The organism is Bacillus sp. DE0042, from assembly GCF_007680225.1.
Lineage (GTDB): Bacteria > Bacillota > Bacilli > Bacillales > Bacillaceae_G > Bacillus_A > Bacillus_A wiedmannii.
This window is the reverse complement of the sequence record NZ_VEJP01000002.1, coordinates 121,487-179,157: the sequence shown is the minus strand read 5'-3', so window position 1 is coordinate 179,157 and position 57,671 is coordinate 121,487. Positions and strand designations below refer to the sequence as shown.

Annotated in this window: 67 protein-coding genes and 2 pseudogenes (1 of these 69 cut by a window edge); 49 read left to right on the top strand and 20 right to left on the bottom strand. The window is 33.3% G+C overall.

From position 1 onward, the window contains the following. Positions 1-2,462, top strand: partial view of an MMPL family transporter gene (locus FS802_RS11290; RefSeq protein WP_141547163.1) — the 3' portion only. It extends 655 nt beyond the left edge of the window; only the last 2,462 of its 3,117 coding nucleotides appear in the window; the start codon falls outside the window, past its left edge; it ends in the stop codon at positions 2,460-2,462. A gap of 29 nt (positions 2,463-2,491) precedes the next feature. On the opposite strand, the pseudogene FS802_RS11285 reads toward FS802_RS11290, so the two are convergent. After that, a pseudogene (locus FS802_RS11285) lies at positions 2,492-2,665 on the bottom strand (stress protein); the annotation flags it as partial. A gap of 164 nt (positions 2,666-2,829) precedes the next feature. Between FS802_RS11285 and FS802_RS11280 the strand changes: the two are divergent. Both FS802_RS11280 and ltaS read left to right on the top strand, forming a co-directional pair. Further along, a complete protein-coding gene (locus FS802_RS11280; RefSeq protein ID WP_000633872.1) occupies positions 2,830-4,455 on the top strand; it encodes an ABC-F family ATP-binding cassette domain-containing protein in 1,626 nt (541 codons plus the stop codon). Positions 4,456-4,984: 529 nt separating this feature from the next. After that, positions 4,985-6,958: a lipoteichoic acid synthase gene (gene ltaS, locus FS802_RS11270; protein WP_000811615.1), complete on the top strand. Its 1,974-nt coding sequence runs from the start codon at positions 4,985-4,987 to the stop codon at positions 6,956-6,958. A gap of 58 nt (positions 6,959-7,016) precedes the next feature. On the opposite strand, the gene FS802_RS11265 is transcribed toward ltaS, so the two are convergent. The 3 genes from FS802_RS11265 to FS802_RS11255 form a co-directional block, all read right to left on the bottom strand. Next, complete coding sequence (locus FS802_RS11265; protein ID WP_000346929.1) at positions 7,017-7,688, bottom strand: TerC family protein; 672 nt, start codon at positions 7,686-7,688, stop codon at positions 7,017-7,019. A 115-nt stretch (positions 7,689-7,803) separates the two neighbouring features. Continuing rightward, positions 7,804-8,466 (bottom strand): DUF3841 domain-containing protein, encoded by a 663-nt coding sequence (locus tag FS802_RS11260; protein ID WP_098654987.1) that lies wholly within the window; start codon positions 8,464-8,466, stop codon positions 7,804-7,806. A gap of 181 nt (positions 8,467-8,647) precedes the next feature. Then, complete coding sequence (locus FS802_RS11255) at positions 8,648-9,475, bottom strand: peptidoglycan-N-acetylglucosamine deacetylase (protein WP_000551432.1); 828 nt, start codon at positions 9,473-9,475, stop codon at positions 8,648-8,650. A gap of 217 nt (positions 9,476-9,692) precedes the next feature. Between FS802_RS11255 and FS802_RS11250 the strand changes: the two genes are divergently transcribed. From FS802_RS11250 to FS802_RS31330, 23 genes and pseudogenes are all read left to right on the top strand, one after another. After that, positions 9,693-9,953, top strand: coding sequence for a hypothetical protein (locus FS802_RS11250; RefSeq protein WP_001106983.1), 261 nt, complete (start codon positions 9,693-9,695; stop codon positions 9,951-9,953). A 687-nt stretch (positions 9,954-10,640) separates the two neighbouring features. Next, positions 10,641-11,462: an MBL fold metallo-hydrolase gene (locus FS802_RS11245; protein ID WP_000248723.1), complete on the top strand. Its 822-nt coding sequence runs from the start codon at positions 10,641-10,643 to the stop codon at positions 11,460-11,462. Positions 11,463-11,667: 205 nt separating this feature from the next. Further along, positions 11,668-12,057, top strand: coding sequence for a VOC family protein (locus tag FS802_RS11240; protein WP_098654985.1), 390 nt, complete (start codon positions 11,668-11,670; stop codon positions 12,055-12,057). Positions 12,058-12,068: 11 nt separating this feature from the next. Next, positions 12,069-12,254: pseudogene (locus FS802_RS11235) on the top strand (cysteine synthase family protein); the annotation flags it as partial. A gap of 237 nt (positions 12,255-12,491) precedes the next feature. Next, positions 12,492-13,175, top strand: a complete 684-nt coding sequence (locus tag FS802_RS11230) for a DNA alkylation repair protein (protein WP_098654984.1) — start codon at positions 12,492-12,494, stop codon at positions 13,173-13,175. Positions 13,176-13,191: 16 nt separating this feature from the next. Beyond that, complete coding sequence (locus FS802_RS11225) at positions 13,192-13,893, top strand: nucleotidyltransferase domain-containing protein (RefSeq protein WP_098654983.1); 702 nt, start codon at positions 13,192-13,194, stop codon at positions 13,891-13,893. Between the two features lie 15 nt (positions 13,894-13,908). Further along, a complete protein-coding gene (locus FS802_RS11220) occupies positions 13,909-14,454 on the top strand; it encodes a GNAT family N-acetyltransferase (RefSeq protein WP_098654982.1) in 546 nt (181 codons plus the stop codon). A 34-nt stretch (positions 14,455-14,488) separates the two neighbouring features. Further along, positions 14,489-14,989 carry a GNAT family N-acetyltransferase gene (locus FS802_RS11215; RefSeq protein WP_000620337.1) on the top strand — a complete coding sequence of 167 codons (501 nt, stop codon included), beginning with the start codon at positions 14,489-14,491 and terminating at the stop codon, positions 14,987-14,989. 15 nt (positions 14,990-15,004) lie between these two features. Next, positions 15,005-15,526, top strand: a complete 522-nt coding sequence (locus tag FS802_RS11210) for a DinB family protein (RefSeq protein WP_098200481.1) — start codon at positions 15,005-15,007, stop codon at positions 15,524-15,526. Between the two features lie 69 nt (positions 15,527-15,595). Beyond that, positions 15,596-16,534, top strand: a complete 939-nt coding sequence (locus FS802_RS11205; RefSeq protein ID WP_000643669.1) for a DMT family transporter — start codon at positions 15,596-15,598, stop codon at positions 16,532-16,534. Positions 16,535-16,590: 56 nt separating this feature from the next. Next, positions 16,591-16,992, top strand: coding sequence for a GNAT family N-acetyltransferase (locus FS802_RS11200; RefSeq protein ID WP_001053109.1), 402 nt, complete (start codon positions 16,591-16,593; stop codon positions 16,990-16,992). A 112-nt stretch (positions 16,993-17,104) separates the two neighbouring features. Beyond that, positions 17,105-17,716: a hypothetical protein gene (locus FS802_RS11195; protein WP_060749002.1), complete on the top strand. Its 612-nt coding sequence runs from the start codon at positions 17,105-17,107 to the stop codon at positions 17,714-17,716. A 20-nt stretch (positions 17,717-17,736) separates the two neighbouring features. Next, on the top strand, positions 17,737-18,984 hold the full coding sequence (locus FS802_RS11190) for a glutathionylspermidine synthase family protein (protein ID WP_070168896.1): 1,248 nt from the start codon (positions 17,737-17,739) through the stop codon (positions 18,982-18,984). Positions 18,985-19,287: 303 nt separating this feature from the next. Beyond that, a complete protein-coding gene (aacC, locus tag FS802_RS11185) occupies positions 19,288-20,088 on the top strand; it encodes a BA2930 family N-acetyltransferase (RefSeq protein ID WP_131799179.1) in 801 nt (266 codons plus the stop codon). Between the two features lie 12 nt (positions 20,089-20,100). Further along, positions 20,101-20,790, top strand: a complete 690-nt coding sequence (locus FS802_RS11180) for a phosphopantothenoylcysteine decarboxylase domain-containing protein (RefSeq protein ID WP_070168894.1) — start codon at positions 20,101-20,103, stop codon at positions 20,788-20,790. A 137-nt stretch (positions 20,791-20,927) separates the two neighbouring features. Further along, positions 20,928-21,401, top strand: a complete 474-nt coding sequence (locus FS802_RS11175; RefSeq protein WP_000400644.1) for a tetratricopeptide repeat protein — start codon at positions 20,928-20,930, stop codon at positions 21,399-21,401. 12 nt (positions 21,402-21,413) lie between these two features. After that, positions 21,414-22,463 carry a hypothetical protein gene (locus FS802_RS11170; RefSeq protein ID WP_098654981.1) on the top strand — a complete coding sequence of 350 codons (1,050 nt, stop codon included), beginning with the start codon at positions 21,414-21,416 and terminating at the stop codon, positions 22,461-22,463. Between the two features lie 166 nt (positions 22,464-22,629). After that, positions 22,630-23,142 (top strand): ribonuclease FAU-1 family protein, encoded by a 513-nt coding sequence (locus tag FS802_RS11165; protein ID WP_070168891.1) that lies wholly within the window; start codon positions 22,630-22,632, stop codon positions 23,140-23,142. Between the two features lie 181 nt (positions 23,143-23,323). Next, positions 23,324-24,079 (top strand): ABC transporter ATP-binding protein, encoded by a 756-nt coding sequence (locus FS802_RS11160; RefSeq protein WP_098654980.1) that lies wholly within the window; start codon positions 23,324-23,326, stop codon positions 24,077-24,079. 18 nt (positions 24,080-24,097) lie between these two features. Beyond that, the gene (locus FS802_RS11155; RefSeq protein ID WP_098654979.1) at positions 24,098-25,084 is read left to right on the top strand and encodes an aliphatic sulfonate ABC transporter substrate-binding protein; all 987 of its coding nucleotides are present in this window, start codon (positions 24,098-24,100) and stop codon (positions 25,082-25,084) included. 16 nt (positions 25,085-25,100) lie between these two features. After that, complete coding sequence (locus FS802_RS11150) at positions 25,101-25,949, top strand: ABC transporter permease (protein WP_098654978.1); 849 nt, start codon at positions 25,101-25,103, stop codon at positions 25,947-25,949. A gap of 177 nt (positions 25,950-26,126) precedes the next feature. Next, positions 26,127-27,239 (top strand): FMNH2-dependent alkanesulfonate monooxygenase, encoded by a 1,113-nt coding sequence (gene ssuD, locus FS802_RS11145; protein ID WP_098654977.1) that lies wholly within the window; start codon positions 26,127-26,129, stop codon positions 27,237-27,239. Positions 27,240-27,462: 223 nt separating this feature from the next. Then, positions 27,463-27,555 (top strand): putative holin-like toxin, encoded by a 93-nt coding sequence (locus FS802_RS31330; RefSeq protein ID WP_001289320.1) that lies wholly within the window; start codon positions 27,463-27,465, stop codon positions 27,553-27,555. Positions 27,556-27,783: 228 nt separating this feature from the next. Here FS802_RS31330 and FS802_RS11140 read toward each other — a convergent pair whose 3' ends face one another. Then, the gene (locus FS802_RS11140) at positions 27,784-28,605 is read right to left on the bottom strand and encodes an HNH endonuclease (RefSeq protein WP_000189697.1); all 822 of its coding nucleotides are present in this window, start codon (positions 28,603-28,605) and stop codon (positions 27,784-27,786) included. A 149-nt stretch (positions 28,606-28,754) separates the two neighbouring features. Between FS802_RS11140 and FS802_RS11135 the strand changes: the two genes are divergently transcribed. After that, positions 28,755-29,840 carry an AI-2E family transporter gene (locus FS802_RS11135; RefSeq protein ID WP_000837880.1) on the top strand — a complete coding sequence of 362 codons (1,086 nt, stop codon included), beginning with the start codon at positions 28,755-28,757 and terminating at the stop codon, positions 29,838-29,840. Between the two features lie 240 nt (positions 29,841-30,080). Here the strand turns inward: FS802_RS11135 and FS802_RS11130 are convergent, their stop codons facing one another. From FS802_RS11130 to FS802_RS11105, 6 genes are read right to left on the bottom strand one after another with little or no spacing between them, the layout of a single operon-like run. Further along, complete coding sequence (locus tag FS802_RS11130) at positions 30,081-30,221, bottom strand: YrzI family small protein (RefSeq protein ID WP_000668503.1); 141 nt, start codon at positions 30,219-30,221, stop codon at positions 30,081-30,083. 25 nt (positions 30,222-30,246) lie between these two features. Next, positions 30,247-30,387 (bottom strand): YrzI family small protein, encoded by a 141-nt coding sequence (locus tag FS802_RS11125; protein ID WP_000669812.1) that lies wholly within the window; start codon positions 30,385-30,387, stop codon positions 30,247-30,249. 25 nt (positions 30,388-30,412) lie between these two features. Then, the gene (locus FS802_RS11120) at positions 30,413-30,556 is read right to left on the bottom strand and encodes a YrzI family small protein (RefSeq protein WP_098654976.1); all 144 of its coding nucleotides are present in this window, start codon (positions 30,554-30,556) and stop codon (positions 30,413-30,415) included. Between the two features lie 26 nt (positions 30,557-30,582). Then, positions 30,583-30,726, bottom strand: a complete 144-nt coding sequence (locus tag FS802_RS11115) for a YrzI family small protein (protein ID WP_000668975.1) — start codon at positions 30,724-30,726, stop codon at positions 30,583-30,585. Between the two features lie 28 nt (positions 30,727-30,754). Continuing rightward, positions 30,755-30,898, bottom strand: a complete 144-nt coding sequence (locus FS802_RS11110; protein WP_000142719.1) for a YrzI family small protein — start codon at positions 30,896-30,898, stop codon at positions 30,755-30,757. 27 nt (positions 30,899-30,925) lie between these two features. Next, positions 30,926-31,066, bottom strand: a complete 141-nt coding sequence (locus tag FS802_RS11105; protein WP_000156191.1) for a YrzI family small protein — start codon at positions 31,064-31,066, stop codon at positions 30,926-30,928. Positions 31,067-31,506: 440 nt separating this feature from the next. Between FS802_RS11105 and FS802_RS11100 the strand changes: the two genes are divergently transcribed. The 6 genes from FS802_RS11100 to FS802_RS11075 all read left to right on the top strand — a co-directional run bounded on the left by FS802_RS11100 (position 31,507) and on the right by FS802_RS11075 (position 35,335). Next, positions 31,507-32,091, top strand: a complete 585-nt coding sequence (locus FS802_RS11100) for a DUF4825 domain-containing protein (RefSeq protein ID WP_098654975.1) — start codon at positions 31,507-31,509, stop codon at positions 32,089-32,091. A gap of 179 nt (positions 32,092-32,270) precedes the next feature. After that, positions 32,271-32,651, top strand: a complete 381-nt coding sequence (locus FS802_RS11095; RefSeq protein ID WP_000805185.1) for a GntR family transcriptional regulator — start codon at positions 32,271-32,273, stop codon at positions 32,649-32,651. After that, the gene (locus tag FS802_RS11090; RefSeq protein ID WP_098654974.1) at positions 32,648-33,520 is read left to right on the top strand and encodes an ATP-binding cassette domain-containing protein; all 873 of its coding nucleotides are present in this window, start codon (positions 32,648-32,650) and stop codon (positions 33,518-33,520) included. The genes FS802_RS11095 and FS802_RS11090 overlap by 4 nt, the downstream gene beginning before the upstream one ends. After that, positions 33,517-34,188 carry a DUF4052 family protein gene (locus FS802_RS11085; RefSeq protein ID WP_098654973.1) on the top strand — a complete coding sequence of 224 codons (672 nt, stop codon included), beginning with the start codon at positions 33,517-33,519 and terminating at the stop codon, positions 34,186-34,188. The genes FS802_RS11090 and FS802_RS11085 overlap by 4 nt, the downstream gene beginning before the upstream one ends. A 40-nt stretch (positions 34,189-34,228) precedes the next feature. Further along, positions 34,229-34,708: a CcdC family protein gene (locus tag FS802_RS11080; protein ID WP_098707838.1), complete on the top strand. Its 480-nt coding sequence runs from the start codon at positions 34,229-34,231 to the stop codon at positions 34,706-34,708. 117 nt (positions 34,709-34,825) lie between these two features. After that, entirely contained in the window at positions 34,826-35,335 is a 510-nt protein-coding gene (locus FS802_RS11075) for a 2'-5' RNA ligase family protein (RefSeq protein WP_098654971.1), read from the top strand. Between the two features lie 6 nt (positions 35,336-35,341). Here the strand turns inward: FS802_RS11075 and coaW are convergent, their stop codons facing one another. The 7 genes from coaW to FS802_RS11035 all read right to left on the bottom strand — a co-directional run bounded on the left by coaW (position 35,342) and on the right by FS802_RS11035 (position 41,084). Continuing rightward, positions 35,342-36,172 (bottom strand): type II pantothenate kinase, encoded by an 831-nt coding sequence (coaW, locus tag FS802_RS11070; protein WP_098654970.1) that lies wholly within the window; start codon positions 36,170-36,172, stop codon positions 35,342-35,344. Positions 36,173-36,264: 92 nt separating this feature from the next. Then, entirely contained in the window at positions 36,265-36,663 is a 399-nt protein-coding gene (locus FS802_RS11065) for a 3-hydroxyacyl-ACP dehydratase FabZ family protein (RefSeq protein WP_098654969.1), read from the bottom strand. 56 nt (positions 36,664-36,719) lie between these two features. Then, positions 36,720-37,919, bottom strand: coding sequence for an LL-diaminopimelate aminotransferase (locus FS802_RS11060; protein ID WP_141547162.1), 1,200 nt, complete (start codon positions 37,917-37,919; stop codon positions 36,720-36,722). A gap of 533 nt (positions 37,920-38,452) precedes the next feature. Further along, complete coding sequence (locus FS802_RS11050; protein WP_061673347.1) at positions 38,453-38,815, bottom strand: hypothetical protein; 363 nt, start codon at positions 38,813-38,815, stop codon at positions 38,453-38,455. Positions 38,816-38,985: 170 nt separating this feature from the next. After that, on the bottom strand, positions 38,986-39,285 hold the full coding sequence (locus FS802_RS11045; RefSeq protein ID WP_098654967.1) for a hypothetical protein: 300 nt from the start codon (positions 39,283-39,285) through the stop codon (positions 38,986-38,988). 153 nt (positions 39,286-39,438) lie between these two features. After that, entirely contained in the window at positions 39,439-40,641 is a 1,203-nt protein-coding gene (locus tag FS802_RS11040) for an MFS transporter (protein WP_000269247.1), read from the bottom strand. Between the two features lie 290 nt (positions 40,642-40,931). Further along, complete coding sequence (locus FS802_RS11035) at positions 40,932-41,084, bottom strand: YqbF domain-containing protein (protein WP_071723536.1); 153 nt, start codon at positions 41,082-41,084, stop codon at positions 40,932-40,934. 478 nt (positions 41,085-41,562) lie between these two features. On the opposite strand from FS802_RS11035, the gene FS802_RS11030 reads away from it, so the two are divergent. The 8 genes from FS802_RS11030 to FS802_RS10995 all read left to right on the top strand — a co-directional run bounded on the left by FS802_RS11030 (position 41,563) and on the right by FS802_RS10995 (position 46,865). Further along, complete coding sequence (locus FS802_RS11030; protein ID WP_098103617.1) at positions 41,563-41,931, top strand: hypothetical protein; 369 nt, start codon at positions 41,563-41,565, stop codon at positions 41,929-41,931. Between the two features lie 196 nt (positions 41,932-42,127). Then, on the top strand, positions 42,128-42,913 hold the full coding sequence (locus FS802_RS11025; protein ID WP_064475560.1) for a class I SAM-dependent methyltransferase: 786 nt from the start codon (positions 42,128-42,130) through the stop codon (positions 42,911-42,913). A 69-nt stretch (positions 42,914-42,982) separates the two neighbouring features. Beyond that, a complete protein-coding gene (locus FS802_RS11020; RefSeq protein ID WP_064475559.1) occupies positions 42,983-43,171 on the top strand; it encodes a DUF3970 family protein in 189 nt (62 codons plus the stop codon). Between the two features lie 77 nt (positions 43,172-43,248). Next, a complete protein-coding gene (locus FS802_RS11015; RefSeq protein WP_098655216.1) occupies positions 43,249-44,214 on the top strand; it encodes a nucleoside hydrolase in 966 nt (321 codons plus the stop codon). 173 nt (positions 44,215-44,387) lie between these two features. After that, positions 44,388-44,630 (top strand): GlsB/YeaQ/YmgE family stress response membrane protein, encoded by a 243-nt coding sequence (locus tag FS802_RS11010; protein ID WP_000638309.1) that lies wholly within the window; start codon positions 44,388-44,390, stop codon positions 44,628-44,630. A 77-nt stretch (positions 44,631-44,707) separates the two neighbouring features. Then, entirely contained in the window at positions 44,708-45,103 is a 396-nt protein-coding gene (locus tag FS802_RS11005) for a hypothetical protein (protein WP_000847586.1), read from the top strand. Positions 45,104-45,322: 219 nt separating this feature from the next. After that, complete coding sequence (locus FS802_RS11000; protein WP_098655215.1) at positions 45,323-46,180, top strand: gluzincin family metallopeptidase; 858 nt, start codon at positions 45,323-45,325, stop codon at positions 46,178-46,180. A gap of 16 nt (positions 46,181-46,196) precedes the next feature. Next, complete coding sequence (locus tag FS802_RS10995) at positions 46,197-46,865, top strand: YjgB family protein (RefSeq protein WP_098655214.1); 669 nt, start codon at positions 46,197-46,199, stop codon at positions 46,863-46,865. 65 nt (positions 46,866-46,930) lie between these two features. On the opposite strand, the gene FS802_RS10990 is transcribed toward FS802_RS10995, so the two are convergent. Beyond that, the gene (locus FS802_RS10990; RefSeq protein ID WP_098655213.1) at positions 46,931-48,157 is read right to left on the bottom strand and encodes an MDR family MFS transporter; all 1,227 of its coding nucleotides are present in this window, start codon (positions 48,155-48,157) and stop codon (positions 46,931-46,933) included. 101 nt (positions 48,158-48,258) lie between these two features. Between FS802_RS10990 and FS802_RS10985 the strand changes: the two genes are divergently transcribed. The 5 genes from FS802_RS10985 (at position 48,259) to FS802_RS10965 (ending at position 53,787) form a co-directional block, all read left to right on the top strand. Next, the gene (locus FS802_RS10985; protein WP_098655212.1) at positions 48,259-49,995 is read left to right on the top strand and encodes an ABC transporter substrate-binding protein; all 1,737 of its coding nucleotides are present in this window, start codon (positions 48,259-48,261) and stop codon (positions 49,993-49,995) included. A 159-nt stretch (positions 49,996-50,154) separates the two neighbouring features. Further along, positions 50,155-50,778, top strand: coding sequence for a YhbD family protein (locus FS802_RS10980; RefSeq protein ID WP_087980731.1), 624 nt, complete (start codon positions 50,155-50,157; stop codon positions 50,776-50,778). Between the two features lie 13 nt (positions 50,779-50,791). Then, complete coding sequence (locus FS802_RS10975; protein ID WP_098655211.1) at positions 50,792-51,502, top strand: bactofilin family protein; 711 nt, start codon at positions 50,792-50,794, stop codon at positions 51,500-51,502. Positions 51,503-51,520: 18 nt separating this feature from the next. After that, positions 51,521-52,228 carry a hypothetical protein gene (locus FS802_RS10970; protein WP_000401032.1) on the top strand — a complete coding sequence of 236 codons (708 nt, stop codon included), beginning with the start codon at positions 51,521-51,523 and terminating at the stop codon, positions 52,226-52,228. 23 nt (positions 52,229-52,251) lie between these two features. Beyond that, complete coding sequence (locus FS802_RS10965) at positions 52,252-53,787, top strand: MDR family MFS transporter (protein ID WP_098655210.1); 1,536 nt, start codon at positions 52,252-52,254, stop codon at positions 53,785-53,787. Positions 53,788-53,841: 54 nt separating this feature from the next. Here FS802_RS10965 and FS802_RS10960 read toward each other — a convergent pair whose 3' ends face one another. Further along, complete coding sequence (locus FS802_RS10960; RefSeq protein WP_001062728.1) at positions 53,842-54,162, bottom strand: hypothetical protein; 321 nt, start codon at positions 54,160-54,162, stop codon at positions 53,842-53,844. Between the two features lie 253 nt (positions 54,163-54,415). Between FS802_RS10960 and FS802_RS10955 the strand changes: the two genes are divergently transcribed. The 3 genes from FS802_RS10955 (at position 54,416) to FS802_RS10945 (ending at position 57,433) form a co-directional block, all read left to right on the top strand. Then, on the top strand, positions 54,416-55,195 hold the full coding sequence (locus FS802_RS10955) for a BC_2878 family exosporium-associated protein (protein WP_098655209.1): 780 nt from the start codon (positions 54,416-54,418) through the stop codon (positions 55,193-55,195). Positions 55,196-55,454: 259 nt separating this feature from the next. Beyond that, positions 55,455-56,225: a GNAT family N-acetyltransferase gene (locus FS802_RS10950; protein ID WP_098655208.1), complete on the top strand. Its 771-nt coding sequence runs from the start codon at positions 55,455-55,457 to the stop codon at positions 56,223-56,225. A 521-nt stretch (positions 56,226-56,746) separates the two neighbouring features. Then, complete coding sequence (locus tag FS802_RS10945; protein WP_098720327.1) at positions 56,747-57,433, top strand: CsxC family protein; 687 nt, start codon at positions 56,747-56,749, stop codon at positions 57,431-57,433. Positions 57,434-57,671: the final 238 nt, after the last annotated feature.

Below are 57,671 nucleotides of genomic sequence, written 5' to 3'. Positions count from 1 at the left end.
GGATTATTGCCCATTTAGTAGATCAATTTAATTTTCCGTTTTCTAACTTTACACAAGTGTTTGTAGTCGTTGTCCTGTTTGGGGTTGGAACAGACTATAACATTTTATTATATACAAGATTTAAAGAAGAATTAAGTAAACAAGAAAATGCATTTTTAGCTACGAAAGAAACTTTCAAATCAGCAGGGAAAACCGTTTTATATAGCGGAATAGCAGTACTAATTGGTTTTGCATCTCTTGCTTTAGCGAGTTTTAAATTATATCAATCTACTTCAGCGGTAGCAATTGGTGTCGCAGTATTATTACTCGTATTAACTACGTTAAATCCATTTTTTATGGTGCTTTTAGGAAAAGGAATGTTTTATCCAGTTAAAACATTTAAGGGGCATGAGGATAGTCGTTTATGGGGATTTCTTGCGAAAAACTCAGTAGTAAGACCATTCGCAGCTTTAATCATCGTATTTGTGATATCGATTCCTTTCGTAATGAAATACTCTAACACACTAAATTACAATGATTTATTTGAAGTAGATAATAAATATGAGTCGAAAATGGGGATTAACGTAATAGAAGAGCATTTTCCACCAGGTTTTTCTTCACCAAGTACGTTAGTCATTCAATCAGATAACAAGTTAGACGAGTCGAGTTCGCTGCAAACTTTAGACGAACTAACTGATAAGATTTTGAAAGTAAAAGGTGTTTCAGAAGTATATTCACCGACGCGTCCAACCGGTGAAAGGATAAAAGAACTATATATAAATAAACAAGCGGGAGAACTGAATACAGGTTTAGGAGATGCGAATGGTGGTATAAAGGAAATTAATGATGGATTAACTACTGCAAAAGATAAAATGGGTAGTAAAGATTCAAATAGTCTTGCAAACGTTCAAAAATTAATTGATGGAACAACGGAAGCGAAAAATGGTGTAACAGCATTAGGAGCAGCTTTAAATCAACTTTCAAATGGTATAAATGACGGAGCACAAGGTGCGCAGCAAATTGAGAGTGGGTTAACTTCAGTAAATGAAAATATTAGTGTATTATCTAATGCAACTTCACAACTTCATGCTGGCTATGCGCAGTTAGAAAAAGGTTTAAGTTCTTACGATCAATACTTCGGAAGTATTTCTCAAGCGATTGATGGGGCGAAAAAAGGTTACGAACAAATTGAAATGTTAATGACCAATTCCATTCAAACGAAACCAGAATTAGCAAATGATCCGAACATACTGCAGACGATAGGAATTGCTAAAGAGGCTCAAAAACAATTAGGTGGGCTTTCAAATGAATTAAACCAATTAGCAACGCAACATAAAGCAGCAATGGGTTCATTTAAAGAAGCAAATCAATCGTTATCGAAAGTGGATAACGGCTTAAAAGAAATGAGCGATGGAGTTACTAAGTTACAAAAAGGAGCAGATGATCTTAAAAATGGATTAAATGAAGGTGCTTCAGGCTCAAAACAAATTGCGAACAAGTCATCTGAGTTACAAACCGGATTAACAAAAATAAATGATGGGCAAGGCCAGTTATTAACCGGGCTGAAAGACTTGCAAGAACAGATGGGGCAATTACAATCAGGATTATCTAAAAGTACAGAAGGGCTTGAAAAGGTAAGTAACGGCCTAGGAGATGCTCAGAAATATTTAGGGGAACTAAATGAATCAAAAAGCTCTGAGAAATTTTATATCCCAAAAGAAGTGTTAGAGGGAGAAGATTTTCAAAAAGCATTGAATACGTACATGTCACATGATAGAAAGACTGTTAAAATGACAATCATTTTAGACGTAAATCCGTATTCCAAAGAAGCGATGCCAATTATTGAGGAAATTAATAAAACGATAGACGGTACGCTAAATGGTACAGAATTAAATTCGGCGAAAAAAGCAATCGGAGGTACAACAGCTAGAAACGTTGATTTAAAAGAAGTAACAGGTCAAGACTTCTTACGTACAGCTACGATTATGTTAATTGGCATTGCGATTGTATTACTCGTTATTACACGGTCATTTTTAAATACAATCTTTATTATTGGATCTTTAATATTAGCCTATTTTGCATCACTTGGCATAAGTGAACAAATTAGTACACACGTATTAAACGTAGAGTCATTAAGCTGGAATGTACCATTCTTTAGTTTTATTATGATTGTCGCTTTAGGTGTGGATTATAGCATTTTCGTAATGATGCGATACAATGAACTAGAAGGGGACCCAGCAACGAAAATTGTAAATGCATCTCGTCACATAGGAGGAGTTGTATTATCAGCGGCACTTATTTTAGGCGGAACATTTGCTGCATTAATCCCTTCAGGTGTATTGACACTTATACAAGTAGCATCCGTTGTTGGTGTTGCACTGTTACTATTAGCTATCATTGTGATGCCAATATTGTTACCTGCATTAATAGGGTTAACGAGTAAAATGAAGCATTATACGAAGAAATTAAGTAAAAGAAAATAAAAGAATCCCCTTTTAAAAGGGGATTCTTCTTATTTAATAAACTTGTCCATCACGTCTTTATATTTTGCAAATTCTTCATCTTTCATATCTCCATTCATTTGTAAAAGAAAATTGCCTTTTGCATGTGTATGCGAGAATAACATAGGAGCAGAATTTCCTAATTCATCGTAATATTTCTTAACTTTTTCTAGGTCTTCTTTCTTTTTATTCAAGGTAGAAAAGGGATGAATAGCAATCAACCGTTGCTATTCATCCATCTTCTACTATATAATAGCTATAGTCTACAATAATTGAGTCGTAATATGCGATTTTTTAAGACAATCGGTGAGAAAACGCTGAAATAAGCGGTATTAGTAGGAGGACACAAATGATTACAGTAAGTAACGTTAGTTTGCGTTTCGCGGATCGCAAATTATTTGAAGATGTTAACATAAAATTCACGCCAGGTAACTGCTACGGTTTAATCGGAGCAAACGGTGCGGGTAAATCAACATTTCTAAAGATTTTATCTGGAGAAATTGAACAATCAACAGGTGATATACATATTACGCCAGGTGAGCGTCTAGCAGTATTAAAACAGAATCACTTCGAATATGAAGAGTTCCCAGTATTAGAAACAGTAATTATGGGTCACACGCAACTTTACAAAGTAATGCAAGAGAAAAATGCCATTTACATGAAAGAAGACTTTAGTGATGAAGATGGTATGCGTGCTGCTGAACTTGAAGGTGAGTTCGCTGAGCTTAACGGTTGGGAAGCAGAATCAGAAGCTGCAATCCTTCTTAAAGGTTTAGGTATTGGTGAAGATGTTCATGATAAGAAATTGTCAGAATTAACTGGTGCAGAGAAAGTAAAAGTATTACTTGCTCAAGCATTATTTGGTAAACCTGACATTCTATTACTAGATGAGCCTACCAACCACTTGGACTTAAAAGCGATTCAATGGTTAGAAAACTTCTTAATGAACTTTGAAAATACAGTAATCGTTGTATCCCATGACCGTCACTTCTTAAATAAAGTTTGTACGCACATGGCTGATCTTGATTTCGGTAAAATTCAACTTTATGTTGGTAACTATGACTTCTGGTATGAGTCAAGCCAATTAGCTTTAAAATTAACACAAGATGCTAATAAGAAAAAAGAAGAGAAAGTAAAAGAGTTACAAAACTTCATTGCACGCTTTAGCTCAAACGCATCTAAAGCGAAACAAGCAACTTCTCGTAAAAAATTATTAGATAAAATTACATTAGATGATATTAGACCATCGTCACGTCGTTACCCATTTGTTGGCTTTACACCTGAGCGTGAAATAGGAAATGACTTATTAACTGTTGAAGGTCTTTCTAAAACAATTGATGGTGAAAAAGTGTTAGATAATGTGTACTTCACTTTAAATAAAGGTGATAAAGTTGCATTTATCGGTCGTAACGATATTGCGATGACAACATTATTCAAAATCCTTATGGGTGAAATGGAGCCAGATAGCGGTTCATTCAAATGGGGCGTTACAACATCTCAATCTTACTTCCCAAGAGATAACTCTAAATACTTTGAGAACAGTGACTCCAACTTAGTTGATTGGTTACGCCAATTCTCTCCACAAGATGAGTCAGAAAGCTTCTTACGTGGTTTCTTAGGCCGTATGTTATTCTCAGGTGAAGAAGTTAAGAAGAACGTTTCTGTATTATCTGGAGGCGAAAAAGTTCGTTGTATGCTATCTAAAATGATGTTAAGTGGTGCGAATGTAATCACACTTGACGATCCGACGAACCACTTAGACCTTGAGTCTATCACTGCATTAAACAACGGTTTAATCGCATTTAAAGGTACAATGTTATTCACATCTCATGACCATCAGTTCGTACAAACAATTGCAAACCGCATTATCGAAGTAACGCCAAACGGTGTAATCGATAAAGAGGCTACTTACGATGAGTTCTTAGAAAATGAAGAACTTCAAAAACAAGTAGAAGCAATGTACAAAGGTCAATAATAAATGATGAAAAACCTCGCTCTCTTTATGAAAGCGAGGTTTTTTTATAATCTTTGATTTTATGAATTATGAATAATTATTCAAAAATAACTTTAGAGAAGGAGAGACATTTTGAAGTTACATATAGAGGAATGGCTGAAGTATGAATAAACTTGAAATACATTAAGATATTTAATATACACCGAAAAAAACAAATGCTATCTATTGTGAATTTCATTATATTACATTAATGTTCCAGAACTGGAGACATATTTATTTGCGAAGCAGTGAATAAAGGTTTATAGTATGTGGAGTCATAATTAGTGGATGAGACTTGGGAGAAAACAGAAAATGTTACAAATTTATTTTATTAAATAGAAACCAAGGTCAAAATGTCTAGAAAGAAATAGTTGAATAAATACTAGCTTCAAATTATAATTACTAATATTCTTCATTTAGTTAAACAAACAAAATCTATTTGAAGATAAAAAATTGAATAAAGACAGACTTATAAAAAAATAAGCCTTGGATGATCAAAAGAGGTGGAGAGATGAAACAATTACTATTAAAGAGTAAGCGAGTGTTAAGCAATCACTTTGGATTTTTCGTGTTTGCCATTATTTTATTCTGGTTAAAAACATACGCAGCATATGTGACAGAATTTAATTTAGGGATATCCAACACAATCCAAAAGTTTTTACTGTTTTTCAACCCGTTAAGCTCAGCAGTTTTATTTTTAGGGCTCGCATTATTCGCAAAGGGGAAACGTGCTTACATTTGGTTAATTGTTATTAATTTGTTAATGTCTATACTGTTATACGCAAACGTAGTATATTATCGCTTTTTCAGTGACTTTATTACGTTCCCGACATTAACACAAACGAATAACTTTGGAGATTTAGGTGGTAGTATTTTTGCATTGCTACACGTCTATGATCCACTATATTTCTTAGATACAATCATTTTAATTGCTTTAGTCGCAACAAAATTTGCAAGTCCAAAACCAATTCGTGTTGCGAAACATAAATTATCACTAGTATTTGTAGCAGGTATTTTATTATTCAGTATTAACTTAGGTCTTGCAGAATCTGATCGTCCTGAATTATTAACAAGAACATTTGACCGTAATTATATTGTGAAATATTTAGGGGCATACAACTATACGATTTATGATGGCATTCAAAGTGCGAAAGCATCAACAGAACGAGCGTTAGCTGATGGAGATAATATGACAGAGGTTAGAAATTATCTTGCATCAACATATGCAAGTCCAAATCCTGAGTACTTTGGTAAAGGAAAAGGAATGAACGTAATTTATATTCATTTAGAATCATTCCAAAACTTTTTAATTGATTATAAATTAAATGGGCAAGAAGTTACACCGTTCTTAAACTCATTTACAAAAGATGCGAATACGTTATACTTTGATAACTTCTTCCATCAAACAGGACAAGGTAAAACATCTGATGCGGAGTTCATGCTAGAAAACTCAATGTTTGGATTACCACAAGGATCTGTTTTTACAAATAAAGCTCATAACACGTTTCAATCAGCACCAGCTATTTTAGGTCAACAAGGATACACATCAGCAGTGTTCCACGGTAACTATAAAACGTTCTGGAACCGTGACGATATTTATAAATCATTTGGTTTTAATAAATTCTTTGATGCGTCATACTACGATATGAACGAAAAAGATGTAGTAAACTATGGATTAAAAGATAAACCGTTCTTTAACGAATCTATACCATTATTACAAACATTGAAACAACCGTTCTATACGAAGTTCATTACGCTATCAAACCATTTCCCTTATCCAATTGATAAAGAGGAAGCGACGATTGAACCAGCTAAAACAGGTGACTCTTCAGTAGATACGTATTTCCAAACAGCACGTTATTTAGATGAGTCTGTAAAAGGATTCTTGGATTACTTGAAACAATCTGGTTTATACGATAACTCAATTATCGTTATGTACGGTGATCATTACGGTATTTCTGATAATCATGGCGCAGCAATGTCTCAAATAATGGGTAAAGAAATGAACTCATTTGAAAATGCACAACTGCAACGTGTACCATTAATCATTCGTGTTCCAGGAATGAAGGGTGGCGTACAACATCAATACGGCGGAGAAATTGATGTTCTTCCGACACTATTACACTTACTAGGTACAGATACGAAAAATTATGTCCAGTTCGGATCTGATTTATTATCACCAGAGCATAAACAAGTCGTTCCATTCCGTAACGGTAACTTCGTAAGTCCAACAGTTACTGCACTGAATGGAAAATACTATGATACAGCTACTGGTGAATCTGTAGAATTAACAGACGAAATAAAACAAAATGAACAAATGGTTCAAAAATCACTGAAATACTCTGACCAAGTTGTTAACGGTGACTTATTACGATTCTATACACCGGAAGGATTTACACCGGTCGATCGTTCGAAGTACAACTATAACCATCGTGATAAAAATAAAACGAAGGTAAAGACGACTGAAGACGGAGAAACGAAATAAATATTAAAAAGCGCTACTCATTTGAGTAGCGCTTTTGTTTGTCCATATAACGTTGTCATTATATAGAATTATCTTTCGTTTTTTGTTTCATCTTTCCAAAGAATACTACACCGGCAATGATAATAATGATAAATACCCATTTTATGAAAGGATTACTTTCGAAAAATCCAGCGAACCATTTTTCATCTACAATCATTTTCGCGGCAGTATAAGCTAAAACAGCTGCTCCAATTGTAATGATGACAGGGAATCGGTCCACCCATTTTAAAATTAATGTACTACCCCATACTACTACTGGAATGGACACTAATAGCCCGATGATGACTAAAGAAAAATTGCCATGCGCAGCTCCGGCAACAGCGAGAACATTATCAATTCCCATTAACGCATCAGCTATAATAATGGTTTTTATAGCAGACCAAAATCCTTCTTCTGCTTTAATATCATGATCTTTACCTTCAGCAATTAATTTGTAAGCGATCCATATAAGGAGTACACCACCAATTAGAAGTAGCCCTGGTATTTTTAACAACCAAACGACAACTAAAGTAGCGAGGGCTCTAATCGCGATTGCCCCGATAGTTCCCCATATAATAACTTTCTTTTGTTGATCTTTCGGTAATCGCCTTGCTGCTAATCCAATTACTATGGCATTATCACCGGCTAACACTAAATCAATTACAATGATGGCAAGTAATGCTGACAAATATTCGGCTGAAAGAAAATCCATATACACATCACTCCTTAAGAGTAATATGTGCTAAAGTGTTGATAATATAAAAAATAGGATTGAATTTGTATATTCAATCCTATTTTTTGACTGTCTTTTGATATGTATATGTGTTTTAATTCCGTATAAGTCGCTTTTGTAGTTTTTTTTGCTTATCTTTTTTCTTTTTTAATTTTCGATTCATCTTATTAATACGGCTTTCTTTTCTGTTATCCCATTTATCACTTCTGATTGTATTAATAGACTTATCTTCCTTAGCACGAAAACGTCGTACTTTTTTCACGAAGGAAAGGGGAATTCTACCAATGACACCTTGTTTTTCTAATGAATCCTCTTTGCCTAGACACCAATCAGGATGTGATAATAAATAGTCGAAATCGAATATTATCCCGTATTCTTTATCCATATAGGTATACCATTCATCTAATGTACACTTATTTTTTGTATGTAAATATATTGATCCGTCAGTCATAGCGCAGCACCAATAGTCAAAATAGCTCCATAGCACCCATTCATTCGGCACATCAAGTGTTAAAATTACCATTTTTGAATTTTCTCTACCCCAAGCTTTCTGATTTCGGTTTGGATAATTATTTTCTTCCCATATCCAAATAGGATAGTTACCTTCGTAGTAGGGTAATCTTTTCTTAGCTACACGTACCATCCAATCGTATGAATATATAAAATCAGGATCGATGTTTTCTTTACTTCCTTCTAAATAACCAAGTTTCTTAAATTGTTTCCACGCTGCTTCATTTTGAACTGTATATACGATCATGTGACACCTACTTATGTAATGTAGGTTACAGTATAGCATGTGATGTTACTAAATTAAATTAATGTGATTTATATTTTCTATTGATATAAAGGAAGAGGGGGGAATCGAATATACGAGAAGAAATTTCAAAAACGATAAAAAAAGACTCAATAACCTACTAGAGGAAATCAAGTCTTTTTTATTACATACGGTTATCGTGCCAGAAGTTTAATGGGAAGTGTTCGTTCTCACTATAACTTTCTAATTCATATCCTTTTTCTTTCAACCCTTTAATAATTCCAGGTACTGCTTTAACGGATTGTGGATGAATATCGTGCATTAGAATAACTTCTGTTGGCTTGTTAGCTCCATTTACAACGTTTTGCACAATTTTAGCTGATGCAGCATCAACAGGCATTTTACTGTATGTCCAGTCTAAAGAATCAATTGTCCAATCCCAAACTTTTAATCCGTTTTCGACAACTTTGTTGCGAAGAGCTTCGTTTAATCCTGGCATTGAGCCGTAAGATGGACGAGTTAATACTGGTGATTTACCTAGAACACCAGCGATTAAGCCTTGATCTTCCTTCATTTCATCTACATAACGACCTTCTGTGTAAAGTTTCTTGTAGTTATGAGTCATACTGTGCATCCCAACGTAGTGGCCTTCAGCATCTTCACGTTTTACAAGATCAGGGAAAGCTTTTACGTTTGAACCAATTAGGAAAAATGTTGCTTTTGCATTTTCTTTCTTTAACATATCTAAAAGCTCAGCTGTGTATTTTCCAGGACCGTCATCAAATGTTAAGTAAGCTACTTTTCTAACTTGCCCATTATATTGTTTTGGAGCTTCTTTCGGTGCAAGAGATGATTGAATTTCACTTACAAGTTGAACAGATTTTGCTTCATCCTCTGTACTTGCTAGAGCAGTATGTGCTGATCCTAAAGCCGCTTCGTATGTAAATAATACCCCCGCGCAAATCAACATAGCCCTTTTTACTAAAGTTGTCATTCGAATTCCATTGTGCATAATTTTCCTTCTCTCTATAAAAGTTCTACTCTACTATATTAGCAATTATAGGGCGGTAATTGCAAAAAAACTTTTTTATAAGAGTAAAAAAGTTTGGTCAAAAGTATGCAAGATTTTAAAGGGATATCATTTTGCAAGAAACGTCACAAATAATTGGATAATTTTAATTATGAGTTGGAAACAATACAAGGGATATTAATTTTAGGAGGTGCTTTAATTGAATTATAAAAAAATGCTTTCAATATTTATGACAAGCATATTTACAGTAGGATTATTAATTGGCTGTAATCCAGCTCCAAAAGACGAAAAGGAGCCAGATCCAACGGAGGAACCTTCTGAACAAAGACAGGAGGAAAAAAATGAAAAACAAGATCCTGCTAAAGAAAAAAATAATGAGTTAAACAAAAAGGATGAACAAGAACCAGATCCAACAGAAGAGCCATCTGAGGAACAAAAGAAGAAAAAAGAAAATGAGTAGTTGTAGTTTAATGAAATATGTAACGTGATTTTGTAACGAAGAATATTTTCTAAAATATACAACCACTTTTCTTACTTTATAAAAAAGTGGTTGTATAAAATTGCATATGCATTTAAATATTTCATGGATATAAATTTTGTCTCAAGGCTACTTTTTAATTCATGTAGTTTGTGATGTTTATTTCCCCTAAAATGAAGCTTGAAATCAATATTCATTTATCTTTACAAACTCTTCAATCATCAAATTAAATTCACCCGATAGTTTTATCAACAAACTTTATGTTGCTACTGCTTTCTGTATTACATACTTCGTACAGTATAATTACAATTTTTATTATACTCTCTCCTTAATTTAAATCTACTATCCCCCTGATGTGTATTAGTAAGTATTATAGTGATAAACTTGTAACAAAATCTTTCAATTGCTTCATTTATTTTATGAAGATTTGCTCTTTCTTTTAACGATTAAAGGTTTAAGCATATTAGAAAGTTTTAATATAATTAAAACTCTATTTTCTTGGAAGCAGCAAATAAAAAATTAAAGAAATTAGACTAAAGTGTTAAAAGGAAGGGGGCTAATCATACTTTCGTATTACTTCATTTTCATTCCAATTATTGATTCGAATATTTTTGTTTTCTATTAAAATATTGGTATAAGAACAATTAAATTTAAAAAGGGAGTGGGAATATGGTTAATTATATTTGCACTACATGTGGAGTACAGTATCCCGAAAATGAAGAAGCACCTTCTCGTTGTAATATTTGCAATGAGGAAAGGCAATATGTGAATCTAATTGGGCAGTCATGGACAACTTTAGAAACTATGCAAAATAGCAATTTATACAAAAATGAAATAATAAAAGAAGAAAGTGGTTTGTATAGCATTACTACAAAACCTAAATTTGCAATTGGACAAACAGCATTTTTAATACAAAGTAAAACTCTACATGTTATGTGGGATTGCATTAGCTATTTAGATGATAAAACGATCAAGAGTATATATGATTTAGGTGGTATTCAAGCAATAGCACTTTCTCATCCACATTATTACTCTACACAAGTAAAATGGGCGGAAACATTCAATGTACCTATCTATATTCATGAAGATGATAAAGAGTGGGTGGTTCGCCCGAGTAAACAAATTAAATTTTGGTCTGGGGAACATCTGATATTATCGGAAGAACTTACATTGCATCGCTTAGGAGGCCATTTTAAGGGCGGGACTGTTATGCATTGGAAAGAAGGTAACGAAGGGAAAGGAATTTTGTTATCAGGTGATATTATACAAGTAGTTTCCGATCAAAAATGGGTAAGTTTTATGTATAGTTATCCGAATCTCATCCCATTACCAGCGAATAAAGTTAGAGATATGGCAGAGAAAGTAAAAGATATCCAGTTTAGTCGACTATATAATGCATTTCATGGTGTGGTGGAAGATGCGAATAAGGCCGTACAAAGATCTGCTGATCGGTATATAAAGGCCCTGCAAGGAGAACTTTTTCATACGTAATAAAATATAAGGAAGAACTATTTATTTCATCTCAATATTTATATAACTACTTTTATATGAATTTAATACTAAAGTCCTACTATTTATAAACTAATAGGTCTTTCAACTTAGGTAGTTCTCACACTAATGAGGGATATGAAAGGGAATATATGTAACTTATAATGATTACTATAAAGCTTTGGAAAATGAAAAGGAGGAGATTTGCATGAAGAATTGGGTTCAATTTAGAATTGCAAGACCAACAGATAAATTTGAAGAAGTTATAAGTTTTTATGAGACGGGGTTAGGATTAAAGCGTATAGGAGAATTTCACAATCATGAAGGATATGATGGAGTTATGTTTGGAGTACCGGATGCCGAGTATCATTTGGAGTTTACAACGCACGTTAATGGAAGTCCATGTCCGGCACCGACAAAAGATAATTTACTAGTTTTTTATATGCCTAATAAAGATGAAATTGAAAAAATAGTGAATCGATTAAGTAATATGGGCTATCATGAGGTAGAACCAGAAAATCCGTATTGGATAGAGAAAGGGACCACAATAGAGGATCCAGATGGTTGGAGAATTGTGCTTATGAATGCATTTGAATAAAGAAGCTCTTTTTGTATGAAATGGCACGTTTTTATAATGAAACTGGTATGAAAATAGGAACGTCTGCGGCAGCGAATTTATTAGCTGCTAAACAAATTGGAAATGAAAAAGGCGCGAATTTTAATGTAGTTACAGTTTTTCCGGACGCCGGGTCTATAGAAGAGTGGTCAGATGTAAAGAGCTTACAACAATTATAGAGAAAATCAAACAAAAGTTCTATCATATTCTATTTCTTACAATATGAGAAATTGAAGAAATGAAAACCTGTATATGTAAAATGTACAGGTTTTTAGTGGTTGTTTTAGTTATCTGTAGAAACTTTAAAATTTCACATACCGTATTTTTAAAAATAAATATAGGAAAACCAAAAAGTAATGTAGAATATATCGTACATACATATATGAAGTCAACATAAAAGATAAAGAGGTGGGCATATGTTACTTGAAGAAGTAATGCAGCAACTAGAGGAATATGGAACAGAACAAAATCGTAAAACGTATAAAAACCACGGAGCGAAAGAGCCACTATTTGGAGTTAGTTTTGCCAATTTAAAATTGTTAAAAAAGAAGATAAAAAAAGATCATGATTTAGCAATTTCATTATGGAAAACAAAAAATATGGATGCAAGGACTTTAGCAACAATGATTTTAGATCCAAAGAAAGTTACGACAGAACAGCTAAATAAATGGGTACAGGAAGTTGATTATTATTGTTTAATGGACGTTTTGATGACGGCTATTTGTACGTCGCCAATCGCGATAGAAAGAATGGAAGAATGGACAAAGTCTGATGATGAATGGATTGGAAGAGCTGGCTGGTCTTTATTAGCAAATATAGCGATTAAAAATAAAACGTTACATGATGATTTCTTCTCTCCGTATTTAGAAGAGGTTAAAACAAATATACATAATGAAAAAAATAGAAAAAAAGAAGCGATGAATAGTGCTTTAATCGCGATAGGGATTCGTAATGAAGACTTAGAGGGAAAGGCGATTGTAATTGCACGTGAAATTGGAAAAGTACAAGTTGATCACGGGGCAACATCATGCAAAACACCAGACGCAGAGCCGTATATAAAAAAAGCGAGAGAAAGAGCTGAAAAAAAGAAAGTGAAATAAGAAAAGGGGAACGGTTATGAAACCAATGGAAGCGGCACAAAGCATAATTACATCACAATTTCCGAATTGTGATGTAGCTTTACTGGGAGGAAGCGTTGCAAGAGGAGAAGCGACAAAAACATCTGATCTGGACATTGTTATAGTTGATCAAAATTTAACGTCTTGTTATAGAGAATCTTTCTATAGTAATGGATGGCCTGTTGAAGTGTTTGTACATAATTTTGAAACGTATAAAACCTTTTTTAAAATGGATTGTGACCGAGGGAGACCTTCGTTACCACAATTAGTTTCAGAGGGTATTGTATTGAAAGGGGAAAATGAAATTGTTGAGAAATTAAAAAGAGAAGCAAATGATTTACTAAATAAAGGGCCAGCTAAATGGACGGAAGAAATGATGAAGCAGAAACGGTATTTTATTACGGATACTTTGGACGATTTTATTGGTGCATCAAAAAGAGAAGAAGAATTGTTTATCGCAAATTTATTAGCTGATTTATTACATGAATATGTATTAAGAGTAAATGGTAAATGGCTTGGAAATTCAAAATGGTTTATAAGGGTACTTAGAAGATATGATGAACAATATGCAGATCAATTTGTAGCAGCGTTCGATCATTTTTATACAACGGGAGAGAAAAGAAAATTAATTATTTTTGTAGAAAAAACGCTAGAACAGTACGGAGGAAGAATGTTTGAAGGGTTTTCTATAGGAAAATAAAAAGGAGATAACGCAATGAATGTACCATATGTTCAATTAAGAGAACTTACACTAGATGATGTAGAAGAGCGATATCAATGGTCATTAGATAAAGAAGTGACAAATCATTTAGTTGTACCGGATCAATATCCACCCTTCACTCGTGAAGATACGAAAAAGTGGATTGAAGCATGTATAAATCGAAAAAATGGTTATGAACAAAGAGCTATCACTACAGAAAACGGCATACATATTGGGTGGATAGATCTTAAAAACTTTGATAAAACAAATAAAAATGCAGAACTGGGAATCGCGATTGGTAATAAAGAGTATTGGGGTAAAGGATATGGATTAGCAGCTTTATATAGTATGTTACATCTAGCATTCATTGAATTTGAATTAGAAAAAGTTTGGCTACGTGTAGATGAAGATAATTTTCAAGCTAGAAAGAGTTATGAAAAGGCTGGTTTTATTTGTGAAGGATTAATGAGAAATGATCGATTACGTCAAGGGAAGTTCATTCATCGTTATCGTTATAGTATGTTAAGAGAAGAATACGAATCTTTAAATGGTAGTTTATAAAAATATTATGTTAACTAAAAGGAGCTGGAGAAATATGATTCGATTACTTACGAAAGAAGATGCGAAAAAATATTGGGATTTACGTTTACAAGCATTACAAGTAAACCCAGAGGCATTTGTAACAACTTATGAAGAGGCGATTCGCCAGGAAAATCCTATTAAGCGAGTGGAAGGTAATTTAACAGCTACTACTAGTTGTACATTCGGTGCTTTTAATGGGGATCATCAATTAGTTGGAGTTGTCACTTTACTAACTGAAGAAAAAGAGGCGTATAAACATAAAGGGCATATCGTTGCGATGTATGTAGATGCAAGCAATCGAAGAAGTGGTCTTGCACGTGAGTTAATACGTAAGGCAATTGAAAGAGCAAGAGAGATGAGTTTAGAACAATTGAACTTAGGTGTTGTATCTACAAACGAACCAGCAAAAAAATTGTATGAATCAATGGGCTTTAAAACGTATGGGATTGAAAAGAGAGCTATAAAGATGAATGGTGTGTATAGTGATGATGAACATATGGTTTTGTTCTTTTAATAGAGGGAGTTTAGTATGAAAGATCTCCATTTAGAAAAAAATATGAACCCGCAAGTAGCGATTTTGTATGCGACGGTTACTGATACATTTAAACGATTGCAAAAGTTAGTAGAAGGTACTGATGTGAAAGAACTGTCCTTCAAAAGGTCAGAAAATAATGAAAACAGTATTGGGCAACTACTTCAGCATTTAGCAATAGTCGATTTACACTGGGTGTACCGTTTAAAAGGAGAGGAAGTTCCACCGACACTTGAAAATAAATATGGACCAATGTTGAATGAAATGGGAGGATTGCCTAGTTTAAGAAAGTATAAATTACAAGAATTAATGCAAGATTATGAAGCGGTGCAACATATGTTTTATGAGGAGTGTATGAAACTAACAGAAAATGATTTAACAAGGGAAGTTTTTTATGAGAAGGGAGAAACTGCGACTATAAGGTGGGGAATATGGCATATAGCCGATCATAATCGGTACCATCAAGCTCATATTAGTCAGTTAAGAAAACTATATAGAGCTAGAATAGATGCGAGATAAAGATTTCGAATTTTAATTATATTTAATTTGTTGTATAGTATAAGAAGAAACTAAACAAGGGGTTTTATAATGAAAGCTATTGCAGTAGGGATATTGGCATCATTTTTCTTTGCCTTTACCTTTGTTTTAAACCGGGCGATGGACTTAGAAGGTGGAAGCTGGATTTGGAGTGCTTCATTACGGTACTACTTTATGGTTCCAATGCTTTTACTTATTGTCATGTATAGAGGGAACTTAAAGCAACTCTTTCAATATATGAAAAATAATCCGAAAGAATGGTTAGTGTGGAGTATCGTTGGATTTGGTCTCTTCTATGCACCACTTAGTTTTGCCGGAGCTTTTGGACCTGGTTGGCTTGTTGCATCAACATGGCAAATTACGATTGTCGCAGGAATTTTGTTAACACCATTTTTTGCAGTAGATCCATTACATAAAAAACTTCCAATGAAGGAATTAGTTATGTCTGGGGTTATTTTATGCGGTGTTGTACTCATGCAAGTAGAACATGCTTCTTCATTAGGAATTCGAGAAACCGTTTTATGTGTAGTTCCTGTACTTATTGCAGCGTTTGCGTATCCTCTTGGAAATCGAAAAATGATGCAAGTTTGTAAAGGCGAATTAGATGTATTCCAGCGAGTTCTCGGTATGACATTAGCAAGTTTACCATTTTGGTTTTTACTATCAGGTTATGAAGTATCAACAGGCGGATTACCGTCAAGTAGCCAAGTTTTTCAATGTTTTATTGTAGCAGTTAGTTCTGGTTTAATCGCGACAGTACTATTCTTCTTTGCGACAGATCTTGTAAAAGATGATCCACAAAAACTAGCAACAGTGGAAGCAACACAGTCCGGTGAAGTTTTATTTGCGCTAGTAGGAGAGCTCATCTTGCTATCTGCGCCAATTCCGTCATCTTTATCTTGGATCGGAATGAGTCTTGTTATTGTCGGAATGATACTACATAGTTATGTAGCGGTCGTTGTGAAAAAAGAAGAAAAAATAACGGCATAGTGAGATTAGCTCTTTATATAAAGAGCTAATTTTTTTTCATAGAAAGGGATGAAGAGATGAATTTGCAATGTGTTGAAAAAATTGAGAAAGATCCCATTTTAAATGTACTAAAGTATGCAATCGGCCCAAGTGAAACTAGCTTAATGAAAGCAGTTTTATTCTATGAAAGGAATAAAGGGACTTTGTACAGATATGAAGAAAAGGCTTGTATAGGTATTGAAATCATTGGAGCAAATAAAGCGAGAATATGCCACGTAGCGGTCGCTCCACAATATCGTCATAAAGGAATTGCGTTACAAATAATAAGGGAAGTAGTAAGAATGCAACAATTGACTTATGTAGAAGCAGAGACAGACAAAGAGGCAGTAGAATTTTATAAGAAAATTGGTTTTAAGGTTAAAAATTTAGGAGAAAAATACCCGGGGATAGAAAGATTTCATTGTTACTCGGAAAAATAGCATGAAAATATGCAAATGTGCATATAGGCTTTAGTTTGAAAAAATTAACATATACATTATATAATAAAGTTATCTGGAAAAATATAGATAAAAGAAATTAGGTGTATAACACATGAGAATGGATAAAAGTAAATTTATAAAAGTTGCTGCATCAATAGGAGTATCATCATTTTTATTAACTGGGTGTGGTGATTATGAAGAAGAAACTGCACAGAAAGAAAGTACCGCTGTTAAAACAGATGGTGCAAAGCAAGGCAATGAACAAGAAGCTTTACATTGTGATGATAAAACTCCTACCAATGAAAATGTAGAAAATGATGAGTTATGCAAGGAAATTAATCCATCGTTTTCATCGTATAATGAAAACTCACATTTACCGATACTGCCATTCGTAGCAGGATATTTATTAGCAAGCAGAACTTCAAATATGAATTATACAGCAAAACCCAATGTAATGAAGAAACCGTATGCAAATAATATTATTCCATATCGTGAAAAAGACCAAAGTAGAACTGGTGGCAGCGGTGGTGGTGGATACTACGGTGGAACTAACAGTAACAACAATAATTCTTCCAATAAAGTAGATTTAAACAAACAACAGCCGAGTACATCAAATAAAGTGACGCCGGATACAAATACGCCGAAATCATCTACGACTCAAACGCCGAAAGTGAATTCTGGTTCAAGTGGAATTGGAAACGCAAAAGCGCCAGCCGGATCGTAATACGAAAGGATAATAGGATCATGTATACAGAACAAGAGCAGAAAGAGTATATGAAAGTATGGTTTTCACTTGCGGAAGAGGCTGGTCGGAATGGCTTTACATGGCCGAGTCTATTAGAAAATGAAGAATGGAATCAATATATGGCAACAGGTATGTATCGCATGCCAGTAAAAACTTATACTGCTATTTCAAAAGCGACAGAGGAAGTTATGTACGTGTTATATAGAACGTATCAATATATTGTCAATACGACAGAAGATTTTCAAAAACTAGGATTTCCAGCTGAAACGTGGGAAATTGCGAGAATGAAACATATTGGTTTGTTTTCATATTTTACAAGGTTTGACTTTATCGTAAATGGTGAAGATATAAAGTTAATAGAAGTAAATTGTGACACACCAACAGGTTATTTGGAGCCGTCTGTCGCAAATGAAGTGTTATGCCGTTATCACGACGTGAATCACCCAAATCATATAGAAGAGCATATTGTGCAGGCGTGGGAACAAATTAAACATGACTATAATATAGGTCCTGAAGAGACGATATATTTTACTAGTTATGATTGGCACGATGAAGATCATCAAACAGTTCAATTTTTAAGAAGCTATTGCTTAGATCAATCAACGGACTATATAGGAATACAAGATATCGTCGTTGCAGATGATGGTATATATACACCAAATGGTGAACGAATCCATTATTTATATAGACTATATCCAATTGAATATTTAGTGTCAGATACCGATAAAAATGGGAAAAGAATTGGACTTCAGCTTTTAGATCATATAGCGCAAGGAAGAGTGAAAATTATTAATCCACCTGCTGCTTTTCTTATGCAAAATAAAAGTGTACTCGCATTAATTTGGAAACTGTTCGAAGAGGGCGATTTCTTTGAGAAAGAAGAGCGAGAAATCATTCAGAACTACTTCTTACCAACATATTTTACAAATAAACCGTTTATAGACAGAAATGTATCATATGTTTCTAAACCTTTATACGGCCGTGAAGGCGGAGGGGTATCTATATACGAAAATGATGAACTATTAGCTGAAGATAAAACGGAGTATTACTTTGAACAACGGAAAATATATCAGCAATACATAGAAATGCCTGACTATACAATTGACACATGGGATGGTCCGTATACTGGTAAACTATTAATTGGTTCACACTGTATTAGCGGGAGAGCCGCAGGGTTATTTTTACGTGTAGGCGAGAAAATAACGGGAAACTTATCGATGTTTACAGGGGTTACAATTGAAGGGTAAATAAAATGGAAGAGCTTATCAGTTGTGATGGGCTCTTTCGTTTATATATAGTGTTTGTATTGTTTTGACGTATTACTTTTATTTTTCTTCATACTGAAAAAACGTATGCAATTAAGTAAATTAGTTCAAATAGTAGAAAAGAGAATAAAGTTTTTTTATTTATCTGCTTTTGTTATTTGATTATTATGCATGTGAATATATAACCTTTTTTTGTAGTGACAGAAATGATTAAGTTAAAAATTAAGAAAAATATGATAATATATGTATGTAGTAGTTTTAAAAAATGGGGGAACAATCGTGAAAATGAATGACATAGTGGCAAATACACAATTGCCAAATACAATCAAAACCATTACAAATGATTTAAGAGAATTAGGGTTAGAAAAAGGAATGACGGTTATTGTGCATTCTTCGCTCAGTTCTATTGGCTGGGTATCTGGCGGAGCCGTTGCGGTAGTAGAGGCGTTAATGAAAGTTATTACGGAAGAGGGAACAATTATTATGCCAACTCAATCTTCGGATTTATCTGATCCGAAACATTGGTCAAGACCACCTGTACCTGAAGAATGGTGGCAAATTATTCGAGATAACGTCCCGGCGTTTGAGCCACATATCACACCAACAAGGGCAATGGGAAAAGTAGTTGAATGTTTTCGTACATATCCGAATGTAGTACGTAGCAACCATCCATTAGGAAGTTTTGCTGCATGGGGAAAACATGCAGAAGAAATAACGATGAATCAGTCGCTATCAATGAGTTTAGGAGAGGAATCTCCATTAAGAAAAATATATGATTTAGACGGATATATATTATTAATTGGTGTTGGATATGATTCCAATACGTCTGTACATTTATCTGAAGTACGTACTGGTGCATGTGAGTTAATAAAAGTAGGGGCACCAATTATAGAGAATGGTGCAAGAGTATGGAAAGAGTTTGTTGATATGGGTTACGATTCTGATAAGTTTGTAGAAATCGGTGTAGAGTTTGAGCGAAAAGGAACTGTAACAAATGGGAAAATAGGAAATGCAACGTGCCGTCTTATGAAGCAACGAGATATCGTTGACTTTGGAACAGAATGGTTTCGTAAGAAAAATCAGTAAGGGATGGTTACAATGAAGGGGAAAAAGGTATTAATTACGAGTGGTGGTTGTTTAGAAAAATGGGACCAAGTGCGTGGTCATACGAATATGGCAAAAGGAACAATTGGTAGAATAATCGCGGAAGAATTTATAAGTAAAGGAGCACATGTTATATATTTACACGGTTATTTCGCTGAGAAACCGAACGATGTAAACAATCAATTAGAATTACACCCGTTTGAAGGAATTGTTGATTTACAAGATAAAATGAAAAGTATCATTACGCATGAAAAGGTCGATGCGGTCATTATGGCAGCGGCTGGATCAGATTGGGTTGTAGAGAAAATTTGTGATCAAGATGGTAATGTTCTTGATATGAATGGGAAAATTTCAAGTGATATAGCGCCAATTATTCATTTTCAAAAGGCTCCAAAAGTATTAAAGCAAATAAAAGAGTGGGATCCAGAAACCGTACTCGTTGGCTTTAAACTTGAAAGTGATGTAAATGAAGAAGAATTGTTTGAAAGAGCGAAAAATAGAATGAAAGAATCTAAGGCAAATGTAATGATTGCAAATTCACCACATTCTTTATATTCACGCGGAGCGGTGCACTACGTAATTGGACAGGACGGTAAAGGGAAGTTATGTAATGGGAAAGATGAAACGGCGAAAGAAATTGTCAAAAGGTTAGAAGTACTATGTAATCACATTACTGCTTTATAATTTTAAGTATTTGGATAAGAGTGAATCCGCATAGTATATATAGGTAAGCGAAACTTTAATTTATGGGAATTTTACTTTTACACAAATGTTAACCATTCAAGATGGATACATAAAATAATTGGTGAGGAGTGGATTCTATGGAACATTTATTAAAGCAAGCGATTAAACTAAGAAATGAAAAGAAATATGCGCAATCTAGAGAGATACTTATGGGGTTAACCAATTTTACGCGGGATGCAGAAGTGCTTTTTCAATGTGCCTGGATACATGATGTAATGGGACTTGAAACAGACGCTGTGCCGTATTATGAACAGGCAATTGCAAATGGTCTTGATGGGGAGTCACTTTGCGGTGCATATATCGGTCTTGGCAGTACATATCGTTGTATAGGTGAGTATGACAAAGCAATTACTGTTTTAGAAACAGGTTTGCAGCAGTTTCCGGATAATGCCGTGATGAAAGTATTTTTGTCATTAGCAAAATATAACGTTAACGATCATGAATCCGCGATGAAATTATTACTTGAAACGGTTATAAAAGTAGACGAAGTTAAAGAATTTGAACGTGCCATTACATTTTATAAAGATCATTTAAACGAGGTTTTTAAATAGAGGAGTGAACGTATGAATGACTCACTATCGCGAAGGCGAAAAGGTATTTGGATTGGACTCGTATCTTTCATCTTGTTATCAAACTATTTATTGTATGCCCTTCCGATTGTACCAGCTACTCCGAAAGAAGTTGTTCTTGGATCATTATTAGATTGCATGTTTGTAATTCCAGTCATTACGTATTTCTTTATTATTCGAAAAAGATACTCGTTAACGTATATATTTCCTGTTGTAATAGCTGGTTATATATTTGCGAGATTTATTATTCCAAGTAACTATTTACAAGCTTTTTCAAACGTTTCTTATATTATAGTTGCTGGAGAAATTGCTTTTGTAGGTCTAGAATTATTCCTTCTCTATAAAATCGTTAAAGTGCTTCCTGAAACAATCAAACGATATAAAGAATATAGAAGAGAATATTCTTCATTTTCTTATGCGATTGATGCAGCGTTTGATGCTACTATGAAAAGAAATAAATTAGTAGATATCATTGTAACAGAGTGTAAGTTAATCTATTATGCATTTTTATCGTGGCGTGCAACAGTACCGGAAGGTAAATCTGTATACTCATATCACAAAAAGACTGGTGCAATAGGTGTATATATTATGATTATCCATGCAACCTTAATAGAAAGTATTGGTTTTCATTATTTGCTTCATCAATGGAATCCAGTAATAGCATGGATTTTACTTATATTAAACGTATATGCAATGTTATATTTTTTAGCTGAAATACAAGCAATGCGTAAAAATCCGATTATCATTACAGAAGAACAAATAATCATTCAAATCGGATTAGGAAAGAAAATTGTTATACCATTTACACAAATTGATAAAATTGCGTTTTATAAAGGAGAATCTTTAAAGGACGAGAAAGAGGTCCTTGACGCAACTGTGATGGAATTTATAAAGGAACCTCCAACATTTGAAATAACACTAAAAGAGCCTGTAAAAGCGCAATTGTTATATGGATTTTCTAAAACAGTAAGCCGCGTTCACTTAAATGTTGATGAGGAACAGAGATTTTATGATGCGGTTACGGAGAAGTTGAAACATGAATAATACTATTGGAGTTCCTTCTAATTTAGAAGGGGCTTTTTTGTGTAGTAGAAAATGAGATTATATGGATTTTATCTTTAAAAACAAGAAACAAATTGACTGAACGCTTTCTTAGTGGAAATATAAAGGGATATAATGAAAGAACTAAAATAAAAGGGGAAATAAAAAAATGAGTTGCTTATGTACGTCAGACATTGAAATTATTGAAAGAAAAATCCGATATGATGGTACAACCATAGATCATGCTTGTTTACTAATAGAAGCGCAGCAGGACAAAATTATTTTATATCATGAAGTACAGTATTCTTTTACAATGGCAGCGAACGATACGAAGTTAACAATCCCGAAAGGAAGTTATACAGTTGCATATTACTGGGGAAATCGGCCATATAATTTATACGTTTGGAGAGATCAGGAGGGGTGTTATATAGGTTCTTATTTTAATATTGTTAAGAATACATATATAACGGACCAAGTGGTATCCTTTGAAGATTTAATTCTTGATATTATGGTACTTCCAAGTGGAGAATTATATATATTGGATGAGGATGAATTAACTGAGCCGTTAGAACACTTTGAAGACGGGTATGTAGAAAAAGCTCTTCATACAGTCAAAAATACAATTCAAGAGTCGCTTCCAAAAATCATTTCAGAAACTGCTACTATTTTTAAAAGTAAATAACGTTCACCAAAACCCAGTTGACTTATCGGAAATATTTGTATAATATGTAGTTAATTCTATAACGTATTGCTGATTGGAGAAACCAAAGGCATTTTATCTATTGATAAAATGCCTTTGGTTTTTTTATTATACAAATGCTGAATCTATTCATTTAAATGAATCATTTCAAGGAGGGGAAGAAGTGACTGTTTCAATTGATGGGGTATCAAAATGTTTTTCGAAAGAAACTGGTACGGTTCAAATATTAGAAGATATTAATTTTCAATTAGAGAAAGGGGATTTTGTCACTGTAATCGGACCGAGTGGTTGTGGGAAAAGTACTCTTTTGAAAATTGTTGCGGGGTTGGATAACGAATTTGAAGGTAAAGTTGTCATTGATGGGGAGCAAATCGTAAATCCGAGTAAGAAACAAGGTTTTATTTTTCAAGAACATCGCTTATTTCCGTGGTTAACAGTTGAAGAAAATATTGCTGCAGATTTGTCGTTAAAAGATAAGTATGTGAAAGATAAGGTAAAGGAATGGGTTGAAATCGTTCGATTAGACGGTTTTGAAAAATCTTATCCGAAAGAAATTTCAGGCGGGATGTCACAACGTGTTGCGATTGCGAGAGCCTTATTAAGAGATCCGAATGTATTATTACTTGATGAACCATTTGGGGCACTTGATGCTTTTACTAGAAGTCATTTGCAAGAAGTACTGTTGAACATTTGGGAACAGAAGAAAACGACAATGATATTTGTTACTCATGATATAGACGAAGCCATATATCTTTCAAACCGAATTATCATCATGAGTGCAAATCCGGGGAAAATACATAAAGTTATTGAAAATAGTTTGCCTTATCCGCGAAATAAAACTTCTCAATCGTTCCAACAACTTCGAACGAAAGTGCTACATCAGTTTGAACACGGGGGACTGATTCAAACAAGTATATAGGAAAAGGGTGGATTATATATGTATAAAAAATGTAAGGTTCTTTCTTTTGCATTAGTTATATCTTTTTTTTTATTAGGATGTGAAAAAAGCACTGCAAGTAGTAAGAAAGAAGAGGTAACCATACAAATTGGCATACAACAAGGATTAAGCCCGCTATTATTAGCACAGAAAAAAGGATGGTTTGAAGAGGAGTTTAAAAAAGAAGGGGTTAAGGTGAAATGGACAGAGTTTCAAAGCGGACCTCCCTATTTTGAAGCGATCGCATCAAATCGATTAGACTTTGGTGAAGTCGGGAACTCCCCAGTTATTTCAGCGCAAGCAGCTGGGATTGAATTTACCGAAATTGCTAATACAAGTTATGCGAGGAAAGGGACTGGAATTCTTGTACAAAAAGATAGCAAGATTACGAGTGTAAAAGATTTAAAAGGTAAAAAAATTGCAGTAGCAAAAGGAAGTAGCGCATTTAATTTATTATATCGAGCATTAGAAAAAGAAGGTATAAATGCGAAAGATGTAAATGTCATTCAACTGCAACCAGATGAAGCGCAGCCGGCATTTGAATCCGGATCAGTAGATGCATGGGCCATTTGGGATCCCTTTATTTCACTACATACTTTAAATAAAGGGGCAAAGATTATTGCAGATGGTGAACGATTAAATGTTTCTTCACCAGAGTTTTTAATTGCGAGAACAAAATTCGCGAAGGAGCATCCAGAATTAGTTGAGAAATTCCTTAAAGTTTATGAAAAAGCACGTGTATGGCAAGAGTCAAACTTAGATGAAGCGATAAAAATATATACTTCTGCAAAGAAGATAGATGCAGAAATTGTAAAAGAAGTGTTTGATCACGACAAACCAATTTTAGTTCCGGTAACGAAAGAAATAATAGCTGAACAGCAAAAAACAGCGGATTTTCAATATAAACTCGGTTCAATAAAGAAAGAAATCAAAACAGATAAAGTTGTAGATAATTCTTTCGTAGAAAAAGCATTAAAGGCGAAATGAAAAGAGGTTTTGTAAATTGGAGAATACGAAAGCTGTTATGAAACCAACGGGTATAACGATTGGCAAAAACAATGTAAAGAAAGTGCGAAAGACGAATGTAAAAGTGCTAGTAAGAGCGATTGCTATACCAGTTATCGTATTAATTATTTGGCAGTTAGCCGGCGTATTCGATTTAGTTTCTAAAACAGTTTTACCGACGCCATTAGATATATTTCTAGCTTTTCAAGAACTTATAAAAACAGGAGAGTTATTCGGTCATTTAAGTATCAGTGTATTCAGGGCTGCGGCTGGTTTCTTTATTGGCGGGAGTTTAGGAATTATTTTAGGAACGATTGTTGGATTTTCAACGAGAAGTGAGCAATATTTAGATCCATCTGTACAAATGTTAAGAACTGTACCTCATTTAGCAGTTGCGCCACTTTTCGTATTATGGTTCGGTTTTGGTGAAACATCGAAAGTATTATTAATTGCGGACGGTGCATTTTTTCCTCTATACGTAAACGCGTTTTTAGGGATAAGAGGTGTAGATTCAAAGTTATTCGATGTTGCCAGAGTGTTAGAGTTTAGTAAAAGAAAATTAATTACAAAATTAATTTTACCTGCCGCATTGCCGAACCTATTACTCGGAGCAAGGTTATCTTTAGGAGTTGCATGGGTGAGTTTAGTAGTAGCAGAACTTATGGGGTCTACAGAAGGTATTGGCTATATGATTATGGATGCAAGGCAATTTTCAAATACAGATATCGTATTTGTCGGCATTATTATTTTTGCATTCGTTGGAAAGTTTTCTGATTCACTCGTACGTTTACTAGAAGTGAAGTTTTTAAGATGGCGAGATAATTTTAAAGGAGAGACAGGGAATTAACATATAAAGTGAAACTTTAATCAGTGGGAAGGGTCATCCCCCACCTAACTTCTTTGCTTTCGCTGAATTTTAAGGTGGGGATCTTACTGCCCGCAAATAGCGGGGTAAATTATTAGGGGTAATTTATATAGAGTATGTTAGTATACGTTTCAAAATAAATAAGGGGTGTGTAAAGGTATGGAATTATTATGGTTTATTCCGGCTTATGGAGATGGTCGATATTTAGGAACGACAAAAAGAGGAAGAGCAGCTGAGTATGGTTATTATAAACAAGTTGCAGCTGCAGCTGATTATTTAGGATATTCGGGTGTATTACTTCCAACTGGTCAAGGGTGTGAAGATCCATGGGTATTAGCATCGGCACTTGCAGCTGAGACAGAGAAATTAAAATTTTTAGTAGCAGTTAGACCAGGACTAATGTCACCGACAGTTGCAGCGAGGATGGCATCTACATTTGATAGAATTTCAGATGGGAGATTACTTATTAATGTAGTAGCTGGAGGAGATCCTGTTGAATTGCAAGGTGATGGATTGTATCTTGAACATGATGAAAGATATGAAGTAGCAGATGAATTTTTAAAGGTTTGGAAGTCAGTATTACAAGGTGGAACAATCTCTTTAGAAGGAAAACATATTAAAGTTACGGATAGTAAAGTTGTATTTCCTCCGGTTCAAACACCGTATCCACCAATTTATTTTGGCGGATCGTCCGCTGCAGGTAAAGAGGTTGCAGCTGAGCATAGTGATGTATATTTAACGTGGGGAGAGCCACCAGAGCAAGTGAAAGAGAAAATAGAAGAAGTAAGAAAACTTGCGGAAGAGAAGGGGCGTAACGTACGATTTGGTATTAGACTACACGTAATTGTAAGAGAGACAGAAGAAGAAGCATGGGAAGAGGCTGAAAGGTTAATTCAATATGTAGATAATGAAACAATTGAGCTCGCTCAAAAAACATTTGCAAGATATGATTCAGTCGGACAAAAAAGAATGACACATTTAAATAAAGGTACGAGAGAGTCGTTAGAGATAAGTCCTAACTTATGGGCTGGAATTGGGCTTGTAAGAGGTGGTGCTGGTACTGCGCTTGTTGGAGATCCGCATACAGTAGCAGAAAGAATAAAAGAATATGAAGCGTTAGGAATTGATACGTTTGTATTATCAGGATACCCCCATTTAGAAGAGGCATATGAAGTGGCAGAACTGTTATTTCCTTTATTGAAAGACGAGAAGAAACAAGAAAATAAAATTGTTGGTGAAATGATAGCTGATGCATATGCTTTAAAAAAATAGTGAGAAATAAAGTTGAACCAATCGGGCTTTTACAGGCAGTTTCACCTATGTTTTGCTTCATTTTGTTTACTGCCTGTTAATACGGGATAAAAAAACTCGCAAGTATTTCACTTACGGGTTTTCATCGTAAACTATTAGAAAATATGGTAAAATTAAATAGTAACTTAAGGTACGGTTGGTTGTTCAATTATCACTTCTCCGAATAGGAGGGGGGTGATAATACGTGAGTGAAATAGCGTTGCTACTGCAGGGTGGACTGTTTCTCGTTGCATTGTTAACGTTCGTCGTCGTTTTAATAGACAAGCTCAAAAAATAACAACCCACCTATGCCAATAGAATGTGGGTTGTTTTGTTTGTAAGAAACAAATAGGATAAATGAACAATCCAATCTGCTAAGTTACGTGGACTAGTGTGTAGCCGCACACTGGTCTTTTTTATTTATTTACAATTAATAATTGGTTTATGTGATTGTATTGTTCTTTTCATACTTATTATAACACAGTGTCTTTTCGTCAAGAAAGGAGACCGTATGTTCTGATTTCGATTAAATAGAAGGTTTTTTTTCTTTAAATAGCCCATCCATATACTGTTTTAAAGTTTGGACATAAAATTCCTGCCTATTTACATCATTTACGCCGACAATTGGAGATGAAAGTTCATATCTCTTTTCTGATAAATGAACGACAACGTCAAATATATCAAATAGACGAATGAAACAGAACAGGCCATCTTTATCACTTAATAAAATAAAGTAATGGTTCTCACTATTTGTATTTAATGTATTCCATAAAGAACTTTTACTTAAATCGCGAACTATACTTTTTTCTTTTAATTCCATAAAATCCCCATTTGATAGAATGTTAGAAATATCAATCGCATCTGGATCTTCAAAATAGCCATCAACAGCTTGTACAGCGAAAGTATAAGCCATTTTTAATACACTCATTTTGTATTTACGGTTATCTAAAAGTAATTCACGTTGAATAGAGCTAGCTACTTTCGTTACACGTTCTTCTTTCCAAATTTCATTATGTAGTGAAATATCGTGCTTTTTACATAGTTTCATAATTAATGCATTGGAATAAAGTATTTCATCACTTACTTCAACAACATCTGTCTCAGCAGCCGCAAGTTCCTCACCATGTTCATTCGTATAGAGCGGGGAATCAATTTGTTTTTTCATTTGCTCAATCTTAAATTGACTTAATTTATGCCGAATTAAGGGACGATCAATATTTGTTGTCATTTGTTCATGGCAAGTATCACAAATTGAGTTTGTGAAATAATATCCACATAATATTTCGGGGATGACATATTGTTCACTAAGTTCTTTCGTATCTTTTCTGCATATGATGCATTGTGTCATTTTTATCACCTTTACCTGCAAATTTGTATGTAATCTCATTGTAGTGTATTTATTGGTATTTTGGAATATTGTAAAGGAAAATATTATGTGAAATTCTTGCTTATTTTGGTACAATGAAGTGAAGTGCTAGTTTAAAGGAGGACGTTTTTTTGAAATCGAAAGTGCACTTTTGGACATTAGAAGTGCTAATGGTTGTAGCGATCATATTTATTTGCACAAAAATATCGTTTCTATTTCAACCGATTGGTATCTTCATATCAACGTTGTTTTTCCCAATCTTAATCGCGTTATTTTTATACTTCATATTTAACCCATTGTTAGTCTTTTTGGAGAATAAAAAAGTACCTAGAAATTTAGCGATTTTACTGTTATATCTTTTTATTATAACATTAACTGCAGTTGGAGTTGGGGTAGTTGTTCCAACGATCTCACAACAGTTAATGGATTTAGTAAAAAATATGCCCGGTTATATTAAAGAGGGAAAACTATACATACAAGATTTATCCCATCACAGATTATTTGAATGGTTATCTACACAAAACTACGTTTCCATTGAAACAATTGAGAAAAATGCGATTGAATACTTAAAGGATATACCAAACACGATTACGTCGAGTGCAACGGCTTTATTTGGTATTATCACAAACGTTGCATTAGTTATCTTCACAGTACCGTTTATTTTATTTTATATGTTTAAAGATGGACATGCGTTTCCAGGGAAAGCAGTTAGTCTATTACCTGAGTCTTACCGTGAAGAAGGACTTCGTATCATTAAGGAAACGAACGAAACATTATCTGCATATATTCAAGGGCAAGCGCTCGTTTGTATATTTGTAGGTGCTTTTACTTTTATCGGTTATTTAATTATCGATTTACCGTACGCTTTCGTTTTAGGAATTATAGCAGCATTTACAAATATCATTCCTAACTTAGGTCCATTTATCGGTGCAGCACCAGCTGTTATTGTAGGTCTGTTCGTATCTCCGATGCAAGCGTTGTACGTAATTATTATCGTAACAATTGTACAACAGTTTGAAAGTAACATCATTTCACCGCGTATTATGAGTTCAAAATTAAATATCCATCCGTTAACAATTATTATTTTAATTTTAGGGGTAGGTAACTTTGCGGGAATTATCGGAATGATTTTGGCAGTACCAGTTTATGCAGTAACAAAAACAGTTGTATCGAACTTAGTGAGATTGTTTAAGACGAAACGAAGTAATCGAAAATAGTATAAGTTGAGAAAGATACACCACTTTTTAAGTGGTGTATCTTTTGTTTATTACTCAATATTAAAAGTGTACGGGTGTAATTTTATTATATATTTATTACATATCAAATATAACGATATACTTGTGTGATAGTATGTCTATAAAACTATGTGGAATCCCTCTGAACTATCCAAATCATTTCCTTACAGCGTGCTAGCAACATCATAATCGACCCCTTTCAAATTTTATATTTTTAAAGGATTATAGATGAGAGTAGTACTTGCTTCTACGATCTCGAATTTCGTCCATAATCTCTTTATATTGTTCTTCTTGTTTTAATTCAGCTTCAGAAAGGTTCTTTTTCTGAATTGTAATTGTTAAAAAGAATAGGTGAAACTTCATGGTACATTCCTCCTTTCGAAAGGAATTATAGATGGCTACAGTAATGACTTTGACGTTCTTTTACATCCTCCATAGCTTTATTAATTTGATGGTCATGCAATATCTCACTGTCTGAGAACTTAGTTTTTTGAATGGTGATCGTTAAAAAGAATACTTTAAATTTCATTTGTTTTTTCCCCTTTAAAAGTTATTTAGAAAAGTCGGCTATAATAAGAGGCTTGACGCTCTTTCACTTCGCCCATAATAGTTTGAATGTGTTGCTCACACAAAATTTCTTGCTGTGAAAGCTTACGCTTTTGAATGGTAATCGTTAAAAAGAATGCTTTAAATTTCATTAGGATAATGCTCCTTTAAAAGTTATTTAGAAAAGACGGCTGTAATAAGAAGCTTGGTGCTCTTTCACTTCGTCCATAATAGTTTGAATGTGTTGCTCACGCAAAATCTCATTCTGTGAAAGCTTACGTTTTTGAATGGTGATTGTTAAAAAGAATGCTTTAAATTTCATGAAGGTATTGCTCCTTTAAAATATATTTTTAATACATTTGCGTATAGTATGAACTTTTAATGTCAGTCATTTTATCAGTTAGTTGTTTTAATTGTTGTTTACGAATGATTGCATCTTCAGATAAAGTGTTTTTCTGAAGTACAGTTGTAAAAAAGAAAATATGAAAAGTCATAAATGAATTCCTCCTTTCGAAAAGGAATTACAGGTGATCACAATAAAGCGTTTGGCGCTCCTTAACATCATTCATAGCTTTTTCAATTTGCTCGTTATGAAAAATTTCATCTTTGGAAATTGTATTTCTTTGAATCGTAATACTTAAAAACAATACGCTAATAGTCATCGAATGTTGCTCCTTTCTTTAAAAAATAATATAAGAGGCTAAAAAATCGCACAAAAAAGCCACAGGAAGATATAGTTCTCCTATGGCAGGGCGTGAAAAAGCCACAGGAAAGTATACGACCTCCTGTGGCGAATTTATGAATTAATCGAAATAATGTACGATTTTCAATTCTCCATTAGGGTGGTCGAATTCATATTTAATTGTCCGAAAAACAAAGGTGCAGTTAACGCTAAAGTTAAAGCATGTAATTGTAATTTCATCATTTCCTTCGACCTCCTTTTAGAATATTTTTCTTACGTTAGTAAGTATATACAATTAATGGATAATTGTAAACACAAAAATTGAAAATTTTTAATTTTGATTAAAATGCGTATGTTTTAAAGGGTTTTAAGAAGAAGTATTGTAATTAACGAAATATCGATAAAAATGAGGGATGCTAAATGAAATATATGCAACGTAATATGGTTGTTATGCTAACAATTTTTTTATTTATTACTGCTTGTTCTAGCAGAGAAAGAATAAAAGAAATATCCGATGTTGAACCTAGTGATTTTAAGAAATATGCGGGGACATACGTTGGTAATAACTCAGATGTAGTAGCAATTGTGAATCATTTACCCGGTGGTGAAACATTTCAAAGTATAAGTTTGGAGAATGAAAGCATAAAGGTGAACTATGGCGCAAAAGAAAATGGAAACCTTACAGAAGACATGGTTGAGACGTATTGGTTTGATGGTAAGGACACGATGGAGAAGAATTTTCTCTTTAACGTTATTTATCTAGCGATTTTAGTACCAAATGCGAAAACTTACGAGTTTCAAGTCGAAAATAAAAATTTCACGATAAAGAGAGAAGAAATACTATCAGTCCTGTATGAAAAATTTGATGATTTTCCAAAAGAAGAGGATATGTGGAATAAAAGGAAAGTATTAAAGTTCCTTAATGATAATAACAAAAAAATTAATAGGTTTGTGAATGATAAAGATTTCCGAAAATCTTTATTTGTTAAATATCCAATAAAGTAGTCGAAATAATTGGAGGGACAAAGATGGAGTTAGTATACAAAATTTCTTATTTTAGAAAGAGAGTCATTCGTTTAAGAATGGCTCTCTTTTTTGTAAAAGAAATTTATGGAAATAAATAATTTAATGTGATATGGTTAATTACATAAGTAATGAACCTATGAACCTAAGGTGGTGAAATTGTGAAACCTACTCTAGAGCAAAATAAATTAATATACATACAAATTGCAGAAACCATTGAATCTGATATTTTAAAAGACATATTGCTTGAAGAAGAACAAGTTCCATCAACAAATCAATTTGCGAAGATGTTACAAATAAATCCAGCTACTGCAGCTAAAGGGGTAAATGTATTAGTGGATGAAGGGATTTTATATAAAAAGAGAGGGATCGGGATGTTTGTTGCAAAGGGAGCGAAAGAAGTTGTACTAAAAAAAAGACAAAACACTTTTATGACCGAATATTTACCTAAAGTGTGGGAAGAAGCGAAAGTGCTAGAAATATCAAAAGATGAATTGATGGATATGATTCAAAAAATTACGAAGGAGGGGAAAGAGGGATGATTGCACTTGAAACGTTAGAGTTAACGAAAAAATATAAAAAGAAAATAGCTGTAAATGAAGTAACGATTTCATTGGAAGAGCATAAAATATATGGTTTGCTTGGAAGGAACGGAGCAGGGAAAACGACTTTATTAAACTTACTAGCAGGACAAATTATTTCGAGTAGTGGAAGCGTATCTGTATTTGGTGAAAATGTTTTTGAAAATAGTAAAGCGATGCAAAATATTTGTTTTGTTAGAGTAAAAGAAGAGGCTCATTTAAGTTATAAAGTAAAAGAATTTTTTAAGATGTGTAGCATGTTTTATAAAAATTGGGATGGAGCTTATGCTGAAGAACTGGCAGATAAATTTCAGCTGAATATGACAGAGAAATACCATAAACTATCCCATGGTATGCAAACAGTCGTAGGAATTATTCAAGGATTAGCAAGTAGAGCACCAATTACTATTTTTGATGAACCAACTACAGGTTTAGACGCAGCACATCGTGAGTTATTTTATAATTTACTACTAGAAGATTACGGTGAATATCCACGAACAATTATATTATCAACTCATTTAGTAGAAGAAGTTACTCATGTTATTGAAGATGTAATCATCATAAAAGTAGGCGCACTTGTTGTTCAATCATCGGTGGAAGATTTATTGCAAAAAGCTCATATTATTTCAGGGAAAAAAGATAAAGTAGATGAATTTTCGATTAATAAAAAAGTAATAAATCGAGAAGTTTATGGAAATAAGGGGATTGCTGTTATATGGGAAGAACTTTCTAATGAAGATTATTACTCTCTTGAAAAAGAAGGTTTAGTAATTGATAGAATTACATTACAAAAACTATTTATACACATAACGGGTGGTGAAGTGAAATGACGATGTTAATGAAGCAGTTGAAGTTACATATAAATTTTCATTATAAAGCAATTATAATATTTTGGATTGTAGCTTTATTAATAAAAGGGGCTTTAAATGCTGCTCATTTAAATGGAGCGAACATTGGTTATTTACCTGAAATTATAAATAACCCTTCAATAGCAATTATGTTATTTATAGTAGGGAGTGTTTTCATCATACAAGATGAGCTGTTTCGTTTAGCGGTTTCATTCGGTGTAACGAGAACACAATATTTTATCGGAGCAATTTGTTATATTGTACTTCAATCTGCATTATTTTCATTTCTTCAAGTTATGCTTTTACAAGATTTAAAATATAACGTAGTAAATGTTAACTTTGGGGAGCAAATGGTACAACAATTTATTTTACAATTTTTATTTTATGTTACGACAGCATGTTTCTTTCAACTAGTAGTCGTGTTTAAGCAAAGATTTAAGTGGATCGGTCTTATGATTGGTGGGACACTTTTCTTATCAATGAATAGTGTACTTTATGGAGAAGCGGGGATAACAGGTTTAATTTTTACAAACGATGCATCTTTAAACGACATTCCTTATTTTACTGTTATTTCAATCGGATTAACTATTCTTTATATCATAACTAGTAGTATATTTATTCGTAAAGTATCATTTGAACGAACGGTTTAAAATAGTAATAGATTATTATTTTAGAGAGAAGGAAAAGTAAATGGGAGATACTTCTTCATTAATAACAGTCTTTTTATGTATTGCACTACTAATATTTTGGCGTCGTTATCGCTCCATGCATAAGCCAATAAAGGGATCGGGAAAACGTATTTTATGGCCATTACTATTTTTAACACCAGGTATTGTATGGTTTTTAGGTCCCGTACATCCAGCTATATTACAAGTAGTTATAGCGGGATTCATTGGTGTACTTTTCGCTGTGCCGCTTATAGTATTAACAAATTATGAGCGGAGAGATGATGGGAATATTTATACGAAAAAAAGTGCAGCTTTTTTAATTACTTTTATTGCACTTGTCGTTTTGAGATATGGTTCAAGACAATATATTGTTGACTTAGATCAGCAAACGATTGGTTTATTATTTTATGTTGTTGCAGTATCGTATATTATTCCGTGGAGAATTGCTTGTTATATAAAGTTTAGGAAAGTTTGGCGGGAAAATAGTAATCATGCTATATGAAAACTTCTCATTTGAGAAGTTTTTTATTTTTACATGTAAGCAAAACTATTTGTTGAAGTGCAAGGCTGTCATAGAATATGATACATATTAAGATGAGGGAAAGTAGAGGGTATAAAAATGCGTATAATTTTAGTTTTTCTAAATAACATGTCCATCAATAAAATAGAGAACATTAGACAAAAACATGATCCTTTATTTGGATTAATTCCACCACATATAACAATCGTATTTCCATTTAAGAGTAATATTTCAAATGATGAATTAAAATCTCATATTTTTAATGTATCAAAAGGGGTAGGCAAAATTGAAATTGAGTTTGCAAATCGTATCACTAGTGTAGGAAACTATTTGTTTTTAGAAGTTGAGGGAGGGAAAGAACAAATAGAAGAACTACATGATATGCTGTATACAGGACCTTTAATACAATTTTTGAAAGAAGATATTCCGTACATACCGCATGTAACAGTCGGGAGAAAAGAAAGTGCTGAGTTAGCTGCTGAAGTAGCTAAGGATATTCATAGTTTCCCTGAAAAGTTACAATGTGTAATTGATAGAATTAGTGTAGAGCGAATTGGGAAGAACGGAGAATCAATTATTGAATTTGAAGTGCCGTTGAAAAAAAGCTGACAAAAGTCAGCTTTTTTTATTCGTAACATGAAGTAAAGCACCAATCGCACCGCTATTACCACCATCTCGTAAAAAGATTGGTGTTTTATTTTGATATTTTGTGTAGTTACTAATAATATTTTGAAGGTGTACGTTATTACATAGAGTCGAACCAATATAAATAATATGGTCAATGTTTTTTGTTTCGGCGAATTGAAGGCTTAATGCAGTAACGACTTCACCTACAAGTCCTTGCACAGTTGCTAGTATATCAGCACTACTTAAATTTGAATCTCTTTTGGTAGCTTTGCCGAAATTACTTGCAGTTAAGCTATTATCAATAGGTGAGAGAATGCCACCATAAATATCACCAACCGTAATATCTAGTTCTTTTCTAGAACCTAATTTTGTTAAAGGAATCACATCTTCAAAATGATCTATATTTGTTAACAATTTTGAAAGCCCCATAATAGTACCACCGCCAACACCGGTTCCACCAGCTCGAATATATTGGTCATTATAAACGTAATGGATGGAAGTACCTGTACCGATATTTGTTAAAATAAAGTTGTTTATATCATATTGCTCTTCTTTTAATATGTATCGGACACCTACAAGAGTAGCTTCAAATTCGTTTAGTTCTACTATTTTATATGAGTCTGAAAGTAGTTGCTGTAATCGTTTGGCTTTACCACCTGTTATACATATTTGTTTTATACGAGTGTTTTTCTTAAGCCAATCTATTATTTTATCTTGTTCATTTGAATAAAATTTTTCAAAAGCTAATTGCTTTTGTTCGTTCAAATAAGCAATTTTCGTTAATGTTCCTCCGGCATCGATACCGATAGTGCTTTCCATTTTCCTGCTCCTAACCAAGTAATTTGTTTACTCTGTTCATGTTGGTGAGACGAATTTGTAGGAGATAGATACCCGGGTGAATTACATCGTCTCTATTTTGCTTGATATATTAATAGCTTTTCTATAATTACAATCGGCTGATCGTTAATAGTTGCAGTACCTTTACCGAGAATAAAACCTCGACGATTGCGAGTAAGCTCATAATGTAAATCAAGTTTATCACCGGGATGTGCTTTTCCGTGGAATTCAACCCCATCTAATGAGGAGAGGAAGCCTAATCCTTGAGAGTCACTTGTATGTACAAATGCACTAAGTTGAGCAAGTGCTTCTACGATTAACATATGAGGCATATGTTTTTGACTATCATTTAAAAACCACTCATTATTTGTAATGAGTTTATATCCCGTAACGGATTCACCATGTTTTACATTGGTTACTTTATCAATCATTAAAAAAGGATAACGATGAGGAAGAGTGTTTTTAATATGCATATGAAAGTACCTCCAATAAATAATACCCCTGCTACAGTTAAGCAGGGGAGTTATCATTAATTTTTAACTAATTCATTTACTTTTTCAAGAGAAAAAATACCACTATTTCTAATATTTTCAACAACTTGTTGTAACACTTCTTTATCTTGAACGAGTGCAATACGTACAAAGCCTTCTCCGTGAGGTCCAAATGCATGACCTGGTGTAACAACGACATTCGCACGATCCATTAATGCATAAGCGAAATCTATAGAAGTCCAGCCTTTCGGAATTTCGGCCCAAACGAACATACTACCAGCTGGTTTATCAACATTCCAGCCAAATGTGCGGAATCCATCAACTAAAGTATCTCTGCGTTCTTGATAAATACCTCGATTTTTCTCACAAAATGCAGCGCCATTTCTTAGTGCAGCTGATGCTGCTTTTTGAATTGGTAAAAACACACCATAATCTGTATTGGATTTAAACTGAGTAAGTGCACGAACAATTTCTTCGTTTCCAATCATATATCCAATACGGCTACCTGCTAAACTATAACTTTTTGACAAAGAGTTGATTTCTACGCCAACATCTTTAGCACCAGGTACAGAGAGGAAGCTAATTGGTTTATTACCATCAAAATAAAATTCAGCATAAGCAAAATCATGGACAACAATAATATTATGCTTTTTCGCGAATGCGATTACCTCTGTAAAGAAATTTTCATGAGCCATTGCTGGAACTGGATTTCCTGGGAAGTTTAAAATCATCATCTTCGCTTTATCAGCAATATCTTCGGGGATAGCTGCTAAATTAGGTAAGAATTCATTTTTTTTCTTTAAAGGCATGTAATAGGATGTTGCACCAGCCATTTGAATACCTGTTTCATAAGCTGTATATCCAGGATCAGGAACTAATATAATATCTCCCGGATTTGCATAAACCATAGGTAAGTGAACGAGTCCATCTTGTGACCCCATTAATAATAAAACTTCTTTATCAGCATTTAATTTAACGTTATGAGTGTCGTTGTAATATTCAGTTACAGCTTCGTGAAATTCTTGAATACCACTTAATGTGTATCCGTAGCTTTCTTTTTCACTTGCTGTATGTACCATTTCTTCTCTTACGAAGTCAGCAGGTGGCATATCAGGATTCCCGATACTTAAATCAATCATTTTGTGACCTGCTGCAATTTTTTCTTTTTTATAAGCCCCTAATTCACTAAATATAGAAGATTGGAATGCTTTCATTCTAGTTGCTAACGTGTAAGTCATCAAAACCCCTCCTAAAAACAGTGTTTTCTTTCTGCATTTTTAATTATTCTGAAAACACATGTTTACATTTTATCATTTTTTTATGAAAATTAAAACGATTGACAAATTTAGAGGGAGGATTAGTCTTTTTTGAAAGGGCGTTGTAAATAAGGATTGGTTAACTGAACTGTTTATTATATCTTTCTATACGGTTTAGGATGTTTTATAGTTTTTATTAAGTATATCCCGCATATTTTGGATGAAAAATAACACGAAAACGAGGCCTAATATACCACTAAGCCAATAGTATGAATTTCCCGTCGTGAATCTTTCATAAAATGAAAGTGCACTCCATAGGATTAGGATAATGGAACAGATTGTTGAGACAATTAATGAACTTAAACTTCTCAAAAAAAGCACCTCGCATTAAAATATTGTTATTATATAATACTACATTTAAATTTAAAGATTTAAAAGAGGAAAATGTTTTTGGGGAGGTTTTGTAAATTAAAAATAACGCAGAAAATATTTTCTGCGTCTTATATGAAGTGTAATCATTTCTTTTTATATGTACATAACTTTTCCACTGCATAAAAGTATACATTTAATTTGCCATCGACAACTTTTAAAGTTTGATCCGATGTAAATGAGTTACCATAATCAATGTGATATACATTAGAATTCTTTACAAATGAGCCTTTGTATAAATCTTCTTTTTCCTTTGATGTTTGCATCTCCACTAAATATTGAACAATTTTTTCTTTCTTTTCTTCTTTTACAACTGTTTCAAATTTATAAGATGCAGGGCAAAGACCATTTTTGTTGTCAACGACTTCCCAAGAACCGTATATATCATTATTGCTACAGCCACTCAGTAGAACGATGAATATTGGAATAATTAATAAAACCTTTTTCATTTTGTACTCCTTTCTTTTCATTTTTAATAAACGTGCGAATACGATACGAATATTGTAATAAATAAAGTTTAAATTTTTATAAAGAATTATTTAATTTCATATAAAAATTTAAGGAGAATTGAAAAAGCATGAATCTAGTGTAAAGCCAGATTCATGCCGAGTACTGTAGCCTATGTTATGTCTCTTTTGAGGAAAAATAATGAGGAAAGTAGGATCATTATTCCATTTAAAATATATATAATTGCAACAATGAAGGCTAGCCCACCTGCGCCAAATCCAGCTTTATCAAATATAGAAGCGAATGCTACGGTAGCAAAAAAAACAATAGGAGTTATCAGTAAAAATATGAAACCTGCGATAATTCTTCTTTTAAAGTTATGTCCAGATAAGGAAATAGCTAAAAAGTTTATGATGCTAAACAGAGCTAATACAAAAATAAAGATACTAAATAACTGCATACCATCAGACAATTTCGCACCTCCTGTATATATCATGTTAGTATACTGTATTCGAAAGCGAAAGAGGGTACTCCTTTAAATAATTACAATAAACGTAATAAATAAGGCTTTATATAACAAAGACGCATGGATTAATCAAATATGATCCATGCGTCTTTGTTTATGTTATAAATTCGCAGATTGCGAAGGTTGTTTTTCATATTGTTTCTGTTTAGATAATGAAATGAAAATAATTAATAATGAAATCACGCCGAAAATGAGAACCATATATTGCAATCCAATCGTATCTAAGAAGAAGCCTGTGCCGAGTAAGACAATTTGGAACATAACTCTCTCAAACATATTACGGAATGAGAAGAGACGACCATGATAGCTTTTTTCCACTTTCGTTTGGAAAATTGTCGACATAATAGGGAAGAAGCAACCAACACTAAAACCAAATAAACCAAATGATGTAAGAGACATCCATTTTATATCGCTAAAGAACAAGGAAAGATGTGCAAAAGCGGTACAAACAGCGAAGAAATATAATAATTTTTCAGGTTTGAAATGGTCAGATAAACGTTTAATAACGAAGGCCCCTAACATAAATGCTACACCTTCAATGGTATATATAAAGCCTTTAATCGTTGGATCATGTTGCATTTCACTAATGTTGATTACCATTAAATTAAATCCGGCTATAAATAATAGAGGGATAATACTTAATATAAGTGCTGTAAAAGCAATAGGAATTCCTTTTAAAATACGAAAGACTTCCATAAAGCTATTATCTTTCGCAGCTTGTTTACTTGGTGTTGTTGATTTCTTATCTTCGAATTGTAGGAAGAAAGTTGAGAGGAATAATAAAGCGTATGCTGCCATTGAGAAGGCATACATATACTGTAAACTCATTACAACTAAAAGAATTCCACCTAGTGAAGTACCTGCAATACGAGCGATTGTACCTACATTCATATGTACACCGTTCATCTGTAATAACTCATGCTCACGTACGATGAGTGGAATTACAGATTGTAATGCAGGGAAGTAAAATGCTGCAGAAATTTGAAGAGCAACCATAAATGCAATCATAAAGGCAATACTTTCAAATTGGATAGCGAAAAACATAAAAATAACACTAATAACGCGACCGAACCCAGCATAAAGAAGAACTTTTTTCTTTTCATACTGATCGATAATACGACCGGCCATAGGACCAACTAGTACACCAGCTAATAGTCCGATGAATAATATAACTGATTTCATGAAATCAGAAGGGACATATTTTTGCATAAATTCAAGGTTGCCAAGAATACCAAGCCATAGCCCTAGACCAGCAATAAACTCCCCAATTAACACAATCCAAACATTTTTATTACGCCACATAATGTAAAACCTCTCCGTCTTTTAAAATGAAAAACTCGTATATAAAACCTCCTTATTTTATGTATAATTTATAACGAACTTTTTTAGAGTCAGAGTCTATATTACGTGTTTCATGAGTGGATTTCAATCTTTTTGATTTGTCAAAAATTTGATGTGTTAATAGATGAAACAAGTAAGTCAAAATGCATACAACCAATGATTACATATTCATTGAAATTAAGGATAAATAAAATAAAAGCATCAAGAAAATATCACAATTAAATGATATTTTTCTTGATGCTTTTAATACATCAGGCTGAATATTCTTCTTTACGTACTTCGAAAAATTCATTACGACGTAAGTAATTATAAACTTTCTCGGAAACCTTTTCTTCTTCAGACATTAAGAAACGATGATCAAAAGCATAGAATGATTGACCTTTAATTAATTTTACGTAGTATATTTTACACGCCTCCTCTAGCATAATTGGAACTTAATTGATATTATGATGGCCTATATGCTTGTTAATCATACTTGGAGTTTCAAAGGATAGGAACTAAACAAATTACAAAAGATTACAAAATTGTAATGTTTTTGTCACGTTTTCCGATAGTTAAAAATAACCAATCTCTTCTATACTACAAATAAGTTACATAAAATAAGGGGGTAAAAAGATGGATGAAGTAATTGGAGAAGTTGTAGCAGGTATTTGTGAATTTGTAGTTGAAGTAACGGCAGATGCTATTGGGAATTTAGTTTCCGGGAATGATGAGGAAAAAGAAACATTATAATAGTTTGTAAAAGTATACAGATGATCCAAATATAAAGGTTGATTTCTAAAAGGGAGTCAGCTTTTTTATTTTTTACATTATATTAATTTTATTTGAATATTCATTTGTTATTATGTTTGTGAAACTCATAAAGGAGGTGAATAAATAAAGATGTCGAATTTAGGATCTGATTTATCTAATTCTTGTTTAATTATGGCGAATGTAGACGAAAGGGAATATCATTTTATTATACGTGAACATCCGATTTTAGGGAAAATTATATCGCTACTTGAAAATGGAAAAGAATATGGTTTAATAGATAAACAAATCGCTAATAAAGATAATTTTATTAAATCGGAGCTTATTAAATTAGATTATTTTAACATAGATGTTCTACAGCATACACCTGGATGGATATGGATTGGTATGGATCAATTTGGTTTACATGCTCGTGAGGCTACTTATAACGAAGTAGACGTTATTATGAAGTTGAAAGAGGATTTATATTATATAGATGTATATGAAAAAGTAAAAATGTAATAAATATTTAGTCAGGTTAGGGGACAAGTTCCCGTAGCCTTTTTTGTTTAGTAATAAAACGTAACATTAATATTATATCGATGATAGGACAGCATGATAAGAAGTAAGCTGAAAAGAGGATTTGAAAATACATAAAGAGAACTTTAATTATTACATGAATCTTATATGTAAGTAACAATAGAAAGAAGATGATAAAATGAGTAAAGAAGAGCTTGTAAAACAACAGTTTGGTAATAATGCGGAAAAGTATGTAAAAAGTAAAATTCATGCAAAAGGACCGGATTTACAATATGTAGTTCAACAAGTAGAGTCTCGTCATAATAATCGTCTTCTTGATATTGCTACTGGCGGTGGACATGTTGCGAATGTATTAGCTCCATTGTTTAAAGAAGTAGTTGCCTTAGACTTAACAGAAAAAATGTTAGAGAATGCAAAAAACTTTATTATAAGTAATGGATATGAAAATGTATCTTTTGTCGCTGGAAACGCTGAAAGTTTACCGTTTGCCGATAGTTCTTTTGATACGATTACATGCCGAATTGCAGCACATCATTTTACGAATCCAGCTCAGTTTATTTATGAAGTAAATCGTACGTTAGAACATAATGGATTGTTTATTTTGATAGATAATGTTTCACCGGAAAATAATGAATTTGATACATTTTATAATTTTATAGAAAAAAAGCGAGATCCGAGTCATGAACGAGCGCTGAAAAAAACAGAATGGATTACCATGTTAGAAAAAAACGGTTTGCAAATGCAATCATGCCTTACTTTTGACAAGAAATTTGAATTTGACTGGTGGTGCGATATGATGAATGTACCTTTGCAGAAACGTATGAAATTAACAGAATGTATGATGAAAACACCAGTTGAAATGCAAGAATTCTTTAATATTCAAATTGAAAATAATAAAATAAATTCGTTTTATACTGAAATGGCATTGTTTGTATGCAAAAAAAGCGCGACATTAAAAAGATAAATTTCTTGCAGTCTTTTCAAAGTACGTTATACTTAGTACAGAGAAAATGAGAATTGAGGAAATATAATAATGATTCGCGTACGTATTGAAGGAACTGAAGAAGAAATGCTTGAATTTATGGAGAAAATTCCAGATATTCCTGGATTTGAAAAAACACATATGAGAGAACCGAGAAAAGGAAATAATCCAAAATACGATTCAAGTAAAAATGTACTAGCATATTTATCTTATAAAAAGATTGAAGTCGCCAATAAATAGGTGGCTTTTTTAGTTTGTACCGTTTCACAGCCTTGTCTTTTTCACATAATAATAGTAGTAGACTATGCTGAAGAGGGGTGAGGATAGTTAATAAGAAAATCATCTTTTTTGGAGACTTTGGTATTGACGATGCTGTGGCGTTAATTTATGCAAATAAAACATGTAAATTAGATATTATAGGTATTGTTGCTGAATATGGGAATGTATCGCGAGAGATTGTAACGGAAAATGTGTATTTTTTAGAAAGATACTATGCTACAGAAGTAAAAATCATTGAGGGTGCAGCAAGACCGATGACAGCAGAAGAACCTTTATTCTTTCCTGAAATTCATGGAAATCACGGTTTAGGTCCAATTATTCCACCTGATATGAGGATTTGTAAACGGGAAAATTTTTGTGAATTAATTAAATTAATTGAGCCTTGTCCAGAAGATATCATTATTGTAGCGACAGGACGATTAACAACATTGGCAACGTTATTTTTATTATATCCAAATGTCATGGATAAGGTATGTTCGTATTATATTATGGGTGGTGCTTTTTTATTTCCTGGTAACGTTACTCCTGTATCAGAAGCGAATTTTTATGGAGATCCAATCGCCGCAAATATTGTTATGAAGTACGCAAAGAATGCGACTATTTATCCGTTAAATGTAACACAAGACGCTCTAATTACTCCTGAAATGTTGGATATGATTAATAAAGAAGGAACAGGGCAGGCAAAACTCATTAAACCAATGATCGATTTTTATTATGAGAACTTTTATAAAAAAGAATACCCGGGTATTGCTGGAAGTCCGATTCACGATTTACTTCCGTTCATTTCATTTATAAATGATGATATTTTTGAATACAAAAAATCTGCAGTTTGGATTAGTACGACAAATGACGTAACAAGAGGACAAAGTGTGGCAGACTTTAGAAAAATAGCTGAGCCGACAACGTTTGATAATAGGCCTATTCAAAAAATTGCAGTTGGTTTTAACTATCCAGCTTTTAAAGAAGAGTTTATGCGGACAATATTAAAGCCTGACTGTCCCTAATATGTGAAATACGAAGGGTATCAACCATACGTCGAAATAACAGGTCGTTCATTATTTTGAAATAATCAAATAGTTAAGCTGTATGAATAACTTATGGGAAATGTAACATAACTAATGGTAAGCAATTGTTTCTAATTATATTTTGATCTGTGAAATATAAAGGAGGTTATCATATGATTTGGTCTTTAATCGTTGGTGGTTTATTAGGATGGTTTGCAAGCTTAATTACTGGAAGAGACGTACCAGGTGGCGTAATAGGCAATATTATTGCTGGTATTATCGGTTCTTGGATTGGTACGAAATTACTTGGTAGTTTTGGCCCTGTAATAGGCGGGTTTGCAATTATTCCAGCTTTAATCGGTGCGATTATTTTAATTTTCATCGTAAGCTTTTTATTACGAGCAATGCGGAAATGAATGTACGGACTGTTTACATTTGTAAGCAGTCCTTTTTATATGTTATGCTAGTATTATACAATCAGGAGGTGTCAGCATTGAAAACATTTACAGTAAATTTCCATCAAGAAGATAATGCTAAAGCGACAACAGTACATAAATTAAGTGAAGAGGACTTCAATAAAGCAACAGAAAAAGGTACTCGTCATCTATTTGATTTAGATACAAACGTTGGATTCTTCGTATTCTTTGACGCAGAAGATGCAGAAGGTAATGATCAATACTTAATGTTACAATACGAAGGGGATCATGAAGAGCCAACTGCGTGCTACGGATTTGATTTAAAACTATACTATCAATTTTTAGCACTATACTTAAATGATCTTGAATTCCACGGTGAAACAGATGAGGAAGAGGAAGAGTATGGCCCAATTCATCATTTAGCTCACTTACTTTATCATATTGTTGAAGATGGTAAGTCAATCGAAGTGTAAAAATACATATGTAAAGCTGTCCTTTTTGGACAGCTTTTTTTATTATTATGATGAATGTTATGATTTGCATAATGGTAAATGGATTTCTGATGGTGATAAATGGTTTGATTAAACAGAAAAAGCAACAAAGAAGACTCATCTATCTTTGTTGCTTTTTCTACGTTTCAGGAAGGATTGCAGTGTAAATGGCGAGAAGGGATATATAAGGAGATGGAAAAAATGATAAATAATACAATTCCAAGTTTTTTAAAATTATGGGAAAGTAACGATGTAGAAGTAGCAGTCCTCAACCAATACTTTACTTCGCATCCAGAGATATTTGAAGAATACTTTAAGTATCATTGTCCACATACGAGAGAGCGTGTTTCTAATGCCATTAAACAATATCCCGCAAAAATAGAAGAAATTCGTATCATTGCAGAAACATTACCAACTATTATTCAAGAGATAACGAATGAATATCATTATAAATATAACTTTGATGTAAATATGAATTTTCATCTATTTGTTGGAGGGTTTGGCTCTAATGCATTTGTAGAAAGGGAAATTATTGGAGACATATTTTTTGCGGCAGAAAAATTATCTCCAGATGTAAATCATCTTCGTGTTATTGTCGCTCACGAAATAGGACATATATATCATAATGTTATGTTACACAATGATGGAATGGATTGGGGTAAAGCCGATTGGACTGACGGGTCAGTTAATTTGTATCGTGAAGGCGTTGCAACATATTTATCAAAGCAAATTATGAGAGGTTTAAATGAATCAGTGTACTACTCATATAACAATGATGGCGAACGTTGGTTACAATGCTATATAGAAAATGAAGAACAAATAAAGAATCGTTTTTTGGAAGATTATATAGAAGGATGGACGTTTGAAAAAGAGAAAGAGTGGTTTCGGTTATCTGGAGGACAGTATTTTGGATACAACCGACTCGGTTATTTTTTAGGAACAGCTTTTGTAGAATATGTTGTACAAGCATTGGGAGAGAGTGAAGTATTTATTTTTTGGAACAAACACAATTTGAAAAGCGGTGTCATGGATTGGTTATCGAAAGGAATAAGATTATAATAGGGGGCTGAAATGTATGAAAGTGTATGTAAAGATAGCTATGTTATTTCTCGCTTTTACATGCATATTTGCATTAGTAGCATGTAAAGGGACAGATGAAAAAAAGGAAACAAACCAAACCTCGGAAAATAGTAAAAACGAACAAAATAATTCTTCTGAAGAAAAGAAAGAGCCTGAAGCAAAATCAAATAATGAAGGATCAGCAAAACCAAAGACAGATTCAAGCACGCAAGATACAGTTATAAATCAAAAATCAATTAACCACATTAAAGATTTGTTTGAACTAGCGAAGGAAGGAAAAGTACCTAATGTCCCGTTCGCAGCACATACAGGTGATATTGAAGAAATAGAAAAAGATTGGGGTAAAGCAGATAAAACGGAACAAGCAGGCAACGGAATGTACGCTACCTTTACAAATAAAAATGTTTCCTTCGGTTTTAATAAAGGGTCACAAGTTTTTGATGTACGCTCCTATCATGCAGAGCTAAAATCAATTACATTACAAGAAATAGAGAAAGCATTAGGAAAACCAGCTTCAGTTAAAGTAAATGGGGAAGATAAAATATACGTATATAAAGTAAACAATCAGTTTGAGTTAAAATTCATTATTCCAAAATCGACTGGTAAGGTAAATCATATTTCAGTATTTTCACCAGAAGATAGTATTAATAAAATGGCAGGGTAATAAAAAAGGGTGTCACAAAAGTCTGGAGACTTTTGTGACATCCTTCTTTTTATAAAGAAAGCATCCTATAAAATATGAGGGGTATGCTCCGAAACGTCTTTATTTATTTTATTACGTTCTACATTATGAATAAACAGTGCTTGAATAATCCCTCCCATTATTAAGAAACAAGCGCAAATATAAAATAGCATGCTACCGTTTAGTTTACTTAATAAAACCGCACCAAGTACAGGACCGCACGTACGAGATATATCCCAATGTAACCCGTAAATTGAAAAATACAATCCACGCTTATCTGTAGGAGCGATTTCTGAAACGAATCGAAGTAAATGGTTTAAGGCGATACTTTCCCCAATGACTAAAAAGAGTAATGTGAAGAATAGTGATGTGATTGTTGCTGAAATCCCGTAGCCAATTGCAGCTATTGTATAGCAAGTGTAAGAAATAAGAATAATTTTCGCCATAGAAAATCGTTCAGACCATTTCACAAGGAAAACTTGCAGGAAGATTTCCATTATAGCCTTGCATGTTGAAATAAAAGCGAGCATGAATACGAAATCTGGAAATATATCTTTAGCGAAAATGCGATAATTTGTCTCAGTTTGAGCATAAAAAAAGCTAATAGGGAGTGTAGTAATCATAAGTCCTAAAACGGCGTAATGCTTGCTTACAAATTGTTTTGAAGATGATACTTCAACTTTTTGCTTTGGCTTTGTAAATACTGGAGCGGTTTCTGGAAGCTGCGTCCATACAACTACTGCATATACCATAAGTGTAATGCTTTGCATTATAAATAAATATTCAGGGTGAGTATGATAAAAGATAGCACCAATTATTGGACCGATTACGGAACTAATTGCAGCCATCGTATGCAAAAGAGCAAAAATTTCTGCTTGTTGTTTTTGTTTTGTTAAATCAGCAATTTGTGCACGTTGAGCGGGAATATATAAGGAACGGCCAACCCCATTTATGACGTAAAGCAAAGCAAATATAAAAACAGATTGAGCAAAGACGAAGCCGCCGATTGCAACGCCTTGTAGCAATAAGCCGAGTAACATAATTTTCTTTCGCCCATATTTATCCGTCACTCCTCCAGCAATAAGTGTAAATACAATGTCTGAGAGAGGTTGTAGTCCGAAAATGAGCATAGTTATTATTATATTACCGTTTAACATTTTATTAACGTAAATAATCATAATGAGAGCTAACATAGATTCAGTCGTTCGAGTTAATAATTCGCCGCACAGTCTAATAATAATGGGTTTATTATAACGTAGTATGAGATTGTTCAATATTAATTCCTCCTTTCTATATTGAAATGATAAGATGAAAGGAGAGGTGGAAAAAGGGTAGAAACAAAAGGGGTTATTTTTCACCTTTTAGGGGGATTATGATGTTTATTTTAGATCAATATATCGCACTATGGTGTGCCTATGGTAAAGGGAGACAAGAAGGAGAACAATTAGAAGTTACCGTACAAATGATAGCAGAAACATTATTTTGTACGGAGCGTAATAGTAAATTAATAATAAAAAAATTAGAAGAGTTAAATTGGATCGCTTGGTTTCCAGGACGGGGGAGAGGGAATCGCTCTAAATTAATATTTCAAAAGCAACCGAGGATATTAATTTTAGACAGAGGAAAAGAACTAACGAAAAAAGGGGATGTGAAAAGTGGAATCTCATTTGTGGAACGCTACAGCTCACAATTTCCATTAGTAAAGAAAGAGTATGAAGCTTGGATAGATTCCATATTTGGTCATAAAATAGAAAGGACACCTGAAGGAAGAAAAGATGTACTTCGGTTGCAAGTACAAATGAATTTAGACATCGCTTTGGATCCGGTTTACGCTACGATGCGCTCAGAATGTCATATGGTTAAACATATTTTTGATACACTCGTATATGTGAATGAGGAAACAAATTGTATAGAGCCAAGACTTGCTTTTCACTGGCAATATAATGACGCTGAAAAGGTTTGGACATTTTATTTAAGAAAAGGCGTTCATCTTCATAATAGAAAACGACTTACCGCACATGATGTTATACATTCATTGAATCGATTTATGAAAGCGGAAAACAACCCACACGCATGGATGTTGCAACATGTTAAAAATGTCCGTGCAGTGGATGAATTTGTTGTTGAAATTCAATTACATACGGAAAATAGGATGTTTTTACATATGCTAAGTGCAGAACAGTGTTCTATCGTACATGAAGATGAAAAAGGAAGCTTTATTGGTACAGGTCCTTTTATATTACGTGAGAAAAATGCACAGTTATTTGTATTAGAAGTGCATGATTTATATTATCGTGAAAGACCTTTTCTTGACCGAATTGAACTAATGAATGTAGAGCAAAATGTAAATACGTATGATGTATTAGTAAAGGCGCAGTATAAAGATAAAGAAAAGCCCAATAAAGAGTTGTCTCGGCTTGAATTGAACGTGACATATGTAACGTGCAATCTTGTAAAAGAAGGGCCAATGCAAGATGAGTTGTTTCGAAAGGCGCTTTATAAAATTATTCATGGCGATAAAATTGTTCAAGAGCTCTGCGGCGAACGTGGAGAAGTGGCAAAGAAACTAATATTAGCAAATGAAAGCATAGTAGAGATTGAGGAAGATATAGCTAGTTTAATTAAAAGGAGTACGTATCATTATGAAGTGCTACAACTCTACACATTTACAGGACAAGATCACGTAGAAGATGCACAATGGATTCAGAAAGAGTGTGCGAAGTATGGGATTCGTGTAGAAAATAATTTTCTTGAAGTTGAAGAGTTATTGGAAATCAGTACGATACAAAAGGCTGATATGATGCATGATAGTGCAACAATTAGCGAACGAATAGAAGATAGTCTGCTATATATGTTTCTTACAAAAAATAGTTTTATTCATGGGCAAAGCAGCATGGACTTTCATAAAAAGTTTTCCCCTTATTTTAAAGAAGAACATTTAGAGAATAGAGTTACATTGTTACGCGATATTGAGGACACTTTGTTGCGGCACATTCATATTATTCCTTTATACCGCAACAAACAACAAGTAACTTCTCACGAAAAAGTACAAAATATAATGATTAATTCACAAGGGTGGATTGATTTTTATGAAATATGGTTTACATTTTGATATATAAGGGTTTTTACACGTTTTAAATGATGTGTAAGAGCCTTTTTTTCGTGTGTGAAACAGGTTTGTTTTACACATTGTTACGCTACTTACGATAAAAGTCTATTTACAGCGTAACAGTGTTATGTTACATTGTTATCAGGAAGGAGTGTTATACAGTTGAGTACAGATTTAATTTCAAAAAAAGATTTATTAGAACTAACTGGTATTTCATACGGACAGTTATATAGGTGGAAAAGAAAAAATTTAATACCGGAAGATTGGTTTGTACGAAAGTCAACATTCACGGGTCAAGAGACATTTTTTCCGAAAGAAAAGATATTAGAGCGTATTGATAAAATCCAAACGATGAAAGAAGATTTATCACTTGATGAACTAGCAAATATGTTTTCACCGAGTGTAAGAGAAATCCTTTTAACAAAGGAAGACGTCTTACGTAAAGGAATTGCATCAGAGCCAGTTTTACAATTCTTCATAGAACAAACGAATAAAACAACAGAGTTTCAATTTGTAGATATTCTTTATGTGTATATGTTAGAAGAATTACTACAATCGGGAGAGATTAGTTTAGAAGAAGGAAAAATGGTCTTGCAAGTTTTACGTGAAAATTATGAGGCGATTAAGCATAAAACTTGTGACTTAATCATCGTCCGAAAGTTAGGGATTTCTACATGTTTCTTAGTTTCAAACGTGGACGATTTAATTTTTGAAAAAGGTACCAAAATAGTTTTACGCGAAGCGATTATGAAATATACCGAAGCATTAAAAACGAAACTGTTGTAGTGGAGGAGAAAGTATGCGTACAGATAATTTGATTATAAATGGTTACGGTTCATCGAATGGCGGCGAGTTTCTTAAAGTGCAATTAAATGGAAAAGGGACTGTTAATGGAAATGTTGAATGTGATCAATTTGAATGTAACGGTTACGGTGCTGTTACTGGAAATTTGAAAAGTAGCAATGCAAGAATTAGTGGATCGGGTAAAGTCGATGGTACAGTTATTGCGGAAACGATGCGAATTGATGGAAAAGCAACAATTACGCAAGATGTGAAGGCGAACAGTTTAAAAATTGCAGGAAAAGGTACGATAGGTGGAAATGTAACTGGTGAAGAATTTAAAATCAACGGTCAAGCAACGATTGATGGTAATTGTGAAGTGGATACTTTTTCTTCAGAAGGACAATTTACAATTGGTGGATTATTAAGCGCCGATGAAATAAATATTAATATTCACGGTACATGTCGAGCGAAAGAAATTGGTGGTCAAACGATTAAAGTAAAACATAGACTAAGTACTTTTAGTAGACTGTTTAAATCGGTATTTGGTATGCAATTAGAGGCTGAACTATTAGAAGGTGACAATATCGATATTGATTATGCTCACATAAAAACGGTAAGAGGAAACAATGTTACAGTAGGAGCGAACTGTGAGATTGAATTGATTGAATATACTGGTGTTCTTACTGTTGATAAAAACGCAAATGTAATAGAAATGAAGCAGGTTTAATGGGAGGGAGAAAATAATATGGAACATCAACATAGTCTTACTGTCAATGGTTCTGGTAGTTCAGCAGGCGGGGATTATAACAAAGTGAAGATCCGCGGTGAAGGAACGATTTCTAATGATATGAGCTGTAATGAATTTAAAACGTACGGAACGAGTGAAGTGCGCGGTAATATGAAAGTGAAAAATTATGTCGTGTATGGAGATAGTGAGGTACAAGGAAATGTAACTGCTGAATATGTAAAAGTATACGGAAATACACAAATGAATAGTGATGCCCATATTGAAAAAACGAAAGTAAGAGGTATGATAGAAGTTAAAGGGAAGTTTACTGGTGATTTCGTAGATGTGAAAGGCGCTTTAAATGTGAAAGGAGATATTGAAGTTGAAGAACTATCACTAACTGGTGGCCTTGAAAGTGATGGATTACTTAATGCTGAAAATATTGATATTTCACTTCGTTATGAAGGAAGTAAAGTGAGAGAGATTGGTGGTAAGAAGATTACCGTTCATAAAAAAGCGAGATTTATTCCATTTACAAGTCATGCTGGAAGCCTCCAAACGTCTATCATTGAAGGAGATGAAATTTATTTAGAGCATACGATTGCTGAAGTTGTAAGAGGAAACAACGTTACCATTGGTCCAGGATGTGAAATTAGTGTTGTAGAATATCATACTAGTTTTAACCAAAAAGGTAATGCAGTCGTAAAAGAACATAAACAAATATAAGTAGTACGAGGGAGAGCAAGGTTATGGTTGAGAAGAATAATAAGCTCGGCTTTGTTGTGGCGGGCTTATTGCTAGGTATTTTAATGGCATCAATGGACAATACCATTGTCGTAACAGCGATGGGAACGATTGTTGGTGACTTAGGAGGCCTTGAAAATTTTGTATGGGTCGTTTCTGCCTATATGGTCGCAGAAATGGCAGGTATGCCGATATTCGGAAAACTATCAGATATGTATGGTAGAAAGAGATTCTTTATTTTCGGTTTAATCGTCTTTATGATTGGTTCGGTACTTTGTGGTACTGCTGAAAATATTACACAGTTAGGTATTTATCGTGCCATTCAAGGTATTGGCGGCGGGGCATTAGTGCCGATCGCGTTTACAATCGTTTTTGATATTTTCCCTCCTGAAAAGCGCGGGAAAATGGGTGGATTATTCGGAGCAGTATTTGGTTTATCAAGTATTTTTGGTCCGTTGCTTGGTGCGTATATTACAGATTACATAAGCTGGCACTGGGTATTTTACATTAACTTACCGCTTGGCGTTTTAGCACTTATTTTTATTACATTCTTTTATAAAGAATCACGAGTTCATAGAAAGCAAAAAATTGATTGGTTTGGCGCAATTACTTTAGTTGGTGCAGTAGTTTCGCTAATGTTTGCTTTAGAACTAGGTGGACAAAAGTATGATTGGGATTCTAACTTTATTTTAAGTTTATTTGGCGGATTCGCTATTTTAATTATTGCATTTATTTTTATTGAACGTAAAGTAGAAGAACCGATCATTTCATTTGAAATGTTTAAACAACGTTTATTCGGAATGAGTACCATTATTGCATTATGTTACGGTGCTGCGTTCATGTCAGCAACTGTATACATACCGTTATTCATTCAAGGTGTATACGGTGGTAGCGCAACAAACTCAGGATTATTACTTTTACCGATGATGTTAGGATCAGTCGTAACAGCTCAATTAGGTGGATTTTTAACGACGAAGCTTAGCTACCGAAACATTATGATTATTTCTGCTGTTATTATGTTAATTGGACTATTCTTATTAAGCACATTAACGCCAGAAACAAGTCGTATATTATTAACGGTTTATATGATTATTATTGGATTTGGAGTAGGTTTCTCATTCTCTGTACTAAGTATGGCAGCTATTCACAACTTCGGTATGGAGCAGCGTGGATCTGCAACTTCAACGAGTAATTTCATTCGTTCATTAGGAATGACACTTGGTATTACAATCTTCGGAATGATTCAAAGAACAGGTTTCCAAGATCAATTAGAAGAAGCTTTTAAAGGTATGAGCGGAGGAATGAATACAAACGCTTTAGGAGATTCAAGAGCTATTCTATCAGAATCGGCAAGATCTCAAATCCCGCCGCAAATATTAGATAAAATTATTGATGCTCTTTCTAGCTCCATTGTTCAAACATTTATGTGGGCATTGGTACCAGCAGGTCTAGCATTCATATTTATTTTCTTTATGGGAAATGAGCGTATGGTAATTAAGAAAAAACAAACGAATAAAAAGAGTGAAACATCAAAAGCGTAATGAAAAAGCTCCTTTCCAATTGGAAAGGAGCTTTTTCGTATGTACAGATTTAGATTAGCCTTCGATAATTTCGTATTCTTCGTCTGCTAATAATAAAATTTGTGTCTTCTTACCTTTGTTTTGAACTTCGATTACATCGTATGCACCTAAGTCTCTTAGTTTGTTTTGAGAAGCGTTAACCATAACTTCCATAGAATCAATTAAGATATCTTCTTCAATGTATGATTCAGGCAATGCCATATCTTCTGTTTCTAATACACATGCATATAGATTTTGTAAGTTTTCAGCAGTTGGGTTTTGTTCCTCAACATCAATGATGTTCTTTACTGCATCCATATTTTCTTCTTTTGCTTGGTATACTTTAATTTTAGCCATTGTTTTATTCTCCTTTATAACGTAATCGTAGAGGCTACACCTTATTATAACGTTTTTTTCATGAAAGATGAAATTGTTATATGTATTTATAGGGAAATTTATGTGCTATTACTCATTATTGGCGTAATTTCATTATTAATGTGATAAGTAAGTACCTATATTCCTGAGTTAAAGTTATATTGTCCAAGCTTTTTTATGCTCCGTTCATATTATATGTATTAGATAAAACATATAGGGAAGGGATGGAGTGTAAGTGGGTTGTGAGCCGAAACGAAATTATCAATGCTGCCAAAATAGTATTTGTGAATTTTTGCGAAGTCTAGAGCCTTTTACAAAAGTTGAGAGTATTGTAATCGCCGGAAACGAAATTGTTGTATCTTATTTTCTTTCACTTAATAAGAGGAATGGTATCGTATCCTTCGTACAAGAGGACAATGAGGTTATTTTTGTAGATTGCTCTAGGATTGATGCAATTCGAATAGGAAAAGTTTGTAGTTGTAAAACGAAAGTTAAATTTATTGAAGAGGATTTTAGTTTACTTGGAAATGTTTGTCCGCAATGTTTAACAGAGGGTAGTACACTCTTTTTTGACTTTTACAATCCAGAATTGAATTTATCACTACAAGCAAAAACAATTGATGCACCTAGTTGTACTGAATTTATAGATGAGATGGGGAATGTCGTAAAGCAAATTACTATAATAGGTGAAGCGATTGTTTCTAAAGATTTTGTTCAAGTGCCAGAACTATTAAACTTTCAATTAGTTTTATCTGATACGGCTACGAATCCTTTAAAGTTTGGAATACTGTTCATTAATTTCCCTGATCTTACGTTTATTATTCTTTTCGCATCGAGTGGGTACCTCAACATTTCGAATTGTTTGAAAATTAGGAGTGGAACTGGTAATGCTGAAATAGAAGAGATGAAAAAGATGGTGACGAATGACAATAATACGTACAAGTCAGTTGTTAAATTGACTAAAGTATATAAAAATGGAGGAACAGAATCATATATTTATAAGAATGAGTTATAACATACGTATTTAAATGAACCCTCAAACGAGTATTGAGGGGTATTACATAATAAAAGATGATAATCGGTTACATGTAGATTGCAAATTATTATTAAGTATATTTACTGTTAACCTTTATACAGGACAGTCGCTTACTATTCATTAGATGTTATAATAATTTTATATTTACGAATATTTTACGATTATATATAGTTTAATAAACTTTTGTTTATATATGAAAAGTAGAGTTAAACTGATTCCAAAGAAAGCGGGAATGTAAATGATATATGAAGCGAGTATACATACGAGAGAAAAATTAGTTACTATGTTCGAGGATTTCAATAACGTTGTTTTACTTTCTTATTTACAAGGACATATGGGTACTGCTTGGGTAAATAATCTTGAAAACCCAACAGTAGCGCAAGTTACGGTAGGGATCTTTACATTTTACGCTGGTGATTCGAATGCGAAAGAAACTGAAGAATTAGTACGTAACATTCCTGATAGAATGTTAGTAATCGTAAATAGTGAAGAGTGGAAAAAGCGTTTAGAAACATGTTACGAAAGAAAAATAGATAAGTTTTTACGCTATAAGTTCAAACGGAATGCGGAAGTTTTTAATCATTCAAAATTACAATCTTTTATATCAGCGCTTCCAAAAGGATACGAGTTACGAAAAATAGATGAACATATCGTAAATATTCCCATATTACATAAGGTCTCTGAAGATTTTACAAGTCAATTTCAAACGGTGGAAGATTATATAAACCGAGGTATAGGTTATAGCATTTTATATAAAGATGAAGTTGTATGTGGTGCATCATCGTATAGTATTTATGATAATGGCATTGAAATTGAAGTGGCGACTGATCACAATCATAGAAGAAAAGGGTTGGCAACTATAGTTAGTGCGGCGTTAATCTTGGCGTGTTTAGAAAAAGGGATATATCCAAATTGGGATGCAGCGAATACTACGTCTGCTAAACTAGCAGAAAAGCTAGGATATGTTTTTGATAAGGCGTATGATGCTTATTTTGTGGATAATAGGTAAATGAATGAATTTGTACAATTGTACAACAGAAAAAGTCTAGAAAATCCTATAAAATTCGTGTTAATTACTCTTTTTTAAAATTACAAATTGGGTATAAAAATCGACTTGAAAAAGTCGGTTTTTATTTTTTAACAATAAGGTGCATCCAATATTAATTTGCTGTTGCATAGATATTATGGAATGAAGAAATTAACAAAATTAATTTTATTTGTCTTAATAAATTTAAGAATAGATTTTTGAAAGTTCCTTCGAAAATATGGATATCCTTTTTACTATTGAACTTAATCAACATATTATGGTGTTTTTCCGCGATAATAGTTAAGAATTTTTTTAATAGGTAAATATTCATAAAAACTAATTATATTAAACTGTGTGTATTTGACTATTAAAGATAGAATACTATCTTTATTTGCAAATGATAAAAGTGACTATGATACAAACCCACGCATTAATAGAAAAAATACATATACAGTAAAGAGAGTTAAAAAACTCTAATTTTTTTATAAAGGAGATTATAAAATATGAGTGAACAATGCCCAATTAATGTACCATGTCAGGTAGCAGGACAAACTCAAACACCATTAAGTGATGCACCTGCAACACCAATTACTACTCCAGGAGCACCAATTGTAAAAATACCAGTTGTATTAGCAGAAAGAACGATTCAAATTGTTGTAGAATCTGATATTTCATTAGATCCTCCAGCAGTTGAAATTAAACGTATCTTAAAAAATGCATTTTTAACACAATGTAAGTTAGTTCCTGTAGCATTCGAACCAGTACCAGGTACACCTTACCGAAGAGTTACAAGAGCAAAATTATTTGTACAAGGATATATTCGAAAAAATATTGAGTATGCAAATGATGAGTGTAATGGAGTGCTATATGACCGTATTGCAAATGTTCCATTTTCTGGTTTTGCAGATTTAACAGAAGCTGATTTTCTATCATTAGCTATAGTAGCTGCTTCCTCAGATACTACTTCTCACTTTATTAATCCTAAAAATGGTGATTTACCACGTTTAGACAAATACTTCTTCGAAAATACAGTTTTTTATAACGAACAACCATATTGCGAGTTAGTTAGCGCTCAATTTTTCGAATTAGACTTTTCGCCTTGTCCAACAGACCTAAATGAACCATTTGATACTCTTCGTGAAAAAATTGTACTAGATCTTACTTTAAAAGTTTTACAAGTACAAGTATAAAACTAAAAAAGCATTGTCTTTGATAAAAAGACAATGTCTTTTTTATTATTATAAAACATATATAATGATGAAAATGAATACGTGTAAAATAACATATTTTCCTGAATTTTATTAGATGGGGGGATGGTGATGAATAAGCCATGGATTGGTAAGGTGCTATGGGATGAAATTCACAAGTATAAAGATCTGAATAAACAAGATAATTCACGAGAAAGAATAGTAAAGAAAGAAGAGGAAG

Bases quoted from the DNA above. Each gene is read 5' to 3' on its own strand.
- FS802_RS11120 (WP_098654976.1), bottom strand. From the start codon at position 30,556: ATGAAATTTAAAGCATTCTTTTTAACGATTACCATTCAAAAGCGTAAG.
- FS802_RS11155 (WP_098654979.1), top strand. From the start codon at position 24,098: ATGTATAAAAAATGTAAGGTTCTTTCTTTTGCATTAGTTATATCTTTT.
- FS802_RS11180 (WP_070168894.1), top strand. From the start codon at position 20,101: ATGAAGGGGAAAAAGGTATTAATTACGAGTGGTGGTTGTTTAGAAAAA.
- FS802_RS10970 (WP_000401032.1), top strand. From the start codon at position 51,521: ATGGAACATCAACATAGTCTTACTGTCAATGGTTCTGGTAGTTCAGCA.
- FS802_RS11010 (WP_000638309.1), top strand. From the start codon at position 44,388: ATGATTTGGTCTTTAATCGTTGGTGGTTTATTAGGATGGTTTGCAAGC.
- FS802_RS10975 (WP_098655211.1), top strand. From the start codon at position 50,792: ATGCGTACAGATAATTTGATTATAAATGGTTACGGTTCATCGAATGGC.
- FS802_RS11130 (WP_000668503.1), bottom strand. From the start codon at position 30,221: ATGAAGTTTCACCTATTCTTTTTAACAATTACAATTCAGAAAAAGAAC.
- aacC (WP_131799179.1), top strand. From the start codon at position 19,288: ATGAATGACATAGTGGCAAATACACAATTGCCAAATACAATCAAAACC.
- FS802_RS11115 (WP_000668975.1), bottom strand. From the start codon at position 30,726: ATGAAATTTAAAGCATTCTTTTTAACAATCACCATTCAAAAACGTAAG.
- FS802_RS10960 (WP_001062728.1), bottom strand. From the start codon at position 54,162: ATGGCTAAAATTAAAGTATACCAAGCAAAAGAAGAAAATATGGATGCA.
- FS802_RS11165 (WP_070168891.1), top strand. From the start codon at position 22,630: ATGAGTTGCTTATGTACGTCAGACATTGAAATTATTGAAAGAAAAATC.
- FS802_RS11025 (WP_064475560.1), top strand. From the start codon at position 42,128: ATGAGTAAAGAAGAGCTTGTAAAACAACAGTTTGGTAATAATGCGGAA.
- FS802_RS11090 (WP_098654974.1), top strand. From the start codon at position 32,648: ATGATTGCACTTGAAACGTTAGAGTTAACGAAAAAATATAAAAAGAAA.
- ssuD (WP_098654977.1), top strand. From the start codon at position 26,127: ATGGAATTATTATGGTTTATTCCGGCTTATGGAGATGGTCGATATTTA.
- FS802_RS11085 (WP_098654973.1), top strand. From the start codon at position 33,517: ATGACGATGTTAATGAAGCAGTTGAAGTTACATATAAATTTTCATTAT.
- FS802_RS11100 (WP_098654975.1), top strand. From the start codon at position 31,507: ATGAAATATATGCAACGTAATATGGTTGTTATGCTAACAATTTTTTTA.
- FS802_RS11075 (WP_098654971.1), top strand. From the start codon at position 34,826: ATGCGTATAATTTTAGTTTTTCTAAATAACATGTCCATCAATAAAATA.
- FS802_RS11240 (WP_098654985.1), top strand. From the start codon at position 11,668: ATGAAGAATTGGGTTCAATTTAGAATTGCAAGACCAACAGATAAATTT.
- FS802_RS11105 (WP_000156191.1), bottom strand. From the start codon at position 31,066: ATGACTATTAGCGTATTGTTTTTAAGTATTACGATTCAAAGAAATACA.
- FS802_RS11125 (WP_000669812.1), bottom strand. From the start codon at position 30,387: ATGAAATTTAAAGTATTCTTTTTAACGATCACCATTCAAAAAACTAAG.
- FS802_RS11175 (WP_000400644.1), top strand. From the start codon at position 20,928: ATGGAACATTTATTAAAGCAAGCGATTAAACTAAGAAATGAAAAGAAA.
- FS802_RS11225 (WP_098654983.1), top strand. From the start codon at position 13,192: ATGAAACCAATGGAAGCGGCACAAAGCATAATTACATCACAATTTCCG.
- FS802_RS11040 (WP_000269247.1), bottom strand. From the start codon at position 40,641: ATGTGGCGTAATAAAAATGTTTGGATTGTGTTAATTGGGGAGTTTATT.
- FS802_RS11195 (WP_060749002.1), top strand. From the start codon at position 17,105: ATGAGAATGGATAAAAGTAAATTTATAAAAGTTGCTGCATCAATAGGA.
- FS802_RS11080 (WP_098707838.1), top strand. From the start codon at position 34,229: ATGGGAGATACTTCTTCATTAATAACAGTCTTTTTATGTATTGCACTA.
- FS802_RS11245 (WP_000248723.1), top strand. From the start codon at position 10,641: ATGGTTAATTATATTTGCACTACATGTGGAGTACAGTATCCCGAAAAT.
- FS802_RS11110 (WP_000142719.1), bottom strand. From the start codon at position 30,898: ATGACTTTTCATATTTTCTTTTTTACAACTGTACTTCAGAAAAACACT.
- FS802_RS11020 (WP_064475559.1), top strand. From the start codon at position 42,983: ATGATTCGCGTACGTATTGAAGGAACTGAAGAAGAAATGCTTGAATTT.
- FS802_RS10985 (WP_098655212.1), top strand. From the start codon at position 48,259: ATGTTTATTTTAGATCAATATATCGCACTATGGTGTGCCTATGGTAAA.
- FS802_RS10995 (WP_098655214.1), top strand. From the start codon at position 46,197: ATGAAAGTGTATGTAAAGATAGCTATGTTATTTCTCGCTTTTACATGC.
- FS802_RS11050 (WP_061673347.1), bottom strand. From the start codon at position 38,815: ATGAAAAAGGTTTTATTAATTATTCCAATATTCATCGTTCTACTGAGT.
- FS802_RS11065 (WP_098654969.1), bottom strand. From the start codon at position 36,663: ATGCATATTAAAAACACTCTTCCTCATCGTTATCCTTTTTTAATGATT.
- FS802_RS11190 (WP_070168896.1), top strand. From the start codon at position 17,737: ATGTATACAGAACAAGAGCAGAAAGAGTATATGAAAGTATGGTTTTCA.
- FS802_RS10965 (WP_098655210.1), top strand. From the start codon at position 52,252: ATGGTTGAGAAGAATAATAAGCTCGGCTTTGTTGTGGCGGGCTTATTG.
- FS802_RS11000 (WP_098655215.1), top strand. From the start codon at position 45,323: ATGATAAATAATACAATTCCAAGTTTTTTAAAATTATGGGAAAGTAAC.
- FS802_RS11215 (WP_000620337.1), top strand. From the start codon at position 14,489: ATGATTCGATTACTTACGAAAGAAGATGCGAAAAAATATTGGGATTTA.
- FS802_RS11255 (WP_000551432.1), bottom strand. From the start codon at position 9,475: ATGCACAATGGAATTCGAATGACAACTTTAGTAAAAAGGGCTATGTTG.
- FS802_RS11030 (WP_098103617.1), top strand. From the start codon at position 41,563: ATGTCGAATTTAGGATCTGATTTATCTAATTCTTGTTTAATTATGGCG.
- FS802_RS11280 (WP_000633872.1), top strand. From the start codon at position 2,830: ATGATTACAGTAAGTAACGTTAGTTTGCGTTTCGCGGATCGCAAATTA.
- FS802_RS11210 (WP_098200481.1), top strand. From the start codon at position 15,005: ATGAAAGATCTCCATTTAGAAAAAAATATGAACCCGCAAGTAGCGATT.
- FS802_RS11230 (WP_098654984.1), top strand. From the start codon at position 12,492: ATGTTACTTGAAGAAGTAATGCAGCAACTAGAGGAATATGGAACAGAA.
- FS802_RS11200 (WP_001053109.1), top strand. From the start codon at position 16,591: ATGAATTTGCAATGTGTTGAAAAAATTGAGAAAGATCCCATTTTAAAT.
- FS802_RS11205 (WP_000643669.1), top strand. From the start codon at position 15,596: ATGAAAGCTATTGCAGTAGGGATATTGGCATCATTTTTCTTTGCCTTT.
- FS802_RS11220 (WP_098654982.1), top strand. From the start codon at position 13,909: ATGAATGTACCATATGTTCAATTAAGAGAACTTACACTAGATGATGTA.
- FS802_RS11260 (WP_098654987.1), bottom strand. From the start codon at position 8,466: ATGATCGTATATACAGTTCAAAATGAAGCAGCGTGGAAACAATTTAAG.
- FS802_RS11170 (WP_098654981.1), top strand. From the start codon at position 21,414: ATGAATGACTCACTATCGCGAAGGCGAAAAGGTATTTGGATTGGACTC.
- coaW (WP_098654970.1), bottom strand. From the start codon at position 36,172: ATGGAAAGCACTATCGGTATCGATGCCGGAGGAACATTAACGAAAATT.
- FS802_RS11060 (WP_141547162.1), bottom strand. From the start codon at position 37,919: ATGACTTACACGTTAGCAACTAGAATGAAAGCATTCCAATCTTCTATA.
- FS802_RS10945 (WP_098720327.1), top strand. From the start codon at position 56,747: ATGAGTGAACAATGCCCAATTAATGTACCATGTCAGGTAGCAGGACAA.
- ltaS (WP_000811615.1), top strand. From the start codon at position 4,985: ATGAAACAATTACTATTAAAGAGTAAGCGAGTGTTAAGCAATCACTTT.
- FS802_RS11140 (WP_000189697.1), bottom strand. From the start codon at position 28,605: ATGACACAATGCATCATATGCAGAAAAGATACGAAAGAACTTAGTGAA.
- FS802_RS10950 (WP_098655208.1), top strand. From the start codon at position 55,455: ATGATATATGAAGCGAGTATACATACGAGAGAAAAATTAGTTACTATG.
- FS802_RS11265 (WP_000346929.1), bottom strand. From the start codon at position 7,688: ATGGATTTTCTTTCAGCCGAATATTTGTCAGCATTACTTGCCATCATT.